The following is a 54,962-nucleotide window of genomic DNA, read 5'->3' on the forward strand; positions in this document are numbered from 1 at the left end:
GGGAGACAAGTTCTTGCCTCCCGACGCTCTTTCACCCGTACTGGATCCCGATTTTGTGCCCGACGACGACCCCACCACCGCAGAGGCGAAGAGGGCGCGTGAACATCCGGAGGAAACCGGAAGCTGACCGCCCCCGCATTCGTGGCGCCCGGAATCACGAGCCAGCCGTTCACCAGCCCTAAGGAATCTACTTATTGGGACGTCAGTGCCCCCGGTGGAGCATATTGGTCCAGCGGCCTGCCTTGTGCGTCCGGCCTGTGCCTGCCCGGTTACCGGAACGGCCGCGGTGTTTCATCCCACCCGTGGTGAATGGGCCTGCCGCTTTGGCGTTCATGCGGGTCTCGCGGTCGGACTTGTTGGGCTCCAGATCGATGCGCCTCATGATCTTTTTCATAACCCGATCGAGAAGATTTGCCATGGCGGAACCTCCATATCTGAACTGTTTTCCCAGCTGTATTCCAGTGTGGCACCGGGTGAAAGACGGGAGCAAGGCCTCGGAGCAGGGCTTCCGGGAATCGGGAACTATTCCCTCTTAGTAGCGAGTCAGGTGTCGAGTTCCATCATCAGCGGGGGCAATTGGTCAGCCAGCTCCCGGGCCAGATAACCAAGGCTTCCCAGCCGGCTGGCGAGCCGGTCTCCGGCCGCCGCATGGAGATGGGTGCCCCAGCAGGCAGCCTGGGCCGAGGTGGTTCCACGCGCCTTAAGCCCTGCGATGGCTCCTGCCAGCACATCACCACTGCCAGACGTACCCAGGCCGCCGTAGCCGGTGGTGATCTCCCAAAGCTTGGCATCGGGAGCGGCAATCACGCCTTGGCACGTGACCACGGCCTGGAACTTTGCAGCAATTTCCGCTACGTCCGAGGTCAGGTCTTTCACATCACGGCCCAGGAGAATTCCGGCCTCTTTCGTGTTGGGCGTCAGGATCAAGCGGCCTGCCCAAGGACTTAGCTCATCCACCATCGGCGGAAGACAGCCGAGCGCGTAAGCATCGAGGACAATGGTGGGAGGCGAGGCGTCCTCGCCCCCGGACGCTCCGCCGTCGTCCTCTTCCGGACCGTTCACCTCAGCCTCAAGCCGAAGCAGTTCCCTCAAGAGCCGGGCTGCTTCTTCTTCGTCGTCCAGGCCCGGACCTACCAACACCGCAGCAGCTTTCTGCAGTGTTCCTGCCAAGGCGCCTGCGCCGTCCCCGCGGACGGAACCCGCAGGTGTTTCGGCCAGCCCCACCACTCCTGATTCCGGCAAGGCAATGGCCAGTTGGGTTGCGGCAGACTCCGCCACGCCAAGGGTGAGCCGTCCAGCTCCCGCGCGCAAAGCAGCAAGCCCCGCAAGGAGCGCCGCTCCAGGGGTCTTGCGCGCGCCACCGATTACCAGCACTGAGCCTCGATCCTCTTTGCTGGAACCGCCTCCCGGGAGAGGCCAGTTGCGCAGGAGGGTAGGCGTTACCAGCTCGGGGCGCGGGCTTTCAGCGGGGGTGGACATTGGTATCTCCAGCGTGTTCGGTCACGGGCACGCCGCCGCTCACCAGGTGATCGGCTAAGTTGAAGCTCTCCAAAGCCCACGGGCCAAAACCGTCGGGGCGCACGAACCGCGTCAACGACGCGTTCAGGACTGAAGATGTGGCGGCGATATCGAGGATCTCCCGTTCCGACAGGCCTTCCAAGATGTAGCGGAACAGGAAGATCACGGCGTCGTGGCAGACGAGCATGACGCGGCCCCCGCTGTGTTGGCGGTCCAGATCGGCGAGGAGGGACCGGAGCCGGAGCGCTACGTCGGCCCACGACTCGCCGCCGGGAGGCCTGTAATAGAACTTTCCCAGCCAACGCCGCCGCGCCGCTTCCTCCGGAAGGCGGGCTTCCACGCCGGCTGAGGTCAGCATGTCGAGGATGCCCAGCTCGCGGTCACGTAAACGTTCGTCGGCGAGCACGGGCGCCCGCCAGCCACCGCTCCTGACCGCCAGTTCCGCCGTCTGCCGTGCTCTGGCGTAGGGCGAGGACCAGACGGACGTTGCCTGTTGATCCTCGGGGAATCCCGCCAGCAGGCGTCCCAGGGCCAAGGACTGCTCGCGTCCTGTCGCGGAAAGCTCGACGTCGGCGTCCCTGGCAGGCACGTCAATCACGTGCGCGCCCTGTTGGCGGGCGACCGTTGCAGCTACGTTGCCCTGGCTCTCGCCGTGGCGGACCAGGAGGAGCTCGACGGCACCTGGCGCGGCGTGGACCTGTTGAATCGGGCGGACAGTCCGGGCTTCGTGCATCGCTACCCCCTTGTTCCGGGCCTCAGCGGCCGGTGTCGCTGCCCTTCCGGGACAGCGGTTCAGGAAGGCCCACGTTACTACGGCCCCCTCCCGCGCGTCTCGTCTTCGACAAGGCGGGTGGCCATCATGAGGGTGGCTTGTGATGGATCCTTGCCTTGTATGCTCCTGGTGTTGTGATGCTTCTTGTCGGGGGCTAGGCTGGCAGCCCACCAACCCGTAACGCTTGACGAGTTCCGCAGAGGATGGCATTTCGTGAGTACGTATCACCCTGAAAATGATCCGGCTAATCCCGACCGTCCGGGGCGTGAACCTGCCGATCCCAGACCGGACCGTGAGGATCCAGGAGCCTCGGCCAACCCCGATCCTGCGAACGGAAACATCACAGGCCTTGAACCCGGCGGAGGCGTGCCCCCGGGAGAGACCCCGCCTGCAGAAGACCAGATGAGCGCCGACCAAGGCCACGACGAATAGCTGCTTGACTGAGTAGTTGTTTTGGCGGGGAGCGAGGCCCGGGATGGGGCTCAGTTTTTCCGTGGTTTGAGTATAAGATGAGTCGCCGCCGGTGTCTGGACAGAGCTGACGACGTCGAACGCGGTCACCCTCCCGGGAACCGTACCGGGGGTCTCCGCGGTGAAAAGCGGAACACCGGAGCCCATGAGGACGGGTGCGATATGAAGGCGTACCTCGTCCAAAAGACCCGACGCGATGTAGGCGGCGGCTAGTTTCCCTCCACCCATAATCTGCACGGGACGGCCGTCGGAAGCCTCCGTCGCCGCCGTCAGTGCCTCCTCCAGACCTGAAATGAAGGTATAGGGGACACCGTCCCAGTCCAACGGCTCCCGCTCCTCATGGGTCACCACGAACATCGGTACCGGCCACGCAGGGCCGTCCCATGCCTTGCCGTCATAGCAAACGTTGAACGTGTTCCGGCCCATGATTACTGATCCCCGGTCCATGATGTCCCGGGCAAAGGCCTCGTCCGCCTCAGTTTTGCGGCCGAACATCCAATCATGGATCTCCGCGGGATCCTGGTCATTGGTGGCTACGAAGCCATCCAGGGAGATGCCGATGTCCAAAATGGCCGGGACGTCTTTGCGCGTGCGTGTTGGTTCCGATGGGGTGGTGTCCATTTCGGTTCCTTTGGTTGAAATCAGGCCTTGAATACCGCGAGAAGGATTTGTTGCAAACCATACTCCTGTCCAGTAGCAGCCTGGCCTTCAGAGGTTCGATCTGACGTCAACGGGTGACTTGCTCGGCGCCGGCGGTCATTTCGGCTGGAACCGGCGTCGGGACCTGCTGTGGAACGTCCTGCTTTGGTGTGGGCGGTCCGCCGCCTCTGTTCAGGACCGCCGTCGCAACTCCTCCCAGCAGGAGCAGCCCTCCGGCGAGTTCTGTCGCCGAAGGCACCTCCTGGAGAGCCAGCCACGCAGCACTCATCCCCACGACCGGCACCAGCAGGGTGAAGGGAACCACGGACGACGGCGGGTATTTGGCGAGCAGCCAGTTCCAGATTCCGTAACCCACGAGGGAAGCGAACACCGCTGTGTAAATCGCACTCAGCACAGTTCCGGCCTGGAGGTCCAGCATGGTAGCTGCAATGGCATCCGGTCCATCGATGACCAGCGAAAGAGCAATGAGGGGAAGCGGAACCACAGCACCGGACCAGACCACAAGGCCGAGTCCCGACGCCGCCTTGGCCTTACGCGCGATCACGTTGCCGGCGGCCCAGGAAAGTGCCGCACCCAGCACGATGATAAAGGGAAGCAGCGGAGCGACCGAACTCCGGCCAACGGCCACGATGGCCAGACCCGCAACGCCGAGGACAACCCCGGCCAACTGGCGGCAGCTGGGGCGCTCGCGGAGGAAAACGGCCGCAAGCAGCACCGTCAGAAGCACCTGGGCCTGGAGCACAAGGGAAGCCAGTCCGGCCGGCATGCCCAGTGCCATGGACAGGTAGAGGAGGCCAAACTGACCTGCGCTCATGAAGAGTCCGACGCCGACAATGGCCGCCCAGCTGACATCCGGCTTGCGTATGAAAAGAATCCAGGGGAACACCACCAGGAAAAACCGCATTGCCACGAACAGCAATGGGGGAACGTCCCGGCCGTTCGCGTGAAGCCCCAGGTCGATAGCGACAAAGTTCAGGCCCCACAGGACGGCGACCAGGGCCGCGAGCAATGAGTGGCGGGTGGTCATGTTCCTCGCTTCTGAAAGGATTGTTTTGGCCTAGCGTCCGGCGGTGCCTTGCGGCTTGCCTGGTGCCTGGCGCCTAGCGGCTTGCGGTGACTTCGACTTCGAACTTGCAGTCCCTGGCGAGGCTGGCGACTCCGACGGTGGCTCTGACCGGCGGGTTGGTGGAAAAGGTTTCGCGGAAGATTTTTTCCATTTCGGCGAAGTCTGCCCAGTCGGTGAGGTAGCAGACGCACCGGACGACATCCTGAAGTCCGAGTCCGACGTCGACAAGAAGTTTTTCCACGCTGGCGAACGTGGCCCGGACTTCTGCTTCGAAGTTGGCCGGATACGTCTCGGGCCGGCCTCCGACGCTTCCTACCTGGCCGGCGAGGAAGACGAGCCCGCTGGCTTCGACGACCTGGGAGTATGACCCACTTCCGGGCTGTACGCCGTCAATGGCGGGGATGGTTTTAGTCATTGTTTTGTTCCGATCTTGTGTTGGGGGTTGGGAAAGCGAGGGGTTTTGGCTAGGACGGGTGGCCGCACGCATTCACGGGCAACCCGCCTGTTTTAGATCCGTGAAGTGGTCACCACGGCAGGGGTGAGCGCTCGTAGAAGTAGCCGCCCGACGGGCCGTCTTCGGGCAAGGTGGCCAGCCAAACGGGAGTATCGGCGCCATCTTCAACACTTCGGGTCGCTTTCGGGCTCATGTCTGTCCGCGTGTAACCAGGTGACGCCGCGTTGACCAGGACCCCTTCGCCGCGGACCTCGGCTGCTGCGCTTTCGCCGCTGGGCTTGTTCCGGGAACCCAAAATCACGTGATGGCCGTGCCCGGCTAGCTGACGGGCTATTTCCAGGCCGAGGCCGCGGTTGCCTCCGGTGACAAGGGCCACCCTGTCCTTCTGTTTAGAACTCATAGTTTTTCCTTTTACACCGAGGAGCTTGTTGAGCTCGTCGAGGGTGTTGACGCTGGGGTGTAGTTGCAGGTGGGCGCTTCAGGGAGCCATTAGTGAAGCGAACTTTTCAAGGTCGATGTTTCCGCCGGTGGCGATTGCAGCGATGGTTCCGGTGCCGAGTCGGGCGGAGTGCTGGAGGACGGCGGCGGCTGCGACTGCACCGCTGGGTTCGACGATGAGTTTCGTGGTTTCGGCGAGCCAGCGCATGGTCTCGACTATCGACTCTTCGGAAACGGTGACGACGTCATCCACGAGGGCCTGGATGTGTTCCCACGGCAGGTCCCCGACCATTGTGGAGCGGAGGCCATCGGCGATGGTGCGTCCGGTCAGCTCCCTGGTCCACCTCTTGCGTTCTCCGGCGGCGAAGCTCTCAGCCAGGTCTCCGGCGAGCTCGGGCTCAACGGCGATCACCCGGATGTGTGGGCGGAGGCTTTTGATGGCCGCTGCGACACCTGAAATGAGGCCGCCGCCCCCGACAGGCACCAGGGCGACGTCGAGGTCATCGATCTGCCCGAGCAGCTCGAGGCCGATCGTTCCCTGGCCGGCTATAATCAGCGCGTCGTCGTCGGGCGGTATTACTGTGAGGCCGTGGGTTGCGGCAAGGTGTTTGGCGTGAGTCATGGTCTCGGTTGGGGGACGGAGGATCACAGTGGCTCCTTCAACCCTGGTGCCGTTGATCTTGGTCGAAGGGGCGGTCTCAGGCATCACCACCGTCGCCGCGATCCCGGCGAGCCGGGCTGCGCGGGCCAGGCCTCGGCCATGGTTGCCGGCGGAGTATCCGATGACGCCAGCAGACTTCGCCCGTTCGTTGAGCGCGGCGACTGCGTTGGTGGCACCGCGAAGCTTGAAGGAGCCCGTGTATTGCAGGGATTCTGCTTTGATCCACAGGGATCGGCCGCCAGCCGAATGAGGCGGGACGTGCAGGACCGGCGTGCGCAGGCAGGTGGTGCTGATGCGCGATTGTGCCTGGTGCAGGTCCTCAAGGGAGGTCAGGCTCGTGGGCAAGGTAATTGCCATGGTCAGTCCTTTGTGTGGTCGTGGTCAGAACGCGGTATGGAATCGCGAAGGCCCCCGTTCCCCTTACTTTCGCAGAGACAAGAATGAAGGACAAGCGTTGATTCATATGCAATATCGTGTAGATTTGCTTCATGATTGATATCGGATCTCTCCAGGCTCTGGCGGCTGTTGAGCAACACGGTTCCGTGATCGCGGCCTCGGACGTGATGGGCTTCAGCCCTTCGGCGGTATCCCAGCAGATCAAGAAGCTGGAGAAGCAGACTGGCTTCTCCGTACTGGAGCGGCGGGGCCGCGGCGTTCTGCTGACAGAGCGGGGCCTGGCTCTGGCCGCATATGGACGCCGCATTCTTTCCGAGCTGGAAGAGCTGCAGTCCACTCTGCTCAGCGACCCGGGGAAGCCGTATGGCCGGCTGAAGGTGGTGGCCTTCTCCACGGCCTGCCGAGGCCTCGTTGGGCCGATGCTCGGTATGCTTGCCTCCTCCGGAACGGACCTCGACGTCAGCGTGCTGGCCGAAGATCCGCGCGAAGCGGTGGCGCGCGTAGCTGGTGGCGAAGCGGACCTCGGCATCGTCCACGACTGGAACTCCGTACCCCTGGTGATTCCCGAACACCTGGTGCTCGAGTGGTTGTGTGAGGACATTGCAGACCTTCTGGTTCACCGCAGCCATCCCCTGGCCGGGCGGTCCGAGGTGGAAGCGGCCGACCTGGTGGACGAGCGGTGGATCAGCACCCCGAATGGCGCCATCTGCAACGAGGCCTTGCTACGGATTTTTGCGGATCTGGGACGCGTCCCGGATATCCAGGTCTACGATCCGGACTTCTCAACCCACATTGCTCTCGTGGAGCAGAAGGCCGTGGTGGCGCTCGTTCCCCGTCTGGGCAGGCCTGCCTTGCCTGCGGACGTGGTGGCTGTTCCGGTAGGCAATCCGGTGCCGGGACGCCGCGTTGGCATGGTTCACCGAAGGACGATGACCGCCAGCCCTGGTATCCAGCACCTTGCCGGGCTCCTTCGGGGAATTGCTAACGGTCGGTTGCTGGCTATCAGGGCTCCAAGCTGACCCGCATTGCCCGGCGCGGAGCCAACGTAAGGGAGGCCACTCGTTCCAGCCGGGGGTGCAGGTGGTCATCACCCTCCACGACGCCGGTCAGCCACCACAGCTTCAGCCCTTCGTCGGCCACTTCAAGGCAGGCCAGGTTATTGACGAACCATGGACCCTTGACGCCGGACCAGCGGAAGGGCGGATCCGGCACCTTCGCCGAGCGCGCCACCAAGCCACCTACAGGGGTGGCCAGGCCATAGGAGGTGAGAGCTGTGAAGGACCTCAGCAGCCGTGGCAGCGGATTGCGGATAGGGGAGCAGACAGCCTGGATGATCCGGCTGCCCGAGGATCGCTCCACTTCCGCCACATAGGAGAAGTGAACGTCCCCGGAGATGAAAGTGACGGTTTCCGGCGCGGGACCGCGTTCGCCGTCGGCAACTTCGGTCACCATGGCGGCCACCTCGTGGAAACTTTTCTGGAAGGCGGCCCAGTGCTCAAGATCGACTGTCTGCCGCAGCTTTTCGGCGGCAATGGCGGCTGGTTTCCCCCAGGCGCCTTCAGAAACGGCTTCATTCCAGGACTCGACGTGATGCAGGCCCATCGGCAGCAGGAAAGGCAGTGACGTGGCCACCAGCACGTGTCGAAAGCCGCCACGCATGAGGTTGTCGAGCCATGTCATTTCCGCCTCGACAAGAAGGGCCCGGTTCTCCGGCGCCAGATTCCGGGCGGCACGGGAGTCGAGCACAATCAGCCGGGTATCCCCGAAATCCCGGCTGAAGCTCCAGCGATAGGAAGTCGGGTCCTGATCGGCACGTGCCGCGAAACTGTCCAGTTCGGCGCTTAGGTCGAGTTCGGTCTCGCCCCGATGATCAGCAACCCGCTGCCAGATAGGATCCTCTGCCCGCCCCTGCGGGGACAGGTTCCCGAGATGCTGGTAGACCCAGTAAGCCGTCAGCCCGGCCACAACGCGCTCGCGCCACCAGGGGACGGCGGTCATTTTCTTTCTCCAGCTGAGCGAGGCATTCCAATCGTCGCGGATGTCGTGGTCGTCGAAGATCATGGCGCTGGGCAGGGTGGACAGCAGCCACCTGTTAGCAGGGTCTGACCATGCCAGGTAGTAGAGGTGAGCGTACTCTTCGTAGTCCTTGAGCTCCTCGCCAGGGGGTTCAGTGATGTCGCGGCGGGCCCGGATAAACTGCTGCATTTGCTCACTGGTGGAGTCGGCGTAGACCTGGTCCCCAAGGAACGCCACAAGGTCAGGCCACGGCTGGCGGGCCCGTGTTGCCATGCTTAAGGCATAGGCCCGCAAGGAGTCGACACCGTGGGTCCGGTTGCCGGCTTCGTCGTGCGGGACGCTGGTGCGGCAGGAGCCGTAGGCCATCCGCAAAGGCTGGCCGGGCTTAAGCGCAGCAATTTTTGAGGAAGGGAATCCGGACGAGGGATCGGGCCAGACGTGTGTCCCATTGATTTCGAGGGAGTAGGAAACAACCTGCCCGGGCACCAGCCCTTCAACCTCCACCAGCGCGTAATGGTGGCCATGAACTGAGAAGGTGCGTGCTCCCCAGACTTTGTCCTCTGCACGGACGGACACCTTCGCCGAAGTCCGGGTTTCCACCCATATACTTGCGGAGGTCTCATCGACGAACCGCATCATGGGGCCGAGCACCAAAAGTGAGGTGTTCATTACTCAGTTGTACCTGTTGGGACGGGGTCCGGCCAGATCTTGACGCTGCTGTCTGCCTGACTTTGCCAATAGTCATAGATGATTCGAAAGCTTTTTGGTAAACGCTTTCCAACCCTAGATGGCAGGATAGACCCATGCGCATTCTTATTGCCCCGGACAAGTTCAAGGGATCGCTGACCGCTGCTGAAGCCGCCGGCGCCATGGCCGAGGGAGTGCTACGGGTCTATCCGGACGCTGTTGCAACCCAGTTTCCAATAGCCGACGGCGGAGAGGGAACCCTGGAGGCCGCAGTGGCGGCCGGCTACGAGGAAAGACTAAACGCCGTTGTCGGCCCCATTCTGGCTCCCATCGGTGCAGCGTGGGCGCTCCGGACTGACGCCAGCGGCGCAGTAACTGCAGTCATCGAAACAGCCCAGGCTTCAGGCCTTGCGCACGTTGAACCCACTCCGGAGGGCTCGCTGCGCGCTCACAGCTACGGTTGCGGCCAGCTAGTCGCCGCGGCCTTGGATGCGGGGGCAACGGAGATCGTGTTGGGTCTTGGCGGCTCAGCAATGACCGACGGCGGGAGCGGTGCCTTGCGTGCGCTCGGACTCAAACCGCTTGATCCAGCAGGCAACATCGTCCCCCTGGGCGGCGGATCACTTGTGGATGTGGCTGCCGTTGACGCCACTGAGCTCGACCCCCGCTTGAGCCGGGTCAAATTCCGTATTGCCGTGGATGTCCGGAACCCCCTCTACGGCCCAGAGGGAGCCGCCCATGTGTTTGCGCCGCAGAAAGGCGCCGATGCCGATGCCGTGGAGCAGCTCGATGCGGGCCTTCGGAACTGGGCCTCCGTCCTCCGCGAAACCACGGGCCGGGACGTCAACATTCCCGGAGCGGGAGCAGCCGGTGGGTTCCCGGCGTCGTTCCTGGCGTTCAGTGATGCAGCGCTGGAAGGAGGGTTTGCCCTGGTGGCAGGCCTTACCGGGCTGGCCAAACAACTGGCCGAAGCGGACCTGGTGATCACCGGTGAAGGCTCCATGGACTCGCAGTCGTTGACCGGTAAGGCTCCCATTGCACTGGCAGCCGCCGCCCATGAGCGGGGCATCCCTGTCATTGTGGTGGCTGGCCGCATCCTGGTGACCCTTGAGGAGCTGGCCGAGCATGGCGTGGTGGCTGCAGCGCAACTGCTGGATGTTGCCCCAAGCCCTGAGGACGCCGTCGCTCAGGCAGCGAAATACCTGACCTGGGCCACAAGCCAGGTGTTGGAAGGCGCCTGACGGGCAGGGCCCAGTGCCCGAGTGAAGCACACGGGATGGCGCCTTCTGAGTCGGGAGCCTGTCTCGTAGTGCGGCTCTGCCACCGGCGGAGCTACCTCTTTTCAGCTTGTCTGTGAAGGTGAATCGGAACATAAACCAGCAGGATGATCAGCACGGCCAGCAGTGCAGCTCCCGCGGCAATACCCGCATTGCGGCCGGCGGCGACGTCAAACACCAGCGACGACGTTCCCACGCTGAGGAGGGCAACGCCGCCCAGCGCCACCTTGGTGATCCTGTCTGCACTGGACACGAGCGTGGCCTTGAGCCGCTTTCGGAAAAGACGGCGGTGCACACTGACCGGGAGCAGGATGACGGCGGTGGTAAGCGCGGCCAGGACCACGTTGGTGAGATAGAGGCCCACCTGGTAATCGTCGAGGGAATCGAACCGGGATTGGAACGGGAGGGTGAGCAGGAACCCAGCGAGAATCTGGACTCCCGTCTGGAGGACCCGGAGCTCCTGAATGAGCTCCATCCAGTTCCGGTCCATCTGTTCTTCCACAGTTTCGTTGCGGCCGCTGCGTTGCTGGGCTTCGGGATCGGTCATGGCCATCACCTCCGGCACTGTTGTTGGCCGCCAAGCGGTTCTAACTCTCAACCTAGGCTTGAGCCCCTTCAATTTCAAGCAATAATAAGTTTGCTGACTAATTTCTGGTAAATGTGGACTTGACCAGATTGCTGGGATAGTTTCGAAGAGCCGGGTGCGACCGGCCTCTGAAGAAAACCGACACGTTGGGTAGGTGGACTATGAGTGATGCAGGCAAGCAGCAAGAACAGCCGCGTGACCCCCGGGGAGGCTACCACTCAGGGCCCTTCCCCCAGCAGGAGCAAGAGCAGCCAGGCCTCACAGCCCCCATGGATCCCAAGCCGGATCACGGCGAGTTGAGCTATGAAGGCAAGGACCTCCTCAGCGGAAAGGCAGCCCTGATCACCGGGGGCGATTCCGGAATTGGCAAGGCTGTGGCCATTGCTTTCGCGCGGGAGGGCGCCGACGTCGCGATCTCTTATCTTCCAGAGGAAGAGGAAGACGCCCAGGACACTGCCGAGTGGATCCGGAAAGCCGGCCGGAAGGCCCTGCTGCTGGCGGGTGACGGGAGGAGCGAGGAGTTCAGCTCCCGGATCGTGGAGGACACACTGGCTGAGTTCGGCCGGCTCGATGTTGTGGTCCTCAACGCTGCCTACCAGAAGAACCGGGACAGCTTCGAATCCCTGCCAACGGAAGAATTCGACAGGGTTTTCAAGACCAATCTGTACTCGCTCCTGTGGACGGCCAGGGCGGCAGTTCCGCACCTGAAACCAGGGGCATCGATCATTACCACCGCGTCCATCCAGGCTTTTAATCCATCACCCCAGCTGATCGACTATGCCATGACCAAGGGTGCGCAGGTGGCTTTCACCAAGGCCTTGGCCCAGGAGCTGGGACCAAAGGGTATCCGGGTGAACGCCGTTGCCCCCGGACCCATTTGGACTCCGCTGATTCCCGCGACCGAGTGGCCGGACAAGCTGCCGTCCTTCGGCCAAGACACGCCGCTCCAGCGTGCGGGCCAGCCCGCAGAGCTTGCGGCGGCCTACGTTTTGCTGGCTTCCGAGCAAGGCTCCTACATTTCCGGGGCCGTGCTCCCGGTTACCGGCGGCAAAGGCCTCTGAGCCGCCGATCCGGAGCCCGCCGATCCGGAGCCCGCCGATCCCGAGCCCGCCGATCCCGAGCCCGATCCGGAGCCCGACAAGCCAAGGACCCCGATCCGGAGCCCGCCAAGCCAAGGACCCCCGGTGGCAAACCGGCCAGTTCAGAACCGACCAGCAAGGAGGAAGAAATGAACGAGGAGAGCCAGAACGATCGCGTCACGGAGGAAGCCGGGGGCTACGGAACCCCAACGGCTGAGCAGGAAATGGCCCCTGGGGATAACAAGCAGTTTGCACAACCCCGGGAGGAAGAAGTCTTCGACGCCGCAGGACTCAGCCAGGACAGCCCCGAGGGTGAGATGTTCCCCGCGGAGTCCCCGGACTTGAGCCAGTTCGGAACTGAGGACAAGGACAGCGCAGGAGAGCCCGGAGCAGGCCGCTTCGGAGGTACGGAGGATCAGATGATGGCAGAAACCGAAAGCACTGACCCGGGCTTCGAGCCTGTACCCGGATCCTCGGCAGGACCCGGCGGCGCAGGCGGATTCGACAACCCTGTTCCTGCCCATCCCGATGAAATGCCGGAGCAGCAGCTCCCCGCTCCGTCGGGGGAGGATGACTCAGCGGATTATGACGATCCAGGCGCAGCTGTCCCCTCCGTGGAGGCGGAGATGGACGAAACCAACACCGAGGACGCTGCGGGGCGCCCCTTTTCCTCCGAGCCTCAGCGGGACGCGGCCGGGATCCCGGATGGAAGCGGAACGGATCTTCCGGATGAGCAGTCCCCGCAGGACCGCGACGATGACAAGGAAACCTTCGACGCCGGCTAGAAGCAGAATCTGGCTAGAAGCAGAATCGAGCTCCAAGCAGACGGCGGCCGGAAGGCTGCGTTAGCGGAGGCAGCGGATTTCTTAGGAAGCTCGAAACAAGAAAGTGCCGGCCGCCCAAGGGGCGGCCGGCACTGGCTGTTCAGAATAATGGGCTGATCTTGCTGGTTTACGCGTGTGCGTACGTTAGGCAATCGGCGTTGTCTCGGCCCGGCCCGACGTGAACCTCAGGCGCCTGGCACATCAGGTGCTCGTTATGGATGCATTCCGTACGCTGGCAGGCCCCGACGTCGGCGAGTACCTTCGGGAGGCCGCCATGGACTCCAATATCAATGAAAGTGGCGCAGAGAGCGTGGTCTTCACTACCGCCAACCGTAATGGCTGCCGCATTGCACTCTGAATGGTCGTTGAAGGAGCAGTTGGTTACGCTGCAGTCGGCGACATGCGATGTCATAGCAGGATCCTCCGTGGTTCTGCCCGCCCCGGACGGGCGGCTGGCTGGTTCCCACGTTAGGCGTGTTCGGCCCAATCAAAAAGACCCAATCGTGTGACGTATTTCCGGCGATTGGAACTTCTCCTAACGCCGCTTCTTCCCTGAGCGCTTTAGTCCGGCCGCGGCTGCAACCTTGGCAGCGGGCGGCAGCACTGATTTTGCGGACGATTGTTCCGTCTCCGGTTCGGCCACACTTCCGCGTGCCGCTGCAATCGCCTTCATGCCGTGATAGATGATCAGGGCGGCCGCTGACCCAAGGGCGATGCCGGTGAACGTGAGCTCCCCAAGAGTCCAGGTGTAGTCGGCAATGCCGATGATAAGGGCGACGGCCGCGGTGGTCAGGTTGATGGGGTTGGAGAAGTTGACCTTGTTTTGCACCCAGATTTTTACTCCGAGGATGCCGATCATCCCGTACAGCATGGTGGCAGCACCACCAAGGACACCTGCGGGAACGGTGGCGATGAGTTCCCCGAATTTTGGCGAAAAGCTAAGCAGGATAGCGAAGCTGCCGGCCACCCAGTACGCAGCAGTCGAGTAGACCTTGGTGGCTGCCATGACACCGATGTTTTCCGCGTAGGTCGTGGTACCCGAGCCACCACCGAAACCTGCCAGAACTGTAGCGGCACCGTCAGCCATGAGCGCGCGGCCGGAGACGTCGTCGAGATTGCGGCCGGTCATGGCGGCCACTGACTTAACGTGCCCGATGTTCTCGGCCACCAGCACCAGGACCACGGGAACGAACAGGCCAATCACGCCCAGATGGAATTCAGGGGTCTGAAGAGTGGGCAGCCCGATCCAGGACGCGGCGTCCATCTTGGCGAAATTCACTTCACCCCGGGTTATGGCCGCCAGATAACCCACAACAACTCCAACCAGGATGCTCAGGCGGCCCAGGATCCCCTTGAACAGCACGCTCACAAGGATGATGGTGGCGAGGGTGATTACAGCCGTGACCGGAGCGGCGTCGAAGTTGTTTTTGGCCGCCGGCGCCAGGTTAAGTCCGATCAAGGCTACGATGGCGCCCGTCACGATGGGCGGCATCAGGCGGTTGATCCAGCCTGCACCGAACTTCTGCACCACCGCACCCACAATTGCCAGTCCGACGCCGGCCAACACTACGCCGCCCAGGGCGCCGCCCACGCCGTACTGCTGTTGGGAAGCCGCAATTGGGGCGATGAACGCGAAGCTGGAGCCGAGGTAGCTGGGAACGCGGCCCTTGGTGATGACGAGGAATAGCAGCGTGCCGATGCCCGAGAAGAGCAAAGTTGTGGCGGGCGGCATGCCCGTGAGGATGGGTACTAGGAACGTCGCACCGAACATGGCAACGACGTGCTGCATTCCCACGCCGATGGTCAGGGGCCAGGTGAGCCGTTCTTCCGGAGCCACCACCTCACCGGGGCGTACCGACTTTCCGGTTCCGTGCAGTTTCCACTTGGTGCCGAGCATGCTCATAGCCAGGAGCCTTTCAAAGGGGTAGCCGCAAGGGCAGAGATGGTTCGGTGCAAACATTACCGCCCTGCATGACTGGTTGGCGCCCTTCTAAACCGGCACTGCCTCCTGGCCCTTCTTAACCAACGCCTCCGGCGCTTAAACCAGCAGTGCCTCCGGCACGATGGGGGACACGCCGGAGGCACTGGGGGACGCGATTTCTGCAGATTAACTGCATGGCATGTGTCCGTTCCGTTTTCCATTCTAATCCCATCTCTTGCCCCGTTGCCCAATTTCCGCTGCCAGACTTGCCTCATGAAGAACCTCATTCTGGTCGCCTTCCTTGAGCCTGTAACCCGCGGTTCCGAGTTCCCCCGGGGGCGGTGGCCGCTGCATCTCACCCTCGTAAAGTTCGACGTCGGATCCCGTGCGGGCGGGGAATCGGGAGGCAGCGATGAGGTGGTTGCCCGGGTTGTGGCACAGGTGGAAGGGCCGGTGAAAAGAGCGTTGGGTACAGGCCTTACCATCGGGGACGAGGCAGGGTTCGGCCAGCGGCAGTTGGTGGAGGTGAACCTCGTTGAGCCGGATTCCCGCCTCCAGGAGCTCCACGAAAACCTCGTGCGTGAGGTCCGGAACCTCGGGGCGGTTGTATCCACTCCGGGCTACACGCTGCAAAATTACCGCCCTCATGTGACCCGCCAGGGTGAGAGGCGCTTCCACCGCGGTGACGGCGTCGTACTTGACTGTGTTGCCCTCGTGGACATGGCACCGGATGGCGACCGGAGGATTCGCCGTGTCCTGGAGCTGTGGGCGTGCTGAGTTGACCCGAAGCGGTTCGCCGTGCGCTTTGCGGCGAGCAGGATCAGGTTTAGGGGAAAACGATTACCCAAATGGCGCGATTTAGGTCCTGAGGGGCTTATGTCGCGTTACTCTGATGGAGTGAGTATGGAAGCAAAGAACAGGGTCCCGGTCCTTAGTGATGTTGCCAAAGCTGCCGGCGTTTCAGTGCCGACGGTTTCCCGTGTGCTCACGAGCAGCAAGTACGTTGCACCCGAACTGCGCGAACGCGTGATGAAAGCCGTAAACGACCTCGAATATCGGCCGAACAGTGCTGCCCGCGCCACAAGATCGGGTAAGCGGTCGATGGTTGCCGTCCTGACTGGCGCGACGTCAAATTACGGTTATGCCAAGACCATCGAGGGCATCGAGCTCGCAGCGAGGAAAGCCGGACTTTCGGTCATCATTGCGGTGGTTGAATCGGACAGCGAAACTGCCGTCAACGCCGCCATAGACCTCGTCCTCTCGCAACCCGTAGCCGGCGTCATTATCCTCGAGTTTGACCGTCCGGGCCTTGCCGCGGTGAAGGCCTTTCCGTCGTCAGTGCCCATGGTGGTGGCTGGCGGCGGAACCCGTCGCAGCGGATCTAATCCCAGCGCGCTCCTGGATGAGCGCAGCGCGGGCCGGGATGCCACGGAGTACCTTCTCTCACTGGGTCACAAGACGGTCCACCATGTCGCCGTTCCCACCATGGGCAAGCACTCGGGCCGCACCCAAGGATGGAAATCCGCGCTTACTGCTGCCGGAGCCCCTGTTCCTCCCGTGCTCCATGCCACCTGGGAGCCTGCCAGTGGCTACAAGCTGGGCCTGGACCTCGCGGACCAGGACGACGTCACGGCAATCTTCTGCGGAAACGACGACGTCGCGATCGGCGTCATCAGCGCCCTCCTGGATCGTGGACGCCGCATTCCGGAAGACGTCTCCGTGATGGGCTTCGACGATCAGCCCCATGTTGCTCTCTGGAGGCCCTCGCTCACCACGGTCCGGCAGGATTTCGGCGACCTCGGGGCGCGGGCCTTCCAGCTGCTGTCAGCGGCGGTTGAGGGCGCCGACGGCTCTGCATCATCAATCGTCAAACCCGAACTCGTCCTGCGGAACTCCACCGCGGCAGCCGGTTCGTCCGCCGCCTAGTCCTAGGAACCGCTGGGCCCGATCGTGAGCGCAGACCCCAGACGCTCGCTCACGTTTCGCCCTTAAGTCCCAAACGCTCCCTCACGTTTCGCCCTTAAATCCCAAAACGCTCGCTCACGTTTCGTCATCCTGCCGACGAGAGGTGATGGAGGGTTGGGGGAATGGGAGCGAGAGGTGAAGGAGGGTTTGTTTGACCTGGAGCCCACTTGGGCAAGGATGAATGTATGGCTGACATCATCGAGTTCCTGGAAGCACGCATTGCAGAAGAAGAGGCAGAAGCCCGCCGGGGACTCGAAAGCCGGGATGAGGTCCATGGCGCTGTGGGCTGGTTCGACCCCGCGCGGGTCCTTGCGGAATGCAACGCCAAGCGGAAAATCCTGGACAATGTGCCCCTCGTTACCGATATCCCGACACAGATTGGGGCCACCAGCGAGTACGTCCTTATGTGCGTGGCGTCGGTCTATATGAACCACCCGGATTACCAGGAGGGGTGGTCCATTGATCCCTAGGGAATCCATGAAAAAACGCGTAAATTCACCGGTTCTCTGAGTATCAGCCTCTTGTGAGATCGATGGTGTGGTGCTATAAAATCTGTATCAGCGGATATACATCCGGTCTAAGAAATATGGATCAAAAGGAGGTATGAGATGTTGATGCTGAATGACCCGTTCCGGCAGCTGGACCGGCTCGCTCAGCAGGTGCTTGGCACCACAGCCCATCCCGCCGCGATGCCGATGGATGTCTGGCGGGAAGGCGATGAAATTGTGGTTGCGCTGGATCTTCCCGGCGTCGAGGTCGATTCGGTGGACGTCGACGTTGAACGCAACGTCCTGACGGTCCGCGCCGAGCGCAAGGACCCGGTGGGTGAAGGCAGGGAGATGGTCGCTTCGGAGCGACCGCGCGGGGTCTTCAGCCGGCAGCTGGTCCTCGGGGAAACCTTGAACACGGACCACGTACACGCCAGTTATGACGCCGGTGTGCTCAAGGTGCGGATCCCGGTCCTTGAGGAGGCCAAGCCGCGCAAGATCGAGATCCAGGCCGGCGGCCAGCAGCAGCAGATCAAGGCCTAACGGTCGCGTTCCAACAGGCCAGGCTTAGGTCGGGGTCTGACACAAGCCGGGGCGGGGTGTCCGGACATATTAGGGCTGCCTTCGAGGGCGGTTAGCATTCATGTGCACGCCACAGCGCCTTGTAGCGCAATTGCAGCAAACGGTGCCTGCTCATCCCGCCCCCCAAACACACGTGGTCACTGGCTGACAAGAGCGGCCGGTGACCACGTGCTCGTTAGGCCACGTGCTGGGCAAGGGCTGTCGGGGGCGGGCCGGTCATGCGGGGGACGAGCAAGGGAACCCTGCTTAGGCTGGCCGCAGCTCGATTACCCGCGCACTCGGGGCCTCGGGCATGGTCACTTTCAGCACAGCGGACTGGCCTGCAGCGCCCGGCAGGATTTCGACGGCGGACGATCCCCAGCTGGGGTACGCCACCGAAACCAAGGGGTTCGGGCCGAGCCAGGACGGGAGTGTGATCAGCTGTTCTTCCAGGCCGCCACGCCGGTGGAGGGCAATGAGGTAGCGGTCGGTCTGAGAGTCCTCGTCGGCTGCGATACCCGGGAACGTGGCGCCCTGGGCGATCCAGTGGTCGCGCCATCCCGGCAATCCCAGTGGGAAGGATGGTTCCGAGGCCGCAATGCCGGTCCGCAACCTCTTGTAGGCCTCAATCCCTTCACTGACCACGTCCAACTGGGCCTCGTTCAGCGTGTCGATATGTCCCGCCAAGTGGACTCGCGCCAACAATGCGCTGCTCAGTGAGAACGCCAACTCCTCGGCGTTCATGCTCCCTTCCACTGAAGCCCAGACCCCGGACTGCTCAGGGGCAATCGCCAAGGCCGCGGCAGCAGAGATGGGAGGAGTTTTGATGAAGTCCTGCTGATCAGTGAGTGACTGGACGGGAAAAACTGCTCCCGAAGCGCCGTCGGTCCTGGAACCACCGGCAGAACATCCTTCAATGGTGAGGCCGGGGTGCCGGTCCATTGCGGTGGATACCCACTCCAGAAATGCCCTGTTGTGCTCAAGCAGTCCTGCGCCGGCCGCGCCCGTCGAGTCCGTTCCCGAGCCGATGTCGATGTTGTAATCGAGCTTCAGGTAAGCGAGGTCGAAGTCAGCCATAAGCCGGTCCACCACCTGGTCAAGGTGGGCGCGCGCCGCCGGATGCCGGAGGTCGAGCTGATAGCGGCCCCATTCCTTGATTCTTTTGCCCCGACGGGTGAAAAATGCCTCGGGAGGAAGCAGGTCCGCCATCCGGCTACGGGCTCCCACCACTTCAGGTTCCAGCCACAAGCCAGGCTTCATGCCGGCCTGGCGGATCTTTTCGATCAGGCCGCCAAGACCGCCGCCGGGGAACCGGTTCAAGGACGGCTCCCACTCACCCACGGAGTCCCACCAGCCGCCGTTTTCGTCGTCATACCAGCCGGCGTCGATGCAGAAAACCTCCACCCCCAGCTTCGAGGCGGCAGCGATGAGTGGCAGCTCCTTCTCGGTGGTGGGATCGGACATCAGGCAGTTGAGGAAGTCGTTGTAGATCACCGGCAGCTGCACGCTGTCGGTATGCGGCCGGCGGATCCGGCGCCGGTAGGCCGTCAGCTCGGTGGCCACGGCGTCCAAGCCGCCAACCGGGACTACGACGACGGCGGCCGGGACGGTTGTGAATTGCTCACCCGGGTTCAGGGTCACCGCCCACTGGTGTTCCTCGGCAGTCGGCCCGGAAACGGTGAGGTAGACGTCGTCGTAACGGTCTCCGAGTTCATAATGCCAGGCCCCGTTGTTCTCCACCTGCCAGCCGATCATACGGCCTGAGTGCAGATCCTCGAGGATCCCCAAGGGCAGCTGTTCGCCCGTGGACCACGCCCCTGTTGACGTTGTGACAATCCGGTTTTTGGAGCCTACCTGGTTGTACTGGACCATCCCGACGTTGTAGAGCCCGCGTTCGGCCAGCGTTGAACGGCGCCAGCGGAACTCCCCGGACCAGGGGTTGGCTGCTTCCCACAGACCAAAGCGCTCTTCCCAGTCCGCTCCATGCCCGAGGCCGGACAGGGTCAGGGAAGAGATGTATTCAAGCTCGACGGCGGTGGCTCCGGCCCGTACTTCTGTCCAGCACCGGAGGACGGCGGAGCCGTCGGAGAGCTCATAAAAGACAGAAACCTCGACGCCGGATACGCCGTCGCGGGCGTCAATCTGAAGGCGATTGCCGCCGTCGTACTCGCTGCGGACGACTGCCGCGAGCCGCAAGCCCTGGGCGGCCCGGCCGTCCACATGCCGTTTTCCGGCCGTGCCATGGCGGCCATCCCCGGCCAGGGCCAGTTCCACCAACGGCAGGGCTGAGCGTCGCAATCCGGCGAGATCAGGAACAGGTTCGCTGGCGTGATGAAGGGCGAGCAGGCGGGGTGCCGTGTCCTCCCCATGGAGGATATGCAGCTGAATGCAGCTGTTTCCCCATGTGAGGATCTCGCCGCCTTCCGGTACCTCGAGGGTGGGTGGTTTGTCCTCGACATCCGGTGGGAGGTGAGTAAGGGTCATGGTGGCTCCTGGTGGTGGTTCGGCAGCCTGTTTGCCGGAACTGTCCTAGAAATACGATCTTTTGAGGATAACGTTTTCCTAAACGGAATGCGAGGGCCATTGCGCCCTTTGTGTTCTTTTTGCTGGCGAGGAGGTGCTTCTACCCGTCCAGAGCAGCTATTTCCGGGTCTTTTCGGCCACTCTGAGGATCAGGGAACGTTTCTTGTCGTAATGGTTCACGAGGGAGGAGCGAAGGTCGGGGAGCCATGGTGGGGAGTCTCCGGCTGCGTGTTCCACATCGAGGACACCGGCTCCGTGCAAGAGATCCCGGGCGGCGTTGGAGGCCATACAGATGGGCAGGAGGGCGATTTCGTCCTCGTGCAGGGTGCGTACAGAGTGGTAACCATCGAGGAAGGAGGCGAGCAGAGCAGGGTGGGTTGGCTTTTCGTAGTCCGGTCCCACTATGTCTCTCAGCGCTGAGGCAATGTCCTCTGCAAACCGGCCGATGCGGGCCTCGTCCAGATCAAAAATGGACACTGCATCGCGATCCCAGCGGAGATTGTCGAGCTCGAAGTCGCCGTGCAAAACGCCATTTTGGGCAGGAAGGCAGGGAAGGGCAGCCCACTCGGCCGCCAGGGCTTCGGCAGCCCGGGCCAGGGGCGGATCATCCTTCAGGTTGGCCAGGGTGGTAAAAGGGGACGTGGCCAAGGCGTGCGGGTTGTCTGCATTCCCGGCGTTGTCCGGATCAAGGAAGATCCCAGAATGCGTGGCCGCGTCCAGATGGAATCTGGCAAGAGCGGCGCCCCAGGCCCATGATTGGTTTTTGGTCAGGGCGTCGGGCTCCCTTTCTTCCCCTCGGGCTGCGGTAACTGCCACAGCGTGGACCAGGCCGGTCAGCGTCGCGAGCGTTTCCACGAGCCGGCCAGCGTCGGACAGCACGGGGGACACCACCGGGTGCCCTGCCGATGAAAGCGCGGTCAGCAGTTTGGCTGGCCGCAACAGGGCGTCCTCCCTGCGAAGTCCCGCCGGCACAAAGCGCAGGAAGATGGTCCCTTCTGCCCTGGTCTTGGCCGGCACGATGAATACGTGGGTTGCGCTCGAGCGCAGGTAGAGCGCGGCTCCAGGGGGCAGTCCCCAAGCGGCAGCCACGGAATCCGCCACAGGGCTGCGCCAGGCTTGGTCGACGGTACTGTTCAGGGACTTGATCTCGCTGAGGGGAAGCATCCCAGCTATCCTCCCCAGCCCGGATGGCGCCGTCAAGCAGTTATGCAGCCGGACAGCGGACGCCAGCACTCAGGTGGGCGTCAGCCGGACGAAGACTGGCCAGACGGAGTCAGCGTGAACTGTGAGAAATCAGCGCAGAAGGTCTGATCGCGAAGGTCCTGGGCGCAGACTCCGACAAACGGGCCGGTGAACCTCAGGGTCCTGCCGTAATCATCGGACAGGTGCGTCGCGTTCAGGCCGGCGGCAAGTTGCTGAAGCCCGCCGTCCTCGCTGCCCCAAAAGAACTGCACTTCACTCGGCGTCATCGTGCCCTTCAACAGGAGCGGTCCTGAATCAGGAACTACGGCGGTGGCGTGGACCAGCAGTCCCTTCTCGGCGTCGCGCTCCCATACCTCCACTACGCGTTCCAGCGAGTTTTCACTGTCACGTACCGAAAGCCTCAGGTAGAAGTAGGCGCTGGTGTTGTAGTAGAAGATCAGGCCCGCGGATTGCGTGTAGTTTTCCGGCGCGGCGTCTAGGACAACGCTCGCGGAGACGGATTCACTCCTGATGCGCTGGGCGATCAGGCTTTGGTCGCGCAAGGAATCCGTACTCCTCATCCCGCGCAGGCGCAGCCAACCAGGGCGGACGGTGGTACTTAGCCAGTCGGCCTTCGAAGCGGGGGAGCGTAAGGTGCTCCACGGCCAGGCAAGAGGCTCGCCGGCAGCCGGAAAACCAGAGGCCGGGCCGACGGCGGGAGCCGGCGGCCGACCGTCGGGCACCGTTTGCAACCCCGAAGGCGACGGGACCAACCCCGAAGGCGACGGGACCAGTCCGTCAGGCGCGGTGACGTGTTCGGCAGCATGGTGGGCACCCTGTTCCAGCCGAAGCCAGCCATCGGGAGTCCAGTTCACTTTTTGGAGGCAGGTCTCCCGGCCGAGAATGGCCCGGCGGTCGCCGTCGGACTCGATCCAGCGGCTGGCAAGGTGCACAAGGTAGTCCTCGCCCGCTTCTGTGCTGACCAGCTCGCCGTGGCCGGCCTTCTGGAGGGGGAGGGTGTCGTCGTCCCGGCTGGTGAGGAGGGACCCGTCTGGGTCGGCCTCGTAGGGGCCAAGCAGCTCGCGGGAGCGGAGCATCAGGATGCCGTGGTTGAAGCCCGTTCCGCCCTCGGCTGTCATGAGGTAGTACCAGCCGTCCCGGAAATACAGGTTGGGCCCCTCGATCAGTGTGGCGCTGCGAAAGATGGAGTGGGGCGCCCCGACAGTGGCTGAGCCGTCGGCTGTAAGTTCCTGCACATTGATGCCGGCAAATCCGCCGCGGCCGTTGGGGCGGTTGTCCCATTCCATGTTCGCAAGCCAGTGCCGGCCTTCATGGTGAAAGATGGAGGGGTCGAAGCCGGTGCTGGTGACCCGGGCCGGTGCTGACCAGGGACCGGCGACGTCTCCCGCCCGGGTCACATACGTGTCCATGTCCTTCTGGGCTCCGCCAAAGGACCGTACCACCGTGAACGTGAGCCAGAACGTGCCATCGTGCCAGCTCAGTGACGGCGCCCAGATGGAACCCGAGTCCTGGATCCCGCTGAAGTCAAGGGCGACGTCGGGTCCGTTAAGTGAGCCTGCGAACTCCCAGTTCGCCAGGTCCCTGGACCGGTGGATCGGAATGGTGGGGAACCATTCAAAGGAGCTGTTGGCCACGTAAAACCACTCTCCCACCCGGACAATGGACGGGTCCGGAAAAAAGCCGGGGAGTATGGGGTTGGTGATGGTCATGGCCGTCCTCATCGAACCGGTACTTCGGGGTAGGCAAACTCCTGGCCAGACCGGTAGCGGTCCAGCTCGGCCAGCACATGTTCACCCAGGCGCGCCAGCTCATTGCCCATTGACCCGGCGATGTGGGGCGTGAGCACGACGTTCGGCATCGAATAGAGTTCATGCCCCGGCGGCAGGACGTCCGGCGTGGTCACATCCAGGACGGCGTTGATTCTCCCGGTGCGCAGCTCCGCCAGAAGCGAGTCCTGGTCCACCAGCTCACCGCGGGAGGTGTTGATCAGGGTGGCGCCGGTCTCCAGCAGGCCCAGCTGGCTTGCGCCGATCATCTCGAAGGTGGAAGGAAGAACCGGCGCATGGATGGAAACCACGCTGCTGGAAGCCATCAGCTGATCCAGGTCCACCAGTTCGACGCCGAGAAGTTCAGCCTCCTGCTGATCCAGCGTTGGGTCCGATACGAGGATGCGGAGATCAAAAGGACGCAGCAGTGCGATGACCTTGCGCCCGATCCGGGAGGCGCCCACGATTCCCACGGTGCGCCCGAAGTTGCCCGAAAGCGGGAACCGCTCTTCCCTGTCGATGGCGGCCTGTTCCCCACGGTAGAGGCGCATTGCCCGGAAGGCGTCTTTGTTGGCCAGGAGGATCATGGCCAGCGTGTACTCAGCCACCGGGGTTGCGTTCGCGTCGCCGGCATTTGAGAACCTGATCCCCGTTCGCGCCCCGGGAGGCAGCTGCGTAGAAGCGACCCCGCCCTGGTGCACCACTGCTTTCAATCCCGGCGCCAGCTCCAGCACTTCCGCTGTAAGTGCCGGACAGCCCCAGCCGGTGACGACTACTTCGGTCCGGGCCAGGATGGCGGGATCCACCAGGTGCCAGTCGGTGACCACGTCCGGGCTGAGCAGTTCAACGCGGTCATGGAGCCCAGGCCAACCGGCACCGAAGACCAGATCGGCCAGGCTTGCGGGCGTCATGGACAGAAGGGCTTTTGGCCGCCGGACCTTCTCTGACATCACTGCCCTGGAAACAGCCACGCGCTGATCGTCCGAAGTGGTGGGGGGACTATCGAGGCTCATGTGATCTCCTGGTAGCGCGGCGGGACTTGCCAGGGACCTGCTAACTGTCCCGTCATGAGGATAACGATTTCCCGCACCGATTTCCAGAGCAGTCCGCACTGCCGATGAGTATTAAGGAGCGCACTAACGCGAAGACTGCCGGGCAATTGGAACCCGTAAGGGCTCGTCGTCGAACTCTACCTTGGCGATTGAACCGTCCGACTGATGAACCAGACGCTCAAAGAGAGTTTCGCGGTTGAAGCCGTTTCCACCCGGAATGGCGAAGCGGTGGTAGGCGATGATCCAATCCCCGGTACCTTCGACATTCAGGATCGAATGATGGCCTGTAGCCCGGATGCCCCGCTCCATGTCCTTTTCGAGGATCACTCCGTGGTGCGTCCAGGGGCCAAGGGGTCCGGGTCCGCTCGCGTAACGGACGCGGTAGTCGTCCTCACGGGTATCGTTTTCGGACCATGACAGGTAGTAGTTGTTACCGTTGCGGTGGACCCAGGCGGCCTCACGGAAACCCTCCGGCTGCCACGAAACTACGGCGCCGGCGTCGAACGAGACCATATCTGCATTCAGCTTCACGCCATGGGCGGTGCCGTTGCCCCAATACAGATACGCGCTGCCGTCCTTGTCCACAAAAACAGAGGGATCGATGGTGAAACCGGCAAACACTCCCGCCGGCACCAGCGGCTTACCCAGATCCTTGAAGGGGCCGGTGGGGGAGTCGGCCACTGCCACGCCGATATTTCCGTTGGCGGTGAAGTAGAAGTAGAACTTGCCATTGCATTGGGCGGCAGCCGGAGCCCAAGCCCGCTCGCTGGCCCAGGTGACGTCTGTCCCCAGGGTGAGGATGGTGCCATGATCGGTCCAATCCACCAGGTCCGGGGAGGAGAGTACCGAGAAGGAGGTGCCCGCCCAATCCTCGAAGCCGTCGGAAGTGGGGTAGAGGAAATAGGTGTCCCCGTACTGGATCAGGTTCGGATCGGCGTACAGGCCCGGCAGTTGGGATTGGGCGGGAGATGGGTTCCTCGTGGGCAATGCTGCCTGGGTGGCTGTTGACGCGGTCGGCCGCTCTGTCTGGCTCATGGATCACTTTCTCTGGGGTCCGGGCAGGGCCCGTGGATTGCGTCGACTCTACATCGATGGACAAGTTCACTCCAGAGGTTGCCCGGCATTTCTACATCGTTGTAGAGTCTGTCCTCGAAGCTTAAGCCAATTTCACCCACTAAGGACTGGAGCTTTCGATGCCCCGCTCTTCACCGGCAGGTCAACAGGATGGCGCTAAAGGGGCCTTCCTATTCGCCTATTTCTGCTCCGAGGGAGAGCCCGACGGCGAGCAGGTCCGGTTCGCGGTGAGTGAGGCCGGCGACCCGCTCCGCTATGTTCCGCTGAATGCGGGAGCTCCGCTTTTGGTTTCCGACGTCGGAGAAAAGGGGGTCAGGGACCCTTTCCTGGTGCGGTCCGTGCTGACGGGATCGTTTCATCTGCTGGCCACTGATCTCCGCGCCCATGGCCAGAACTGGGAAAATGCCGTGGGCCAGGGCAGCCGGAGCATCCTGGTGTGGGACTCGCTGAACCTGATGGACTGGACAGGACCCAGACTGGTCGAGCTGATGGGGCCGGAGGCAGGAAACACCTGGGCTCCCGAAGCCTTCTTCGACGCCGAGTCCGGCACTTACGTGGTGTTCTGGGCATCTTCCCTGTACCAGGATGCGGGACACGCTGACCCGTCGTACCACCGCATGATGTACTCCACGACGACGGACTTTGTGACGTTCTCTGAACCCGCCGTGTACCTGGACCGGGGACACTCCGTCATCGACAGCACCATGATCGAGCACGAAGGCCAGATCTACAGGTTCACCAAAGACGAGCGCGAGCGGTCCGGCAACGGGCCCAATTCGAAGTTCATCTTCCAGGAACGCGGCGAATCCGTGCTGGATCCCGACTACTTTCCGGTGCGGGAAGGGATCGGGGCGGGGGCCATGGAGCACGGTGAGGGACCCATTGCACTCCAGGCTCCCGACGGCGGCGGCTGGTACCTGTTCCTGGATGAATTCGGGAGGCGCGGCTACATGGCGTTCCACTCAGCCGATATCGCTGCCGGGATTTGGGAACCGGTGGAAGAAGCGATGCTGCCTCCCGGTGCCCGCCACGGCTCCGTCCTGCCGATTACCCTTGCCGAGCGGGATCATCTCCGGGGCCGCTATCCGGCCCAGGAGATGATCCGCGGCTGAGGCAGAGTCCCCTCAGGAGCAGCGCTCCTTAGGAGATGACGCCGTCCACCAGGGCCTTGGCTTCAGCCTGCACCTGCTTGAGGTGGTCTGCCCCCTTGAAGGACTCCGCGTAGATCTTGTACACGTCTTCAGTGCCGGAGGGCCGGGCCGCGAACCAGGCGTTCTCAGTGACCACTTTCAGTCCACCGATTGCGGCCCCGTTGCCCGGAGCTTCAGTCAGCTTGGCGGTGATGGTTTCGCCGGCAAGTTCGGTGGCGCTGACGTCGGAGGAGGACAGCTTGCCCAGGGCAGCCTTTTGCTCGCGGCTGGCGGCGGCATCGATGCGCGCGTAGACGGGGTCACCGAACTGGTCGGTGAGGCCCTTGTAGAGCTGGGAGGGGGACTTGCCTGTTACCGCGGTGATTTCCGAGGCCAGGAGTGCCAGCAGGATGCCGTCCTTGTCCGTGGTCCACACGCTGCCGTCCATTTTGTTGAAGGAAGCGCCGGCCGATTCCTCGCCGCCGAAGGCACCTTCCCCGGAAAGCAGGCCGGGAACAAACCACTTGAAGCCCACGGGAACTTCCACCAGCTTGCGGCCGAGACTCTCCGCCACGCGGTCGATGATCGAGGAGGAAACCAGGGTTTTGCCGATCACGGACTGCGGATTCCAGCCGGTGCGGTGACGGTAAAGGTAGTCAATGGCGACGGCGAGATAGTGGTTCGGGTTCATCAAGCCACCCTGCCCATCAACAAAAGGTGTCACGATGCCGTGGCGGTCGGCGTCAGCGTCATTACCGGTGGCGACATCAAAGCTTGCCCCGCCGTTGGACATCCGCTGAATGAGCGAGGCCATAGCATAGGGCGAAGAGCAGTCCATCCGGATCTTTTCGTCCCAGTCCAGGGTCATAAAGGCCCATTGCGGGTCCACGGTGGGGTTCACCACTGTGAGGTTGAGATGGTGGCGCTCACCGATTTCACCCCAATAGTCGACAGCTGCGCCGCCCATGGGGTCTGCGCCGATCCGGACGCCCGCCTCCCGGACGGCGTTAAGGTCCAGAACGGAGGGGAGGTCGTCGACGTAGCTGCTCAGGAAGTCGAACTTGCCCGTTGTGTCGGCGTCGAGGGCATCGGCCAAAGGGATCCGCTTGACGCCGCGAAGCCCGTTTTCCAGGAGTTCGTTGGCGCGGTTGGCGATCCAGCCTGTGGCGTCGCTGTCAGCCGGGCCGCCGTGCGGGGGGTTGTACTTGAAGCCGCCATCGCCGGGCGGATTGTGGCTGGGCGTGACCACAATGCCGTCTGCCTGGGGAGCGCCGGAGGGGGAGTTGCGGTTGTGGGTGAGGATCGCGTGGCTCAGGGAGGGGGTGGGGGTGTAGCCGTGACGTGCGTCGATCAGCACGTTCACGCCGTTGGCCGCCAGGACCTCAAGCGCTGAGTTCTGGGCTGGCTCGCTGAGCGCATGGGTGTCCTTGGCCAAGTACAGCGGCCCGGTAATGCCTTGCCCCGCCCGGTACTCAACGATGGCTTGGGTGATGGCGACAATATGCGGCTCATTGAAGGAGGCTTTGAGGCTGGAGCCCCGGTGTCCGGACGTACCGAACGCTACCCGTTGGCCGGGGTCTGTGAGATCCGGCGAAACGTCGTAGTACGCATCCAGGAGTGCGGTGAGGTCAACAAGGTCTTGGGGTTGGGCAACAGTACCCGCGCGGCTAGCCATGGCACCAGCATGCCAGACGAGGCGTCACTCCACACGCTAAGTCCGCAATCCGGCTCCTATGACAGCGAATTTAGCTCTCAAAGAATTTATGCGGAGGCTATTTCACCTTGGGTGGAAGCCATTCCGGTGGCCGGAGCGGACAGTGAAGTCTGTTCGAGGATCCGGTTAAGGAGTTCGACGTCGAGGCTGAAGCTGCCTTGGTCCTCGCGGACCACTCCCAGATCCTGCAGCGCCAGAAGGTGCGGCAACCCCTCTTGGGGAGAAATCCCTGCCGCTTCGTAGATCTGGCCGGAGGGACGCCAGGTTTCTCCGCGCAGGCTTCTGAGCATCGCCATTCTTGGTGCCCTGGAGAGGACGTTCAACGCTTGGGCACGGGTCGCATCGACGTCGCGCGGGGGTTCCAAGCGGGCGTTCAGGGGTGACGGTCCCGTGGACATCGTGTACGTCCTTTCTGGTTCCCAAGTGAATCCTCGCCGTCGTTGGCGAAGCTGGACTTGAAGGGTCTGCTAATTAGATGGGGCAACTGCCAAAATGTGACGTAATGCCCAGCAGGGCCGCCTGTGCTGTACGGCTACTGACGGAACGGCACAGGTTCAGCAGTGCTGGTGAGCTGTTGCCCGGTGGGGGCTGTCACGGCCGGAGGCGGCGGCGTGGAAGCGCGTATTCCGCGGCGACCGTTTCCGAAACAAGGAGTCCGAAATGTGCGCGGGGCGCGATCCAGGATGCGATGTGCTTGGCGATGTTAAAGCAAAGTTATTAAGGCCGCGGCAACCAGTGGGGGAGTCCCTCCTTAGGGACCTGCACGGGGACGGTTTAACCGTCCGCAACTGATCGACTGCGTCCAGGACCTCGTTGACCTGTTTCATAGCGCCCTTCAAGCTCAGGGAACCGAGCAGGCCCAACTCCTTTCAGCTCCTTTTGTTAGCGTAAACAAGTTTTAGAGGTATCAAGAGTTTTGGTCATAAAAAACATGAAACTAGTGTCATTTTTCGGGCTTTCGGCCCTTGACACGATTCAGCAATCGCTTTCTGATGCTGGATATTTCCTTCCATGACTAACGGAGATGGGAGAAACACCTCCGGACTGGCCAAAAGGCCATCTGACAGACGGGTTAGAGGGCTGATTCTGTGTAGCCCAGTTTCGAGTAGAGGGCAACAGCCCCGGGCTGCTGGTCGCCGGTCTGGAGAATGACCCGTGAGGCTCCGCCGCGTGCCGCGATCCCTTCAATCTCCGCCATCCGCCACTGCCAGGACGGTCGCGAGCACGTCCTCAGGAGCAACTGCCAGGGCCCTGATCGCGGCGTCCCGTCCGGGACCAGGCTCCAGGCGGCGTGCATATCTGCCGTGGAGGTCCTCCTGAAGGATCCGTTGGAGCTCCACAGCGCGCTCGTCCGTCCACAGGACCGATTCAAAGGTTAGAGCCGCCATCAGGCGGGAAGCTTGTTGAGCTTACGTAGTTGCTGGTCGAACATGCGGGCAGGCACAAAACGCCGCATTTTCGACACGCTGGCAGTCCGTGAGCCGCCTGCGTACCGCATTTTGGGGTTGGTGTCAGTAGCGGCGGCGACGATCGCCTTTGCCACCGTCGACGCGTCGTCGCCATCCTTGATCTGGCCGATTGAGAACTCCTCAAACACCTGGCGCCGCTCGGCGTACACGGGCAACGGCCGGTCAGGCCTGATGCTATTAGCCTCAAATGGGGTGTTGGTCCACGCAGGCTGGACCAGTGTGACCCGTACGCCGAACTCCCGGAGTTCGTGATCGAGGGACTCGGAGTACCCCTCCACAGCATGCTTCGATGCCGCATAAACGGCCATATACGGTTGCGGGATTATCCCGAGGATCGACGACAGGTTCACGATGCGGCCCCCCTTCTGAGCCCGCATGATCGGAAGGACTGCGTTGGTCACACGGATGACTCCGAACACGTTGATGTCGAAGACGTGCTGAGCCTGCATCACGGAACTTTCCTCCGCTGCACCCGACGATCCGATCCCTGCGTTGTTCACCAGAACGTCGATGCGCCCGTACCGTCGGACTACCTCTTCGATCGCTTGTTCCACAGACGAGTCGCTGGCGACGTCGAGATCAACGAACTCCACTCCGCTGAACGGCTGCGCCTTCGATGCGTTGCGGCTTGTCCCGATTACTGTGAATCCTGCTTCCACAAAAGCGACGGCGGCGGCTTGGCCAATGCCTGTTGACGCTCCGGTTACAAGAGCTACTTTTTGGTTTGGTGCCATTTCTGCCTCCATGGAGTCTGTATGTAGTCACGCAAGCACTATTTGTTACATGACTGTATCAGTTAGAAGATAAACTGTTCCAGAAATGTCCCATTTTATCGAGAGGCCATTGCGTCAACTTCGTGCGCCGGTCCCATGCAGCAAGGTGTCCACCACGAGTGTGGCGAGCGTATCCGTGGTCTTTGCGTCGGGATCCGGATCTTCCGGGAATCTCTGCAGGGCCTCGCTCATCAGTGCGTAGTAGACCTGCCGTGTCCATTCCAGGTCTGCGTCCGCATCCAGGAGTCCATCGCGTTGTGCCCTTCCGAGGAGATCGAGGCAGCGGACGTTGATCCGGTCCCAGATCTCCGCAGCCGCGCTGGTGTCAGCCAGGGGGCTGCCAAGGGTGAATCTCCACGAGTTTTTTGTCCTGAGAACGTTCGCTGTCACGCGATGCAACGCAATAAGGGGAGGGGATGAGTCAGGGTTGCCAGCCTCGATGGCGTCGGCGAGCTGTTGTTTGGCGGAGACCGCGAGGGCGTCCATGAGCGCCTTCCGGTTAGCGAACCTGCGGTGGACTGTGGTCCTGGTCAGTCCTGCCCTCTCGCCGATCTGCTCCATGGAAGCGCCGGGGTCATCAATGAGCACTTGCTCGGCCGCTTCCAAAATCGCGCGCACACTGCGTTCGGCGTCGGCCCGTAATGCCCGGCCCATTCGTCTCTCCATCTGTAGGTTCATTCCACCCTAATAGATACTCAGTAGGGACAGATTTCGGAATAAGAGGAACAAGCGTGTTACGTTTCCGGGACTTATTCAACCGGAACCAAACGAACTTTGGGAGCGGCAGTGGCAGAGCGTAAACGACTCATCACCTGGGAAGACCCTGCCGTCGGCGCGGCAGCCATGCCGAGCATGAGCGGCCTGGAGTATCTGCATTCAATGATGGGCAGAAAGCTGCCGCCTCCGCCGATGGGCGAACTGCTGAACATGACGCTGACCGAGGCGGAACCGGGTACGGCCACCTTCACATGCCAGCCTGACGAATCCCATTACAACCCGATCGGCGCGGTTCATGGCGGGCTGGTATGCACGCTGCTCGATTCAGCGTTGGGCTGCGCCGTGCAAACCACCCTGCCGAAGGGGGTGGGCTACACCTCGATAGAAATCAAGGTGAACTATCTTCGCTCAATCCGTGCCGGCAGCGGCCCATTGACCTGTGTAGGCGTCGTATCGAAGGCCGGAAACCGTGTTGCTTTCGCAGACGGCACTGTCACCGACGCCAGCGGCAAACTTGTGGCTACTGCCACCGGGTCGCTGCTCGTCTTTCCCGTCAGCTGAGCCAGCGCGCCGGCCTCACGCCTGCCGCGTTCCGAAACGCAGCGAAGGAAATGCGGTAACACGCTAGCTGTATTGACCGGAGAGGTTAGTGACGCGGCTGGCCGGTGTCTGACCTTTGAGGGCAGTGTGGGCTCGGTGGTGATTGTAGGCATGGAGCCAGTCCGGGAATCCGGCAACACGCTCAGTTTCTGATCGGTAGGGGCGGGCGTAGGCCCATTCCTCGAGCATGGTGCGGTTGAACCGTTCGACTTTACCGTTGGTTTGGGGCCGGTAGGGGCGCGTGCGTTTGTGCTTGACATCCGGGCCCAAGGCCTCGGCGAAGAGGCGGGACCGGTAGCAGTTTCCGTTATCGGTCAGAACCCGTTGGATCGTGATGCCACGGGACTGGAACCACGCGTTGGCTCGCTGCCAGAACGCTGCTGCGGTTTCCTTTGTCTCGTCGGTGAGGATTTCGGTGTAGGCCAGGCGGGAATGGTCATCGACGGCGTTGTGGAGGTAGTGGTAGCCGGGCCTTCGGTTGGACGGGGTCCTGGTCCTGTTCTGTATTCCGGTGGCCCTGCCGAGGGCCCTGTGCCCGCCGCCGTCGGGGATCCTGCCGAGTTTCTTGATGTCAACGTGGACCAGGTCTCCGGGGTGGGCGTGTTCGTAGCGGCGGATCACTCGTCCTGTGCCTCGGTCCAGCCAGGTCAGCTTCGCCAGCCGGTAGCGGGAGAGGACACGGTGCACGGTGGAGGGGTGGATGCCCAGCAGATACCCGATTCTTGCCGGACCCCACCGACGGTTCACGCGCACGGCAATGATCCGCCGCTCCGTACGCCTTGCGGTCCGTTGCGGCGAGGAGTGCGGCCGGCTGGAACGGTCGGTCATCGCGGCCGGACCATGCTCGCGGTAACGCTGTGCCCAGCGCGCAACCGTGGGTACCGAGACCTGAAACCGCTCAGCTGCGCGGCGCAGGCTCCAGCCCTGCTCAACGACACATTGCGCGAGGTGCAGCCTGCCACGTGGGGTCAGGAAAGCGTTAGGGTGGGACATGAAGACCTCCGTGCGTGGAATTGGACTCTAGACAAGCCCCACTCCACCCGGAGGTCTTCTTCATGTCACCAAACCACGCCGAGCGTCACTAATGTCCGTGGTCAATACAGCTAGCCGGCCACGAGCCATCCCGGTCGAAGCGTGCTTCGAATAGTGGATATGAGCAAGGCAGAGAAACAGGCGCTACGGTACTGCGATTACTACTGCTTCATGTCATTGGCTGACTTCATGGCGTGGGTGGATGCCGAGGATGGTATCGAACCGGAAATCTCGTACCTGACCAGGTCCTGATTTTCGATTCCACGCTGCTCTTCGTCGACGGTGCAGTGTTCCTAACTGAGTCTTACCGAGTGGTCCCTCCGATATTTGTGGCTAGCCACATGATTCTCCTGTACAGTATGTGGCTAGCCACATATTTGTTTTCTAACAGGGAGAAGAGACCATGAAAGCCATCCAGTTTGAGCAGTTCGGCGGAACCGAAGTTCTGCATGAGGCGGACATTCAGGTCCCACAGCCAGGTTCAGGCCAAGTGCTTGTCAGGGTAAGGGCGGCCGGAGTGAACGCGCTGGACGGGAAGATCCGCTCGGGTGTACTGGAGGCCGTGTTTCCGACGCCGCTGCCGGTAATTCCCGGTTACGAGGTGTCTGGCACGGTGGAGGCGGTGGGTGCCGGCGTGACGGAGGCAAGCGTTGGAGACGAGGTCTTCGGGTGGTCAGATACCGGCGCCTACGCCGAGTACGCCCTGGCAACTACAGTCGCCCCCAAGCCCGCTGAACTCGACTGGGAACGCGCGGTGGCGCTCCCAGTGGCAGGCGAGACAGCCGAGCGGGTCTTGAACTTGCTCGCCGTCGCATCCGGGGAGACTCTGCTGATCCACGGTGCCGCAGGAGCGGTCGGGACCATTGTGGTCCAACTCGCTGCTGCCCGTGGTGCGCGCGTCATTGGCACGGCCGGCCTTGGCAACCAGGACTATGTGGCCTCTCTCGGCGCCGCGGCCACCTTGTACGGGGATGGGCTGGTAGAGCGGGTGCAGGCTCTTGCCCCTGACGGGGTTGACGCGGTGCTCGATGTTGCAGGGAAGGGAGCGCTCGAGGACTCCATCACCCTGCGCGGTGGTACCGACCGGATCGTCACCCTCGCTGATTTCCGCGCTCATCAGCTGGGGATCACTTTTGCCACCGGCGGTCAGGAGCGTTCGGCTGAGCGTCTATCTGCGCTGGCGCAGGAGGCTGCGATCGGAAAGGTCGTCACCACCGTCACCGCCTACCCTCTCGCTGAGGCCGCCAGGGCCCAAGACGTCAGCGATGCCGGGCACGTCAGGGGCAAGCTCGTGCTCACCGTATCCTGACCAGGCCCAGGCTTTCCGGCGCTGTAGGCTACACCGACTACCCGACGCACACCGGCTGAACGGACTGAATGATGCCTACTCCACACCTGCACATCCCCACTACATTCGACCAGGGTCCGGTGAGCTACGCGATCTTTCAACTTGCCCGCGCCCACCGGGGATTTGCGGCCGGCCTGCTCCGGGAGCTGGATCTCCATCCGGGACAAGAATTGGTGCTCATGCACCTCTTTGACCGGGACGGCCAAACACAGTCCGAGCTTCTCGCCAGCGTCGGACTCGACCACTCCACGGTCTCAAAGACCCTGCGCCGGATGCAGGACGCCGGCCTTCTTATCCGTCAACCGGCTGACCATGACCGGCGCGTGATGGTGGTCCATCTCACTGAGAAGGGCCGAGCCATGCGTGAGCCGATCGCTTCCATGTGGCAGACATTGGAAGAGACCACGATGCGGAATCTGTCACCACAGCAGGCGGAGTCCGTGATGGCCGCCGCTGACGCCATCGTGAACGCAATCAACTCCCGGATCCAAACGGACCGGATGGAAAGTGAGACCCCATGACTACCACCCCTTCGACCCTCCCTGTCCTCGTCGTCGGGGCGACCGGCTCCCTCGGGGGCAAGGTCGTCGATGAACTGCTCAAGCGCGGCAAGAGTGTCCGCGCACTGGTCCGTTCGACTAGCGACGCCAGCCGGCTCCAGGCCAGGGGTGTTGAGATCGCCCGCGGCGACATGCTCGACGTCGACTCGCTGGTTGCAGCCATGGACGGGGCGGATGCCGTGATCACAACCGCGGCCGGCTACACCCGCGGCGGCAAGAACGCGCAGGACATCGACACCATCGGCAACTCCAACCTCGCCGAAGCTGCACGCCGGACCCGTATCCGGCGGTTCGTCCTGACCAGCATCCTCACCAGCGATCAGACACCTAATGTTCCCCATTTCTGGCACAAAAAGGTCGCCGAGGACAAGCTCGAACAGCTCGGAGTCCCGTTCGTAGCGCTGCGTCCAGGGGCGTTCATTGACCAGGTCGCCAGCATGGGCGGCAACCCAGTCGATAAGGGCCGGATGATGTGGCTGGGCAAGGCGTCCATCCCGCTGACCTTCGTCCACACCTCCGATCTCGCTGCCTACCTGGCGGCAGCCGTCGACGCCGATGCTGAAGACGGAGAACGCATCGACATCGGATGGGACCGGCCGGTCAGCGTACTCGAGGTGGCGAAACTCATGGGAGTCAGCGCTGGGAAGCCGATCAAGGTGCGCGCAATTCCTTCTGCCGTCACCCGTGCCATAGGCGCCGTCGCCGGACCATTCAAGCCCATAGTCCAGGACATGACGGCCATGTTCGGCTGGTTCGATACCGGCCGATATGTCGCGAATCCCCGCCGACAGGCGCAGCTGTTCGGGCCGCCGCCTACGGCTGAGGATGCCATCACCCGCCTGACAAACGAATTGGTAAAAGCCGGTTCGCACCCTGCACACCCTGCGCTCCCTGCGGACTGAGGACTGCCCCTTGCGTAGAACAGGCGGATACGGCCCGCGTCACCTTCTATCGGCTCCTTGACCTTTTCTTGCAAGGTCGGCGGAGGCTCTCTTAACGACGGCGGAGGTTGCTGCCCGTTGTGGGCCGATCCGTGGGTCAGTCTTTCTTCAGTTCCTGGGCGAGCATCACAAGGATTCCGCTTGGCCCGCGGAGGTACGTGAGTTTGTAGACATCGGCATAGGTCGCCACGCCCCGCAGGGGATGGCATCCGTGCTTGGCGGCTACTTCGAGGGCCTCATCGATGTCGTCTACCGAGAAGGCCACCCGGTGCATGCCAATGTCGTTGGGACGCGTTGGGTCCGACTCGATCGCCGCGGGATGGATGTATTCGAAGAGCTCAAGCCGGCCGTTACCGTCCGGGGTCTGGAGCATAGCGATTTTGGCGTGGTTTCCATCAAGTCCAACAGCAGTATCGGCCCACTCACCGCTGACTCTATCCCGGCCCATGACTGTAAGACCGAGATCGGTAAAAAAGGCGATAGCTGCTTCGATGTCGCGAACAGCGATACCCACATTCTCAAGTTTGATGGCCATGCGTTGAAGCTACCAAGGCGGAGCGATTAGCTCCAGTGGTGAGCCTTCGTGCGTACCCTTGCCGTCGTCCATGCTGAGGCGTAACGTCCACATCACAGTCCGATCTTGGAGGCTTCCATGTCCGTGCTGGCACGCCGCGCCATAGCCGCGGCAGCTATCTTGTCCGTCGTGCTTCTCGGGCCGGTTTCGAGCGCCAATGCCGAGGAATTTGAGGTCGAGGTTCCGGAGGGCGAGTTCTGCCCGGGATTCGCTGTACTGGGGGATATCACGGTAAAGGGCTCGGAGAAAATCCTTCCCGGTGACCGATTCTGGGAACACAACGTCGGCACCGGCGTATGGACAAATGCAGAATCTGGCCAAACATTCACGCAGCGGTCCCGATACGCTTTGGTTGAGACGTACGACGAAGCGACCAACGACTTCCACGTCACCATCAATGGCCGATTTTTGGTCGGGTTCTACCCTGGCGAGATCGGGCCGGCAGGCCCGGTGACAGAGACTGAGACCTACAGCGTCGCCGGGCACCAGACCTTCACATTCGACGCCGACACCAACGCGATCACCGCGTATTCCCTCGACGGCAAGGTCTTGGCAGACGTCTGTGCCGTGCTGGCAGGGTGAGCCAATCTAGCAGGGGGCTACCACGGAAGTGATGGCGGGTTCCGCGGCCTTCGGGCCAGCACGGCGGTAGGCTTGTCCTAAATACTTTATGAGGGGGATCCACCATGACTGAGCAACCCAAAACCGGCGGCGACGATACACCGAATGGCTACCGGCCGCCGTCGTACATTCCCTCCGATAGCTCCGACGTTCTACCGCCGCCGGCGCCTCCGGCCGGGCAGCAGTCCGAACAGCCCAAGTTCGAACAGCCGGACTCTTCAGGCTCCCACGCCTATGGTCAAAAGCATGACCAATCGCCCTATGGCCAAACGACGTATGGCCAGCCAGCGGATCAGTACGGACATACCCCCAGCCCCTACTCGCAGCCTTATGGACAGCAGTATGGTCAGGCACCCAGCCCCTATGGGCAGCCCTATGGCCAGCCCGGCTACTACGGAGCGCCGGAACCCAAGGGCCTGAGTATCGCCAGCCTGTGCTGCGGCATCTCGATTTATATTGGCTTTGGCTTCATAATCCTGCCCCAGATTGCAGCTGTGGTCCTCGGCCACATGGCGCTCAAAAAGGAGCCGGCGGGCAAGGGGATGGCTATAGCCGGACTGGTGATGGGCTACGTGGGCATCGCCTTGACGGTTGTCTTCCTCATCTTCTTCTTTGCAATTATCGGGGGCCTGGCCAACGAATACTCGGGGCAGACTTTCTAAGCGGATCAGAAGATGGACAGACCTGTCCTGGTGGTGAACTCGTCCAGGGCGGCCATACCGGCTACTGAGTTGCCGGAGCGTCCCAGCCCAGGGCTCCACACACAGACGGTGCAGTTGTTGGGCACTACGGCAATAATGCCACCGCCTACCCCGCTTTTTCCGGGTAGCCCCACACGGTAGGCGAACTCGCCGGCAGCATCATAGGTTCCGCAGGTGAGCATGACGGCGTTGATCCGTTTAGTCTGAGGCGGCGACAGCAGAGCGGTTCCGTCACCCCGCATGCCGTTGGAGGCAAGGAACCTGCTGGCCAGGGCGAGGTCCGTGCAGCTCATGGCCACGGAGCACTGGCTGATGTAGGCCTCGAGGACCTCGTCCACTGGGTTGTCGAGGTTGCCGCAGCTCGCCAGGAAGTGTGCCAGCGACTTGTTCCGGTTGCTGTGCCGGGCTTCTGAATCGGCGACGACGGCGTCAACCTCCAGCGAATCGTTGCCGCTTTCCTGCCGCAAGAGGTCGCGGACGGCCGTGGCTGGGTTCTCGGAAATGCTCAGGAGCCGGTCTGTAACGACGAGGGCGCCGGCGTTGATAAACGGGTTGCGCGGAATCCCGTCCTCGTGCTCAAGCTGGACCAGCGAGTTGAAGGGATTGCCGGACGGCTCCCGGAAAACCCGCTTCCAGATCCTGTCCCCGTCGTCCGCAAGCACCAGCGCAAGGGCGAACACCTTTGAGATGCTCTGGATGGAAAAGGCCATCTCCGAATCCCCGGAAGCAAAGACTTCCCCCTCCCTGGTGGCAACGGAAATTCCGAAATGGTCCGCGCCCACGGCACCCAGCTCAGGGATATAGCCGGCTACCTCACCCTGTCCAAGGTGGGGCTTGATGGTCCCGACGATGTCGTCGAGGAGATTCTGCACGTCCATAACCGATGGTTCTCTACTTCTACGATGTGGTGTTGGGGGAGGTGATGCTGGGGGATGGTGTGTTGGCGGATGCAGACCGGTGTCCTGATTCCCAAAGCCGGATCTGCAGGTGGGCCAGGAGACGCTGACCGGAATCCTGAAGGTCGATTCCGGCAACTTCGCAGGAACGCCGCAACCTGTAGTGGACGGTATTGCGGTGGACCCTCAGCTGCTCCGCGCAGAGGTTGACGTCGCCAAAAAACTCAAGGTAGGCCAGCAGCGTGGAGGCGAACTCGGGATGGCGTTCGCACAGCACGGTGATGCCCTTATGGCGGAGCCGGTCACGGGAGCCGATGAGATCCAGAAGCTCGTTGACCAGGACAGTCGTTTCCACCTCGCTGAACGAAGCCACGCGCATGGAAGGCGTCTCCTTGAGCACTTTCAGGACGTTGCGGACGTGTTCAACAGACGTGTGCAGCAGGTCCAGTTGCTCCACGATAGGTCCGACGGCGGCCTGGACCTGCAGATCCAGGTGTGCCCGGGCGTCCCGCACAATCACATTGGCCAAGCGGGTTATCGCAGCCGGGGACTTCACTGGATCCAGGTCGGGAAGAATGACGGCGGTTTCCAGCCCAAGCGCGCCAACCACAGCTCCCGGACGGTAGGCGGCAGCATGGATAGAGATCAGGTTGGCCAATTCGCCCCGCTGCAACTGCAGCCCGGGGGGAGTCTGCTGCAGGCTTCCGGACGATAACAGCACCAGGGCCGCCGGCCTGGAGGGATCAAGCCCTGCCGACTGCGCCTGCGAATGGATCTGCGCTGTCCCGCTCAGCAGGCTGGAGACCCTGTCCTGGCGCATGGATTGGGATTGTTCATTGCGGTGGCGCACCAGCTCGATGGCGGCATGCCGGGCCGATCCCACCAGGATCCGGTCCGTGTTCGGGGCAAGCCGTTCCGCCCCTTCCTGGAGCCAGATGTATCCGAGTACGCGCCGTCCGGCGTGAATGCCGATGGCCACGCGTTCCCTGAGCCCCTCGTCCGGATTGGCCGGGATGTGAATTGGCGCCTCGCCGGCCTGGAGGTGTTTATAGACCCCCGATTCTTTCAGGAGCTTCTGGTACCGCTCGGGACCGCGGCGGGCCAGGATGGACAAGCGGCGGAGTTCGTCGACGTCGTTTGACGCGGGGGAGTAGGCGAGCACGCGGTTTGCGGGGTCCTCGATGACCACGTGGCCGTGCGTCAGCGTCGCCGTCGTCTGGGCAATGCCGAAAAGGTCCCGCTGCATCAGGGTGGAGGTGTCGCCGGAAGGCAGCGATTCACGGATGCGGTCTGTCGCGACGCTTTCGAGACGGTTCCAGCGGGCTGAAAGGGCGACGGCGACCAGTCCGATTCCGGTGGGACGCAGGACTTCCCGGACTGCGGCGAGCTCGGCTTCCGTTCCCTTGATTGCAATGGCCACGGGCCTGTTGCCTATCAGCGCCCGGACCGTGGGCAAGGCCGCGCGTCCCCTGGCTCCCACCAGCAGCACCAACGCCCCGCGCTGCACGGAGTCATGGTCTTCGGAATCGGTGATGACCGCATCCTGGACTGTCTCGTTGTCTGCGGCGGGGGCAAGAAGCAGCTGTGCGTTGTCGATGCCAATGTCTTCGAGGACATCGCTGAGTGCTACCCGCGGCAGCTCTCCGTTGAGTTCCTCAGTCCTCACCCCGGCACCCCGACCCTTTCTGATTGTTTGGGCAACATGCCACACAGGCACGGCTCTTTGCGGCGACAGCCACAGCCAAGTACGCTACTCGCCCGATGACGACAGAAATTTAGCTGGGCGTACAAATTCATCCTTGCGTTCTTGGCCCAGCAACCAACATAAAACTATCCCCCCGGACCTAGAGTTGGATACACCACCACCCCGGCAACGTCGCCGGGACGGTGGCAAGCTTCACCCACACCAGCAGCAGGTTTTGCTGCACTTCCTGATCCGATACGCGCTGCCTTCTGCCGGCATGCGTGCATCGACGCACCCTCTTAGACATTGACCAGAAAGCATGAGAACTAGAAGAAATGATTGACGACGGCGTCTCTCCCACCACCGGGGCTGGAACGGAAATAGGCACACCGAGCCGGGCATGGCGTGTTCGCGCCGACGCATGGGACTTCCTGGGGTACGCCATGAAGCAACTGGCTTCCGCCGCAGCAGGAGCGCAGGCCGCAGGAAAAACCGGCCCGAATGGAAAGTCTGCGGCGAAGGGATCGGGCAGCCAAAGCGGGCTGGAGGACCAGACCCGCCGGGCGCTTGTCCTGCTCGAGGCCATCGAACTGTACTGGGCCTTCCCCGGCTTGCCGATGCTGGCAAGGCTTCGCAGCATCATTGCCGCCGGTGAATATGGCGAGGCATTCGACCTGATCGAGGGCGTCAGAACCCGGATTGGCCGGACCCGTCCCACTTCTGAACAGGCCAGGCAAGCCGCTGATCCGGCCGACGGCTGGGAAGGCGAACCCCTTGAAGGCCGCCAGGACGCTCCGGAGCGGCCCAAGTTCGAGGTCCTGGTGGTTGATGACATTACTGCCGAAGAAGCGGAGACGCTCAAGAGCGAAATGCTTGGGCAACGGCGGCCGGCAGACGCGTTCAGCTACGAGGTAAACGTGGTGCCCTCCTTCGAGGATGCCCTTGTAGCCGTGTTGCTGAACCCTGACATCCAGGCCTGCATCCTGCGCCCTGGCTTCACCATCAGGGGCGGGCGGAGGCTCGGTACTGACCTGAAGAGTTTCCTCGCACGCCACATCGACGACGGTCTGGAAGCGCTGCGGCCCATCGACCGGATCCTCCGGCTGGCGGAGCGAATGGCTGAGCTTCGGCCTGAACTGGATGTGTACCTCGTTGCCGGCGTGGCTATTGAAGGGCTTGCGGGCTCCCTGACCCGGCCGTTCAAGAGGATCTTCCGCCGGGAAGACCGCCTGGACCTGCATCTATCGCTGCTGGCCGGTGTCGCGGAGCGTTATGAGACGCCCTTTTTCACTGCCCTCCAGGAATACAGCCGCCGCCCCGCGAGCGTATTCCACGCACTCCCCATCTCCCGTGGAGGCTCGGTGGGAAACTCACCCTGGATCCGGGACATGGCTGACTTCTACGGGCTGAACCTGCTGCTGGCCGAGACGTCAGCCACCTCCGGCGGCCTCGATTCGCTGCTGGACCCCCATGGTTCCATCAAGAAAGCGCAGGAGCTGGCCGCGCGGGCCTTTGGTGCTGAGCAGACGTTCTTCGTCACCAACGGCACGTCCACGGCCAACAAAATCGTCCATCAGGCAATCGTCGCTCCCGGGGACATCGTCCTGGTTGACCGCAACTGCCACAAGTCCCACCACTATGCGCTGATGCTGTCCGGTGCGCAGGTCGCCTACCTGGACGCGTACCCGCTGGACCGCTACTCGTTTTACGGTGCTGTTCCGCTGGCCAGCATCAAGAAGATGCTCCTGGATTACCGGCGGGCGGGGCGGCTGGACGACGTCAAAATGATCACCCTGACCAACTGCACCTTCGACGGGATCGTGTACGACGTCGAGCGTGTCATGGAGGAGTGCCTGGCCATCAAGCCGGACCTCGTCTTCCTCTGGGACGAGGCCTGGTTCGCGTTCGCTGCTTTCCACCCGGTGTACCGGCGCCGGACTGCGATGGCAGCAGCCCGGAAACTGGAGTCCGAGTTCCGGAACCCGGACTACGTTCTCCGTTACGCCGAACAGGCAGAACTTCTTTGGGATCGGGAAACCGGCGCCCCCGTGGATGACGAGGTATGGCTGAACACGCGGCTCATCCCGGATCCGTCAAAGGCCCGGCTCCGCATCTACGCAACCCAGTCCACCCACAAGACCCTCACGTCCCTGCGCCAGGGATCCATGGTCCACGTGTTCGACCAGGACTTCGAATACCTCAACGGCGAGGCGTTCCGGGAGGCGTACATGACGCACACCTCCACCTCCCCGAACTACCAGATCCTGGCGTCGTTGGACATCGGCCGGCGGCAGGTGGAGCTGGAAGGCTTCGCTCTCGTGCAGAAGCAGGCGGACCTGGCTGTCAGCATCGCGCAGGCCGTGGCCAGGAACCCGCTGCTGAAGAAGTACTTCCGGGTGCTCGGCGCCAGCGAGCTCATCCCGGAGGAGTACCGGGAAACGCGCACCTCGATGCCCCTCAGCAAGGGGCTGTCCGTACTGGATGAGGCCTGGAGGCGCGACGAGTTCGTGGTTGACCCCAGCCGGCTGACCCTGGACATCGGCCTCACCGGAATCGACGGCGACACCTTCAAGCACGAGTACCTGATGGACAAATACGGCATTCAGGTCAACAAAACATCGCGCAACAGCGTCCTCTTTATGACCAACATCGGAACCTCACGAAGCGCCGTGGCCTACCTCGTGGAAGTCCTCGTAAAGCTCGCTGAGTCCTTTGATGCGGAACAAAGGACGCTGGGGCCGCGCGGGCTGAAGGCGCGTGATGCCCGCGTTCGGGCACTCAGAAGCGATCCGGGAAGCCACACCGGGAGCCATCCGGAAGGTACAACGGTCAGTGCTCCGATTGCCCTTCCCGACTTCAGCCGGTTCGCGGACAGGTTCAGGGCGGACAACACCAACCCCGATGGGAACCTGAGGGCGGCCTACTTTGAGACGTACAAAACGGGTGCCACCGAGTACCTCGAGCCAGCGGAGCTTTCGCGGCGGGTGGCGGGCGGCGAGGAAGTCATTTCCGCAGGGTTCGTCACGCCCTACCCTCCGGGCTTCCCCATTCTGGTTCCCGGCCAGGTGATCACCTCGGATGCCCTGGAGTTCATGGCCGCCCTCGACACCCGCGAGGTCCACGGCTATGACGCAGAATTGGGCTTCCGGGTGTTTGCCGAACCCAAGGGAAGCATCAGGACTGAGGCGCTGCCGGACGAGTCCCTTCCAGCAGCCAGCTGACTCCGCGCCTGAGGAGTTTTTGGTGTTCTGGGGAGTCAAACGAGGCGGAATCGTGGCCGAGGGCGTCATAGAACGTGCGGCCGCCGCGCTCATATGACCACACGAGGGGATGCAGTATTCCCTCGTGCTCATGCCTGGCGTGCACTGTGATGCCCGGCAAGGTGCGCAGCCAGCTGTAGCGCTCATCCAGCACCTCGAAATCGGGGATGCCGGCGGCAAGCGGCCCTGACTGCGCATCCATCAGCACCTGGGAGGGACCATAGTCGGGATGCATTGTGGTGCCCCGGAGCCAGCTTCCACCAAGCGTCTCCTCCCACACCGGGGAGTCCACAAAGCTCGTAGAGCTCACGTGGAAGGCAAGGAGTGGGCGGCCGGCGGCGGCCCACTCCTCAAGCCCACGGGTCGCGGCCGGCGTGCCGGGGGAAGTTCCGCCGTCGCGTGGCTGACCCACGTTGACCACCAGAAGGTCCGGAAGCGCCGCCGAGGTGCCCAGACCCTCCAAGGCGGTGTCGACGTCGTCCGCCACCTCCACCTGAAGGCCCGCCTCGCGCAGCAGCGAAGCGATAGCGGCGGAGGTCTGCGGGAACGGGTGCCAGGGGTCGGAGTATCGTCCGGTTCCGCTGAGCAGCAGGGCGGTTGGTTCAGTCACAGGGAGTCCTCCAGGGCGTGGTTGGAAGAGCGCGGTCCACCGAGGGAGGAATCGCGCACAATGAGATCGGGGTTTAGTTGAACACGGTGGACGGGACGCTTGGGCCCTTCGGAAATGCGGGCCGTGATGAGCTGAACCGCGAGTCGTCCCACATACTGCTTGGGTGGACGCACCGCTGAAATGGCGGGTTCGGCAAGGTAGGCCACTTCGTCGTCGTAACCCACCACTGCCATGCTTCCGGGAACATCCACGCCGCGGTCCACGCAATGCTGGACGAAAGCCACGGCCTGGGTGTCGGAGTGGACCAGCATGGCGGTGGTGTGGGTTTCCCGGCACAGCTGCAGGATGCGGTCGAAATGCTCGGCGCGGTCGCTGGTAGGGACGTGAGCCGAATCCTCGTTCACGGACTGGGCAGCCGGAATCCGCAGGGAGCCGAGAGCCTGGAGCCAGCCCCGCACGACCTGCGCGCTCGTGGGACTGTTCGAGTCGGTCATGCAGCCGATTTTCCTGTGCCCCTCCTGCCACAAATGCCGGGTTGCCATGCCTGCGCCGAACGCGTGATCCGTGGCCACCCACTCCAGGCGGTGCGCAGGTATCTCGGTAGGCGAACGACGCTCCGCCAGCACCACGGGGATGGGAAGCGAATTGAGCCAGCGGAGCAATTCCCGTCCGGCCTCCCCGGTGGTGTCCGGCGCCACGATGAGCCCGTTGATGTTCTGCGTGTTGAGCAGCGCCTGGACCTGCTGGCGGTTGTCGGCGGCATCGTAGGTGGAGCCCCGAACCAGGATCTTGGCCTGCCGCTCGTCGGCTTCAGCGCGGGCACCGCTGATCACCTGGGGCCAGTAGTAGTCCAGGGACGGCACCACCATGCCGATGGAGTACCGGTTAGTCTGCTGCCGCGTCATGGACGCCGTACGGTCCAGGGGACTCGGGAGCGTGGCGCCGCCATGGACCCGCGAAACCAGTCCTTCAACGGCAAGAAGGTTCACGTCGCGGCGTATGGTCAGCTCACTGACGCCCAGCTCGGCCGCGATGGCCCGCACCGTGATGGAGCCGTGGGCCCGGAGTTCGTCCATGAGTTTTTCCCGGCGCTGGAGCGAAAATAGCGACTTCCCGGCCGGTTCAGCACCCTGCTCCGGGCCTTGGCGTGGCGTCATGGTGTGGCCTCCATTGTCAGGGTAAATGAACCTGCTGACCGCTGATCCGCTGGCATCCGGAAGCGCAGGCGGGTCAGCCGGGTACCCCACACGGAGGCCAGCAGCGGATCGTCCAGCAGCCAATCGTCCACCAGTACGACGGCGGCCGGCTGGTTCCAGCGCAGGATTCCACCGCGCAGGATTTCCCTGGCACCGCCGCCGGTGTCCTCGGCGGCGGGAATGCCGCGGGGAAGGACAGTCGCCGTGCCTTGCGGGCCGAGGCTGACGGTTCCTGCCAGGAGAAAGTGGATGGCGACGTCATTCGTTCCTTCTGTTGCCAACGCGAGGGAGGCGGAGGACGCAGAGGCATCGGCTGGCGGTAGGTCCCAGTTGTCCTCGATCCGAACACGGGAGCCGCGGCGATCCAGGGAAACCGTCCGTGTCCACCGGGAACCTCCAGCCAGGCCATAGGCGCGGGCCAGTTCCAGAACGAGCCGCGGATCCTCCACGGTTGGTGCCTGCTTTACGTCGGCACCGAATTCTGCGCCGGCAGCCTGTTCCAGGCCAAAGGGAACCGGAACGCTGTGCCAGCCGCTTTGCATGGCACGGATTTGGTAGCGATCAGGGCCGAAAGTCTGGGCTGTATAGGTAGGTTGGCCGGCGTCCACCAGCAACGGAACCCCGTCCACGGCAACAGTGACGGAGCCGACGTCCTTGTGGTTGTGGTTCTCGCCGTTGTGCCCGCCCTTCGCCGTGACAAGGAGTCCTTTGGTGGTCCCGGGAGTCTGGCGCGCAACCATGATCTGGACCGACGGCAGGTAGGTGAAGGCCGTTAGCGGGGGAGCGGTGGGTGCCTTGACCGGGGCTGCAACATCGCGTTCAAGAAGGGCGTGGAGTGTCCTTCCCAGCCCGAAAGCCCCGTCCGGCGCCGTCGCTGTCATGGCCTCGGCATGGCTGGCCGCCTCCTCGTCCCCGAGCCTCAGTGCCCACTTGCGGACCATGTTCCAGGGAAGGTTGCTTTCGGCCAGCGCTCGGCCGTCCGCAACATTAAGGAACCACTTCTGCCCGATGTGCATCCGGTGCGGGAAGGCAACCAGGGCGCGCACCACGGGAAGGTCCGCCGCGAGGGCACCGGCCGTGGCCTCCTCCAGCAGCGCCAGGGCCTCGAGCGCCCGGCCTGCTCCGTTCCACCAGTAGGAAAACCCTTCGTCTATGGCGCCGTCTGCGGGGATGACGGCAAGGAAACGGTCAAGGCCCTCGATGCATCTGGCCACGGTTTTGGCCTGCAGCTCACTGTCGTCCACGAGGAAAAGGGCCACTGCCAGGATGTTGGAGTGGATCCAGGGGTTCCAGTTATGGACATGCCCGTCGAGTCCCAGCCAGTGCCAGTCAGCCTGCTCGAGGAACGGGCTGATGATCCTTTCCTGGACTTCCTGCCGGATACGCCGGCGCAGCCCGGGGGCGCGCCGGTCCAGAGATGTGCCGAGGACATGGTCCAGCCAGGCCAGCTGTGCTGCAACTTCACCGGCGCCCAGATCCAGATAGGGGCGGTCACGGTCCGGCACCACGTGGCCGAGGCGGCCGTGGACGTCGTCGTGGGCCGCCCAGCACCAGGAGCTCTGCTCGCACAAGAGGAACGCGCCATCGATCACTTCATCGAGCCATGCCTCGGCCTCTGGATCGGAGTCAGAGGCATGGGAAGCAGCGCAGGATGCCCGCGCTGCAGTGAGCGATGCCATCACGACGGCACGCGTCAGCCGCTCCTGCCGGGCCCGTACCAGGTCTTCGTACGCGGTGCGGTTGCCGTCACGAAAGTACCTCGCGTAGTGCGAGACCAAGGGCTGCGGCCAAGGCGTCCGCTTTTCCTTCTCGGCTTCCTGAACCAAGCACTCCATGCGGGTGACGGGCAGCTCACTCCACCGCGCCTGGTCCTCAATCGGGCGAACACTCATCCTGTCGCGGAAGCCATGGAGGTGGGCAATCAGGTCCGGTGCTCCCGCCGTCGATTCCCAGGCTTCCGCCAGCGGGCCGCGGAACCGCACACCTGGAGCGGAAAACCTTACAGGAGCATCCGGCGTCGAAAGCTGGCTGGTCGGGCTGCCTGGCATGGTGCCTCCTCCGGCGTAACTTCTGGATTAGGTTGTTCGTTCGTGATCGGTTGAGATTGATCATGAATGACTCGATTGAACTTTGTTGCATCTGAGTATCTACTGATTCGCAGTTGTGATGCAACACACGGAAAGCCGGGCAAGGCGGCCCGGCCACGTACTTAGAAAGGAGGCCCGAAGAATGACGCGCAAGCCCAAGGCCCTGCTGCTCATGAACCGCGGAACTCTGGATGATCAGTTCGACGCCTCGCGGATGAACCGCCTTGCGCAACTGGTTCAGCTGGAGGATCCGGCCTGGACGGAGTCGCTGGACGAGGCTGGGCTCAGCGCCCGTTTGGCCGAAGTTGAAATCCTGATTACCAGCTGGGGAGTACCCAGGCTGGATGCTGCGCGGCTGGACAGCATGCCGCTCCTGCGCGCTGTGTTCCACTGCGCCGGAACGGTTCGTTCGTTCGTGAGCGATGAACTGTGGGACCGGGGCATTCTGGTCACCAACGGAGCAGATGCCAATGCCATTCCTGTTGCTGAATTCACGTTTGCCTCCATCGTGCTGGCTGGAAAGAAGGCCCAGGTCCTCGCCAACGATGCAAGGATCGGCCGCGACGACTGGTCCTATGCGTCGGCCCGCGGGGAGTTAGGAAACATCGGCCGCACCATCGGCATTGTCGGATTCTCCCGCATCGGCCGGAGGGTGGTGAAGCTGGTCCAGCAGCTGCAGGACGTCACCTGCCTGGTCGCGGATCCCTATGCCGACCCTGCGGCGGTGGCCGCAGCAGGGGGAAAGCTCGTGGGGCTTGACCAGCTCCTGGGGCAGTCGGACATCGTGAGCATCCATGCCCCGGCCTTGCCGCAGACCCGGCACATGATCGGCGCACTCCAGTTGGCCCTGCTCCGGGACAACGCCACATTGATCAACACCGCGCGGGGATCCCTCGTGGACACGGCAGCGCTTGAGGCCGCGTGCTCCGACGGCCGGATCCACGCCATCCTCGACGTCACTGAACCCGAACCGCTGCCGGCCGGTTCAGTACTCTACGACCTTCCCAATGTGGTCCTGACGCCTCACATCGCAGGATCCCTCGGTACGGAAACCCGCAGAATGTCCGATACCGCCCTGGACGAACTTGAACGCTACCTCGCGGGTAAGGACCTGCTCGCAGAGGTATCCGCCGAGGACCTGAGCGTCAGCGCGTAGGCGAGAAAACCATCTACACCTCCAACCATCAAGTTCCACCTCCCCCTCGACAAGGAGAAACGCAATGAAGCGCACCACTCTCGCAGCGATTGCCCTGGCTGCCGCTGCAGGACTCGGGCTCACCGGCTGCGCAGGCGCTGCCGGCCCCGCAGAGAAGCCCGCAGCAGAAGGCAAGACCACCCTCAGCGTGTCCGTCTGGAACTATGAGGGCACGCCCGAGTTCAAAGCATTGTTTGATGCCTACGAGGCAGCCAACCCGAACGTGGACATCGAACCCGTGGACATCCTGGCTGATGACTACCCCCAAAAAGTCACCACCATGCTCGCCGGCGGCGACACCACCGATGTCCTCACCATGAAGAATGTCATCGACTACTCACGCTATGCCAGCAACGGCCAGCTCCAGGAGATCAATGGCGTTGTGGACAAGCTGGACAAGGAAAACCTGGCCGGCCTTGATGCCTTTGACCTGGAGGGGAAGTACTTCGCTGCCCCCTACCGCCAGGACTTCTGGCTGCTCTACTACAACAAGGACCTGTTCAAGGCAGCGGGACTCGAAGAGCCGAACAACATCACCTGGGATGAGTATGCCGAGCTCGCCAAGAAACTGACCGGGACGGCTGCGGACGGCAAGAAGGTCTACGGCACGTACCAGCACACCTGGCGCTCGCTGGTGCAGGCCGTTGCAGCCGCTCAGAACGACGGCGACCAGATCGGAGGTGACTATCCCTTCTTCAAGGACCAGTACGACATGACGCTGGACCTGCAGAAGAGCGGGGCGTTGATGGACTTTGGTACGGCCAAGAGCCAGAAGACCAGCTACCGCACCATGTTTGAGACCGGGCAGACTGCCATGATGCCCATGGGGTCCTGGTACATTTCGAGCTTTGCCGCCGCCCTGAAGGACGGCAAGACCAACGTCAACTGGGGCTTCGCCCAGCTTCCGCAGAAATCAAAGGGCGGGGACATCACCACTTTCGGGTCTCCCACCGCCTTTGCCGTGAACAAGAACGCCCAGCACTCAGACGAAGCAAAAAAGTTCATCGAGTGGGCCGCAGGTGTGGAGGGCGCCAAGGCCATCGCCAAAATCGGCGTGGTTCCGGCCCTGCAGACCGCCGAAATCACCGAGGAGTACTTCAAGCTCAAGGGCCTGCCCTCCGATGAACTGTCCAAGGAGGCCTTCGCCCCGGACAAGACCGCCCTTGAGATGCCCGTCAGCGACAAGTCCGCACCAACGGATAAGATCCTGACCCAAGAGCACGAGCTCATCATGGCCGGTGAACGTTCCGTCGACGACGGCATCGTCGAAATGGGGAAGCGAGTCAAGGACGAAGTCCTTAAGTAAAACGTCACGCCGGGGGCCGCGCCACACACGCGGCCCCCGGTTACGGACCCTGAACGGAGGAACGCCTGGCTGACGCCGGGCCCCCATTATGACTACCGAAACACGACTCCGGGCACCTGCCGTCGGCCCTGACCCGAAGCGAGGGAACAACCTCAATCGCGGGAACCGGAAACAGGCGCGGCGGAACACACTCATCGGCTGGACCTTCATCCTTCCGAACTTCCTGGGTTTCCTTGCCTTTACCCTAATTCCGGTCCTGGCGGCGTTCGCCTTGGCGTTCATGGAATGGACCTCGTTCTCTGCCCCGAAATGGGTAGGGCTGGAAAACTTCGAACGGATGCTCGGGAGCGATTCGTTCTGGATCGCGCTCCGCAACACCGTCATCTACGCGGTGGGCCACGTGCCGCTGACCCTGGTGCTGGCGCTGGGGCTTGCCATGCTGCTGAACCGAAAGCTCAAAGGCATCGGCTTCTTCCGGGTTGCCATCTTCTTCCCGTACATCACCTCGCTGGTAGCTGTCGCCGTCGTCTGGAACATGCTGTTCAGCCCCACTGATGGCCCTATCAATCAGTTCCTGCAGTTCGTGGGAGTGGCCAACCCGCCAGGCTGGACGTCAAGTTCCGACTGGGCAATGCCCGCGGTCATCATCACCAGCGTGTGGCGTGACATGGGCTACTACATGATCCTGTACTTAGCCGGCCTTCAGGCGATCCCCACGGAGCTATACGAGGCAGCAGAGGTGGACGGGGCCAGCCCCTGGCAGCGCTTTTGGAACGTCACCGTTCCCTCGCTGCGGCCCACCACGTTCTTTGTGGTGGTAATGCTGACCGTCTCCAGCTTCAAGGTGTTCGACCTCATTGTGGTCATGACCAACGGCGGACCAGGGCGGGCAACAACGGTTCTGTCCCAGCTCATCTACCAGGAAGGAATCGGCGAAGGTAAGTTCGGATACTCATCTGCCGTCTCCCTCGTCCTCTTCCTCATCGTCCTGACGGTGACGGTGTTGCAGTTCAAGATCCAGCAGCGGAGGGAACGCTGATGACCAACCTGACCCAAGACCTCAAAGCTGAGGCCGTACCGGGCGCCGCAAACGACGTCTCTGCCCGCGATGAATTCCGCAGGCGGAGTCCGCGGGAGCAAAAGGCGCGCACCCTCAACGTCATCGTCTACGCGGTGCTCGTGGTCCTCGTGGCCGCCCTGATGGTTCCCTTTATCTGGATGGTGTCCTCCTCGCTGAAGGAGAACAACCAGGTGTTCACGGTCCCTATCCAGTGGATCCCTGAGGAGTTCGTCTGGAGCAACTATTCGGACATCTGGACGCGGATTCCCATGATGGGGTACCTGCAGAACTCGCTCTACCTGTCCGTGATCATCACCATCCTGCAGGTCCTCACGGGTTCCTTGGCGGCCTATGGTTTCTCCAAGGTGCGCTTCCCGGGACGCGACGTGCTGTTCCTCGGCTACATCGGAACCATCGCTGTGCCGTGGCAGGCCTACATGGTGCCGCAGTACATCATGATGCAGCAGTTGGGGCTGACCAACAGTTTCAATGCGCTGATCCTGCTGCAGGCGTTCGGCGCATTCGGGGTGTTCCTCATGCGGCAGTACTACATGACCATCCCCGACGAGCTGTGTGAGGCTGCCCGGATCGATGGCCTGAGCGAGTATGGAATCTGGGCCAGGGTCATCTTGCCGCTGTCCAAGCCCGCCCTTGCCAGCCTTGCCCTGCTGACGTTCGTGAACACGTGGAACGACTACATGGGGCCGTTCATCTACCTGACGAGCAACCGGCTGTGGACTGTGCAGTTGGGCTTGCGTTCCTTTGTGGGCCAGTTCGACGCCGAGTTTGCCATGATCATGACCGGTTCAGTGATTTCGGTGGTTCCGATCCTGATCATCTTCCTGGTGGGGCAGCGTTACTTCATCCAGGGAATCGCAACGAGCGGTATGAAGGGATGAGCACAGTGCGCCAGCACGCCATGCAGCCGCTGAGTCGGAAGTGGGCAGGTCCGGGCTTCGAAACCTTCGGCAGTATCTTCGGCTTTGTCTACACGTTCCTGGCCGTGAACTTCCTGCTCGCGGCGGCCAACGCACCCCTCGTCTTCTTCTTGTCCTTTGTGGGCGATCCGGTGGGAGCGTGGCCTTTCTTCCTCGCGCTCGCCGTTACGGTGGGGCCCTCTCTGGCCGGCGCTTTCAGTGCCTTTTATGCTCTGGCTGAGGAGGACGGGCCGGCCGTCAGGCCGGTGGCTGCCTTCCTGAGGGGTTACAAGCAGTCCTTAAGCCGAGCCGCCCCGGTGGGCGTGGCCGCCGTCGTACTTTTGGCGTTTCTGGTTTTTGACCTGGTGATCCTGCAGTCGATGCCGGGAGCCGCTGTCCTGGTTCCCCTGACAGTGACGGCGGCCGCTCTTGTGGTGTGCATCAGCGTGCTGATGATCGGCGGAATGGTGCTGCTTCCCCAGGCCAGGCTCAAAAGCCTCGCCAAGGCTGCGCTCTATCTCGCTATTAAGCGCTGGTACCTCAGTCTGGCGGCGTTGGCGCTGCTGGGCATCGTCGCAGTTGCGGCGCTGACCCAGCCGGTTCTGGGAACGGCCCTGGCGCCGGCGCCGCTGCTTTTCGTGGTGTGGAGCAACGCAGCCTTCTCGTTCAAGGCGGCGCTGCAGGAGGGCTGACTCGCCTGGCCTGGCCTATCGATGGAGTGTCTTACGCGGCCAGCCTGCTCGTGCTGATGGAGAAGAAGTCCTCGCCGTCAACGTCATCGCGGGAGACGTAGGCTGTGAAGTCCGAGAGGGACATAAAGCAGTAGAAGTCGCTGTAACGGTAATTCGCCTTGTCTGCTTTTGTTGCCACCGGAGGGCCTCCGCTTTCATTTTCCGTGGGGTTTCCTGACTGTTGGATTAATCATGCCCCCGCACGTGAGCAGATTTAGGCAGCGTTTCCGCAGGAGTGGGAAAGGCTTTGTGCAGCTTCATCACGGATCTAACAGTCGTCGCAGATTCCGATCAATTTCCGGTCGACGAGGCGTCCAAAGTATGCAGCGGGGAAGCCCTGCCTAGCCAGTACAGCCGCCACTACGGCTCCCGCTGCTTCTTCCTATTTGTTCAGCCGCCCGAAGTCGTCGTGGTAACTTCGGCGGGAGCTGTCTTGGCGTAGACATCTTTGCTGACCTCATATCCGTGCTGGTCAAGCTTGAGTGCCTGGTCATTGGCCTCGGCCAGCTGGGCATCGGTGAACTGTTCAATTTTGACGAGGTCCAGGGTTTCCTGGTCTGCGCCGCTCACAGCGGTCACTTTCACGAGCCCCGTCCCGGCTGAATAGTGCTTGCGTTGGTGGCCAACAGCTGGTTCCAGCGGGTTGTGTTCATCTATCACCATCACGTCTCCGTAGCAGCCGGTGGGGACACATAGCGCCACGTCGTGCTCCAAGACGGCCCCGCAGTCCAGGAAGTTAACTGAAGGTGCGTGGGCCTGGACATATTCCGGCGTTTTCACCTTGGGTTCGGCCTGCATGGCGATTCCAGCCTGGCTCCCGGAAATTCCGTGGATGAAAGTATTGGGTGCCCCTATGAATTTATCGTTCTCGAACTCCTCGGGATACTCACCGAAAAGCCAAACCGTTCCAGAATTATCCTGGGCGAAGAAGGCCAACTCGGATTCTACGAGCACTCCGTCTTGGTAGTCGCGGTCCCACATCACCTGGGTTTTCACTCCGTCAATGACCTTGGTCAAGCCGGTCACGGTGTGTGTTACCTTCCGCTCGGTGGTGTCGTCGGCACTGACGACTTCGCCGGTCGTCGTGTACTCAGTGCCGGGCTTCAGTGGAAACCACTTATTGTCGATCGTCGAAGAGTTTTGGAAGGCGGTCTTGTCGAAGTTGATCGCAGACCCTGGCCCACACAGTAATGGGGCCTCAGACGTCACTGTCGGCGACGGCGACGCCGGCTCCGAGGTACTCGTAGAGGTGGCCCGCGCCCCCCCGGCATCCGGTGCCGCGCACGACGCCACAGTCGAGATCGCCAAGAGCAGGGTGAAAGCGGAAGAGAGGGCTGATAGTCGTCTATTTGGCTGGAACATCATTTGGCCTTCGGAGTTGGAATTCAGCTGACCGTAGGGGCGGCGGCTCGGGGGCTGAATGCCAGGGAGCTCTTCAGCGCGCCTTGTGGAGTTTGAATCGGAAATGGACATCAGCCTCGCCTCGATATAACGGTTTGACGTCAGGTTCCGTTTTCGTTGCCAGGACGGTGCCCCGCGTGTAGTCGAGCCTACGATCGGCCTCCGTAAAGTGTCACGCGTAGCCGGTACTTGTTCTTCTACCTGTCAGAGAGGCCTGTACTTGCTCCACGTCATACGCCGACGCGTCACCACTAGGGGCGGGCTTATTTTTCGTCCGGGCCCAGGTCCGGGGCGGTAACGAACTGCACCTTCCCTGTGGCGCTTCCGTGCAGTTCGAGGATGGCCAGCTCATTGCGCCCGGGGTGGATCAGCGGTGCCGGGATGTACAGCGTCCGTTGTGGCCCCCGACTCCAGTAGCGGCCAAGGTTGAAGCCGTTGATGAACGCGTTTCCCTTCGTCCAGCCGTCCAGCCGGAGGTACCGGTCTTCGGGGCCATCAGCGTCAAAGTCCGCAAAGGAAACGGACGGGCCCGCGACACCCGCGTCCGCTAACCTACCCACTGGCACAGCCGCCGCCCGCAGGGAACCAACCTCGGTGAAATCCAAAGGCCGGATTTCCCACTCCAGCAGCTCCACGCCGTCGAGCGTTACAGGGGCGATCAGGCCCTTGACCTCACCGATCCGCTTGCCGTAATTGACGCGCCCCTGGTCCTCCACGAGCACCTGAAGCAGACCCCCGGCGGGCAGACTGATGGCGCGCTCGCCGTGGTCCCGGCTGAGCACACCAACAGACCGTCCATCCAGGAACACCTGCGCACGGTCCCGCACTTCGGCCACGGAAAGTACGCCACCACGAGTCACCGCTGCCGTGTACACGGAGAACCCGCGGTAGTGTTCGGCGTCTTCAGTGGTCGGAGCCGGGCCGTCAACCGAAAGAGGCGAGCCGAGCATCTCCAAGACGTCCAGCAAGGCCATCGAGTCCG

Annotated in this window: 58 protein-coding genes (2 of these 58 cut by a window edge); 25 read left to right on the forward strand and 33 right to left on the reverse strand. The window is 62.6% G+C overall.

Annotated elements, in window-relative coordinates; genetic code table 11:
• Positions 1-127, forward strand: the 3' portion of a protein-coding gene (locus tag M1D88_RS00285; protein WP_458112636.1) for a hypothetical protein. Its footprint begins 62 nt before the window's first position; 127 of the gene's 189 nt are visible here — the last part of the coding sequence; its start codon lies beyond the left edge, outside the window; it ends in the stop codon at positions 125-127.
• 75 nt (positions 128-202) lie between these two features.
• On the opposite strand, the gene M1D88_RS00290 is transcribed toward M1D88_RS00285, so the two are convergent.
• The 3 genes from M1D88_RS00290 to M1D88_RS00300 form a co-directional block, all read right to left on the reverse strand.
• Positions 203-418 (reverse strand): hypothetical protein, encoded by a 216-nt coding sequence (locus tag M1D88_RS00290; RefSeq protein WP_458112637.1) that lies wholly within the window; start codon positions 416-418, stop codon positions 203-205.
• A 125-nt stretch (positions 419-543) separates the two neighbouring features.
• Entirely contained in the window at positions 544-1,479 is a 936-nt protein-coding gene (locus tag M1D88_RS00295) for an NAD(P)H-hydrate dehydratase (protein WP_458112638.1), read from the reverse strand.
• Positions 1,463-2,251, reverse strand: coding sequence for a histidine phosphatase family protein (locus M1D88_RS00300; protein WP_458112639.1), 789 nt, complete (start codon positions 2,249-2,251; stop codon positions 1,463-1,465). Before M1D88_RS00300 ends, M1D88_RS00295 begins: the two co-directional genes overlap by 17 nt.
• Before the next feature lie 252 nt (positions 2,252-2,503).
• Between M1D88_RS00300 and M1D88_RS00305 the strand changes: the two genes are divergently transcribed.
• On the forward strand, positions 2,504-2,722 hold the full coding sequence (locus M1D88_RS00305; RefSeq protein WP_458112640.1) for a DUF6480 family protein: 219 nt from the start codon (positions 2,504-2,506) through the stop codon (positions 2,720-2,722).
• A 50-nt stretch (positions 2,723-2,772) separates the two neighbouring features.
• Here M1D88_RS00305 and M1D88_RS00310 read toward each other — a convergent pair whose 3' ends face one another.
• The 5 genes from M1D88_RS00310 to M1D88_RS00330 all read right to left on the reverse strand — a co-directional run bounded on the left by M1D88_RS00310 (position 2,773) and on the right by M1D88_RS00330 (position 6,396).
• Positions 2,773-3,381 (reverse strand): dihydrofolate reductase family protein, encoded by a 609-nt coding sequence (locus tag M1D88_RS00310; protein ID WP_458112641.1) that lies wholly within the window; start codon positions 3,379-3,381, stop codon positions 2,773-2,775.
• A gap of 106 nt (positions 3,382-3,487) precedes the next feature.
• Positions 3,488-4,447 carry an EamA family transporter gene (locus tag M1D88_RS00315; RefSeq protein WP_458112642.1) on the reverse strand — a complete coding sequence of 320 codons (960 nt, stop codon included), beginning with the start codon at positions 4,445-4,447 and terminating at the stop codon, positions 3,488-3,490.
• Between the two features lie 73 nt (positions 4,448-4,520).
• A complete protein-coding gene (locus tag M1D88_RS00320; protein WP_458112643.1) occupies positions 4,521-4,901 on the reverse strand; it encodes a RidA family protein in 381 nt (126 codons plus the stop codon).
• Positions 4,902-5,010: 109 nt separating this feature from the next.
• A complete protein-coding gene (locus tag M1D88_RS00325) occupies positions 5,011-5,340 on the reverse strand; it encodes an SDR family NAD(P)-dependent oxidoreductase (protein ID WP_458112644.1) in 330 nt (109 codons plus the stop codon).
• Positions 5,341-5,418: 78 nt separating this feature from the next.
• Positions 5,419-6,396 (reverse strand): threonine ammonia-lyase, encoded by a 978-nt coding sequence (locus tag M1D88_RS00330; protein ID WP_458112645.1) that lies wholly within the window; start codon positions 6,394-6,396, stop codon positions 5,419-5,421.
• A gap of 131 nt (positions 6,397-6,527) precedes the next feature.
• Here M1D88_RS00330 and M1D88_RS00335 point away from each other — a divergent pair, with 131 nt between their 5' ends.
• A complete protein-coding gene (locus M1D88_RS00335) occupies positions 6,528-7,454 on the forward strand; it encodes a LysR family transcriptional regulator (protein ID WP_458112646.1) in 927 nt (308 codons plus the stop codon).
• On the opposite strand, the gene M1D88_RS00340 is transcribed toward M1D88_RS00335, so the two are convergent.
• On the reverse strand, positions 7,438-9,120 hold the full coding sequence (locus M1D88_RS00340; protein WP_458112647.1) for an alkaline phosphatase D family protein: 1,683 nt from the start codon (positions 9,118-9,120) through the stop codon (positions 7,438-7,440). The genes M1D88_RS00335 and M1D88_RS00340 overlap by 17 nt on opposite strands.
• 134 nt (positions 9,121-9,254) lie before the next feature.
• Here M1D88_RS00340 and M1D88_RS00345 point away from each other — a divergent pair, with 134 nt between their 5' ends.
• Positions 9,255-10,379 (forward strand): glycerate kinase, encoded by a 1,125-nt coding sequence (locus tag M1D88_RS00345; RefSeq protein WP_458112648.1) that lies wholly within the window; start codon positions 9,255-9,257, stop codon positions 10,377-10,379.
• Between the two features lie 91 nt (positions 10,380-10,470).
• Here M1D88_RS00345 and M1D88_RS00350 read toward each other — a convergent pair whose 3' ends face one another.
• Complete coding sequence (locus M1D88_RS00350) at positions 10,471-10,962, reverse strand: DUF6328 family protein (RefSeq protein ID WP_458112649.1); 492 nt, start codon at positions 10,960-10,962, stop codon at positions 10,471-10,473.
• Positions 10,963-11,162: 200 nt separating this feature from the next.
• Between M1D88_RS00350 and M1D88_RS00355 the strand changes: the two genes are divergently transcribed.
• On the forward strand, positions 11,163-12,062 hold the full coding sequence (locus M1D88_RS00355) for an SDR family oxidoreductase (protein WP_458112650.1): 900 nt from the start codon (positions 11,163-11,165) through the stop codon (positions 12,060-12,062).
• Between the two features lie 167 nt (positions 12,063-12,229).
• Positions 12,230-12,865, forward strand: a complete 636-nt coding sequence (locus M1D88_RS00360) for a hypothetical protein (RefSeq protein ID WP_458112651.1) — start codon at positions 12,230-12,232, stop codon at positions 12,863-12,865.
• 166 nt (positions 12,866-13,031) lie between these two features.
• On the opposite strand, the gene M1D88_RS00365 is transcribed toward M1D88_RS00360, so the two are convergent.
• Entirely contained in the window at positions 13,032-13,316 is a 285-nt protein-coding gene (locus tag M1D88_RS00365) for a DUF1540 domain-containing protein (RefSeq protein ID WP_458112652.1), read from the reverse strand.
• 123 nt (positions 13,317-13,439) lie between these two features.
• Entirely contained in the window at positions 13,440-14,807 is a 1,368-nt protein-coding gene (locus M1D88_RS00370) for a uracil-xanthine permease family protein (protein WP_458112653.1), read from the reverse strand.
• A gap of 291 nt (positions 14,808-15,098) precedes the next feature.
• On the opposite strand from M1D88_RS00370, the gene M1D88_RS00375 reads away from it, so the two are divergent.
• The 4 genes from M1D88_RS00375 to M1D88_RS00390 all read left to right on the forward strand — a co-directional run bounded on the left by M1D88_RS00375 (position 15,099) and on the right by M1D88_RS00390 (position 17,821).
• Positions 15,099-15,602, forward strand: a complete 504-nt coding sequence (locus M1D88_RS00375; RefSeq protein ID WP_458112654.1) for a 2'-5' RNA ligase family protein — start codon at positions 15,099-15,101, stop codon at positions 15,600-15,602.
• A gap of 126 nt (positions 15,603-15,728) precedes the next feature.
• Positions 15,729-16,751 (forward strand): LacI family DNA-binding transcriptional regulator, encoded by a 1,023-nt coding sequence (locus M1D88_RS00380; protein ID WP_458112655.1) that lies wholly within the window; start codon positions 15,729-15,731, stop codon positions 16,749-16,751.
• Between the two features lie 224 nt (positions 16,752-16,975).
• A complete protein-coding gene (locus M1D88_RS00385; protein ID WP_458112656.1) occupies positions 16,976-17,260 on the forward strand; it encodes a DUF6221 family protein in 285 nt (94 codons plus the stop codon).
• Between the two features lie 138 nt (positions 17,261-17,398).
• Positions 17,399-17,821: an Hsp20/alpha crystallin family protein gene (locus M1D88_RS00390; RefSeq protein WP_458112657.1), complete on the forward strand. Its 423-nt coding sequence runs from the start codon at positions 17,399-17,401 to the stop codon at positions 17,819-17,821.
• Between the two features lie 285 nt (positions 17,822-18,106).
• Here M1D88_RS00390 and M1D88_RS00395 read toward each other — a convergent pair whose 3' ends face one another.
• The 5 genes from M1D88_RS00395 to M1D88_RS00415 all read right to left on the reverse strand — a co-directional run bounded on the left by M1D88_RS00395 (position 18,107) and on the right by M1D88_RS00415 (position 25,418).
• Positions 18,107-20,323, reverse strand: coding sequence for a glycoside hydrolase family 36 protein (locus M1D88_RS00395; RefSeq protein ID WP_458112658.1), 2,217 nt, complete (start codon positions 20,321-20,323; stop codon positions 18,107-18,109).
• A gap of 156 nt (positions 20,324-20,479) precedes the next feature.
• Positions 20,480-21,526, reverse strand: a complete 1,047-nt coding sequence (locus M1D88_RS00400; protein ID WP_458112659.1) for a phosphotransferase enzyme family protein — start codon at positions 21,524-21,526, stop codon at positions 20,480-20,482.
• 80 nt (positions 21,527-21,606) lie between these two features.
• Positions 21,607-23,274 carry a glycoside hydrolase family 43 protein gene (locus tag M1D88_RS00405; protein ID WP_458112660.1) on the reverse strand — a complete coding sequence of 556 codons (1,668 nt, stop codon included), beginning with the start codon at positions 23,272-23,274 and terminating at the stop codon, positions 21,607-21,609.
• 8 nt (positions 23,275-23,282) lie between these two features.
• Positions 23,283-24,344 (reverse strand): hydroxyacid dehydrogenase, encoded by a 1,062-nt coding sequence (locus tag M1D88_RS00410; protein WP_458112661.1) that lies wholly within the window; start codon positions 24,342-24,344, stop codon positions 23,283-23,285.
• A 123-nt stretch (positions 24,345-24,467) separates the two neighbouring features.
• A complete protein-coding gene (locus M1D88_RS00415) occupies positions 24,468-25,418 on the reverse strand; it encodes a family 43 glycosylhydrolase (RefSeq protein WP_458112662.1) in 951 nt (316 codons plus the stop codon).
• 158 nt (positions 25,419-25,576) lie between these two features.
• On the opposite strand from M1D88_RS00415, the gene M1D88_RS00420 reads away from it, so the two are divergent.
• Positions 25,577-26,569, forward strand: a complete 993-nt coding sequence (locus M1D88_RS00420; RefSeq protein WP_458112663.1) for a glycoside hydrolase family 43 protein — start codon at positions 25,577-25,579, stop codon at positions 26,567-26,569.
• A gap of 28 nt (positions 26,570-26,597) precedes the next feature.
• Here M1D88_RS00420 and pgm read toward each other — a convergent pair whose 3' ends face one another.
• The 6 genes from pgm to M1D88_RS00450 form a co-directional block, all read right to left on the reverse strand.
• A complete protein-coding gene (pgm, locus tag M1D88_RS00425; RefSeq protein WP_458112664.1) occupies positions 26,598-28,262 on the reverse strand; it encodes a phosphoglucomutase (alpha-D-glucose-1,6-bisphosphate-dependent) in 1,665 nt (554 codons plus the stop codon).
• Positions 28,263-28,348: 86 nt separating this feature from the next.
• Positions 28,349-28,699 carry a hypothetical protein gene (locus tag M1D88_RS00430; protein WP_458112665.1) on the reverse strand — a complete coding sequence of 117 codons (351 nt, stop codon included), beginning with the start codon at positions 28,697-28,699 and terminating at the stop codon, positions 28,349-28,351.
• Positions 28,700-29,373: 674 nt separating this feature from the next.
• The gene (locus M1D88_RS00435) at positions 29,374-29,499 is read right to left on the reverse strand and encodes a hypothetical protein (RefSeq protein WP_458112666.1); all 126 of its coding nucleotides are present in this window, start codon (positions 29,497-29,499) and stop codon (positions 29,374-29,376) included.
• Positions 29,486-29,689 (reverse strand): hypothetical protein, encoded by a 204-nt coding sequence (locus tag M1D88_RS00440; RefSeq protein WP_458112667.1) that lies wholly within the window; start codon positions 29,687-29,689, stop codon positions 29,486-29,488. The genes M1D88_RS00435 and M1D88_RS00440 overlap by 14 nt, the downstream gene beginning before the upstream one ends.
• On the reverse strand, positions 29,689-30,504 hold the full coding sequence (locus M1D88_RS00445) for an oxidoreductase (RefSeq protein ID WP_458112668.1): 816 nt from the start codon (positions 30,502-30,504) through the stop codon (positions 29,689-29,691). The genes M1D88_RS00440 and M1D88_RS00445 overlap by 1 nt, the downstream gene beginning before the upstream one ends.
• A 114-nt stretch (positions 30,505-30,618) precedes the next feature.
• Positions 30,619-31,209 carry a TetR/AcrR family transcriptional regulator gene (locus tag M1D88_RS00450; RefSeq protein ID WP_458112669.1) on the reverse strand — a complete coding sequence of 197 codons (591 nt, stop codon included), beginning with the start codon at positions 31,207-31,209 and terminating at the stop codon, positions 30,619-30,621.
• 120 nt (positions 31,210-31,329) lie between these two features.
• Here M1D88_RS00450 and M1D88_RS00455 point away from each other — a divergent pair, with 120 nt between their 5' ends.
• Complete coding sequence (locus tag M1D88_RS00455; protein ID WP_458112670.1) at positions 31,330-31,821, forward strand: PaaI family thioesterase; 492 nt, start codon at positions 31,330-31,332, stop codon at positions 31,819-31,821.
• A gap of 63 nt (positions 31,822-31,884) precedes the next feature.
• Here the strand turns inward: M1D88_RS00455 and M1D88_RS00460 are convergent, their stop codons facing one another.
• Complete coding sequence (locus M1D88_RS00460) at positions 31,885-32,853, reverse strand: IS481 family transposase (RefSeq protein ID WP_458112671.1); 969 nt, start codon at positions 32,851-32,853, stop codon at positions 31,885-31,887.
• Between the two features lie 159 nt (positions 32,854-33,012).
• Between M1D88_RS00460 and M1D88_RS00465 the strand changes: the two genes are divergently transcribed.
• From M1D88_RS00465 to M1D88_RS00480, 4 genes are all read left to right on the forward strand, one after another.
• Complete coding sequence (locus M1D88_RS00465) at positions 33,013-33,144, forward strand: hypothetical protein (protein WP_458112672.1); 132 nt, start codon at positions 33,013-33,015, stop codon at positions 33,142-33,144.
• Positions 33,145-33,295: 151 nt separating this feature from the next.
• Positions 33,296-34,201, forward strand: a complete 906-nt coding sequence (locus M1D88_RS00470) for an NADP-dependent oxidoreductase (protein WP_458112673.1) — start codon at positions 33,296-33,298, stop codon at positions 34,199-34,201.
• Between the two features lie 68 nt (positions 34,202-34,269).
• The gene (locus M1D88_RS00475; RefSeq protein ID WP_458112674.1) at positions 34,270-34,761 is read left to right on the forward strand and encodes a MarR family winged helix-turn-helix transcriptional regulator; all 492 of its coding nucleotides are present in this window, start codon (positions 34,270-34,272) and stop codon (positions 34,759-34,761) included.
• The gene (locus M1D88_RS00480) at positions 34,758-35,702 is read left to right on the forward strand and encodes an SDR family oxidoreductase (RefSeq protein WP_458112675.1); all 945 of its coding nucleotides are present in this window, start codon (positions 34,758-34,760) and stop codon (positions 35,700-35,702) included. Before M1D88_RS00475 ends, M1D88_RS00480 begins: the two co-directional genes overlap by 4 nt.
• A gap of 136 nt (positions 35,703-35,838) precedes the next feature.
• Here the strand turns inward: M1D88_RS00480 and M1D88_RS00485 are convergent, their stop codons facing one another.
• A complete protein-coding gene (locus M1D88_RS00485) occupies positions 35,839-36,276 on the reverse strand; it encodes a VOC family protein (protein ID WP_458112676.1) in 438 nt (145 codons plus the stop codon).
• Between the two features lie 117 nt (positions 36,277-36,393).
• On the opposite strand from M1D88_RS00485, the gene M1D88_RS00490 reads away from it, so the two are divergent.
• On the forward strand, positions 36,394-36,897 hold the full coding sequence (locus M1D88_RS00490; protein ID WP_458112677.1) for a hypothetical protein: 504 nt from the start codon (positions 36,394-36,396) through the stop codon (positions 36,895-36,897).
• 104 nt (positions 36,898-37,001) lie between these two features.
• Entirely contained in the window at positions 37,002-37,598 is a 597-nt protein-coding gene (locus M1D88_RS00495) for a DUF4190 domain-containing protein (protein WP_458112678.1), read from the forward strand.
• Between the two features lie 5 nt (positions 37,599-37,603).
• Here the strand turns inward: M1D88_RS00495 and M1D88_RS00500 are convergent, their stop codons facing one another.
• Together M1D88_RS00500 and M1D88_RS00505 are read right to left on the reverse strand one after the other, a co-directional pair.
• On the reverse strand, positions 37,604-38,515 hold the full coding sequence (locus M1D88_RS00500; RefSeq protein ID WP_458112679.1) for a glutaminase: 912 nt from the start codon (positions 38,513-38,515) through the stop codon (positions 37,604-37,606).
• A 19-nt stretch (positions 38,516-38,534) separates the two neighbouring features.
• The gene (locus tag M1D88_RS00505; protein WP_458112680.1) at positions 38,535-40,199 is read right to left on the reverse strand and encodes a PucR family transcriptional regulator; all 1,665 of its coding nucleotides are present in this window, start codon (positions 40,197-40,199) and stop codon (positions 38,535-38,537) included.
• Between the two features lie 353 nt (positions 40,200-40,552).
• Between M1D88_RS00505 and M1D88_RS00510 the strand changes: the two genes are divergently transcribed.
• Positions 40,553-43,438, forward strand: coding sequence for an aminotransferase class I/II-fold pyridoxal phosphate-dependent enzyme (locus tag M1D88_RS00510; protein ID WP_458112681.1), 2,886 nt, complete (start codon positions 40,553-40,555; stop codon positions 43,436-43,438).
• Here the strand turns inward: M1D88_RS00510 and M1D88_RS00515 are convergent.
• From M1D88_RS00515 to M1D88_RS00525, 3 genes are read right to left on the reverse strand one after another with little or no spacing between them, the layout of a single operon-like run.
• On the reverse strand, positions 43,392-44,087 hold the full coding sequence (locus M1D88_RS00515; protein ID WP_458112682.1) for a ThuA domain-containing protein: 696 nt from the start codon (positions 44,085-44,087) through the stop codon (positions 43,392-43,394). The two genes, M1D88_RS00510 and M1D88_RS00515, sit on opposite strands and share 47 nt — an antisense overlap.
• A complete protein-coding gene (locus tag M1D88_RS00520) occupies positions 44,084-45,244 on the reverse strand; it encodes a LacI family DNA-binding transcriptional regulator (protein ID WP_458112683.1) in 1,161 nt (386 codons plus the stop codon). Before M1D88_RS00520 ends, M1D88_RS00515 begins: the two co-directional genes overlap by 4 nt.
• Positions 45,241-47,331 carry a heparinase II/III domain-containing protein gene (locus tag M1D88_RS00525; protein ID WP_458112684.1) on the reverse strand — a complete coding sequence of 697 codons (2,091 nt, stop codon included), beginning with the start codon at positions 47,329-47,331 and terminating at the stop codon, positions 45,241-45,243. The genes M1D88_RS00520 and M1D88_RS00525 overlap by 4 nt, the downstream gene beginning before the upstream one ends.
• Before the next feature lie 181 nt (positions 47,332-47,512).
• Between M1D88_RS00525 and M1D88_RS00530 the strand changes: the two genes are divergently transcribed.
• The 5 genes from M1D88_RS00530 (at position 47,513) to M1D88_RS00550 (ending at position 52,540) form a co-directional block, all read left to right on the forward strand.
• Entirely contained in the window at positions 47,513-48,526 is a 1,014-nt protein-coding gene (locus M1D88_RS00530) for a hydroxyacid dehydrogenase (RefSeq protein ID WP_458112685.1), read from the forward strand.
• A 64-nt stretch (positions 48,527-48,590) separates the two neighbouring features.
• Positions 48,591-49,871: an ABC transporter substrate-binding protein gene (locus M1D88_RS00535; RefSeq protein ID WP_458112686.1), complete on the forward strand. Its 1,281-nt coding sequence runs from the start codon at positions 48,591-48,593 to the stop codon at positions 49,869-49,871.
• A gap of 88 nt (positions 49,872-49,959) precedes the next feature.
• Positions 49,960-50,910: a carbohydrate ABC transporter permease gene (locus M1D88_RS00540; RefSeq protein ID WP_458112687.1), complete on the forward strand. Its 951-nt coding sequence runs from the start codon at positions 49,960-49,962 to the stop codon at positions 50,908-50,910.
• Positions 50,910-51,830, forward strand: coding sequence for a carbohydrate ABC transporter permease (locus tag M1D88_RS00545; protein WP_458112688.1), 921 nt, complete (start codon positions 50,910-50,912; stop codon positions 51,828-51,830). Before M1D88_RS00540 ends, M1D88_RS00545 begins: the two co-directional genes overlap by 1 nt.
• Positions 51,827-52,540 carry a hypothetical protein gene (locus M1D88_RS00550; protein ID WP_458112689.1) on the forward strand — a complete coding sequence of 238 codons (714 nt, stop codon included), beginning with the start codon at positions 51,827-51,829 and terminating at the stop codon, positions 52,538-52,540. Before M1D88_RS00545 ends, M1D88_RS00550 begins: the two co-directional genes overlap by 4 nt.
• A 31-nt stretch (positions 52,541-52,571) precedes the next feature.
• On the opposite strand, the gene M1D88_RS00555 is transcribed toward M1D88_RS00550, so the two are convergent.
• Positions 52,572-52,718, reverse strand: a complete 147-nt coding sequence (locus M1D88_RS00555; protein ID WP_458112690.1) for a hypothetical protein — start codon at positions 52,716-52,718, stop codon at positions 52,572-52,574.
• A gap of 251 nt (positions 52,719-52,969) precedes the next feature.
• Positions 52,970-53,605, reverse strand: a complete 636-nt coding sequence (locus M1D88_RS00560) for a hypothetical protein (protein WP_458112691.1) — start codon at positions 53,603-53,605, stop codon at positions 52,970-52,972.
• A gap of 127 nt (positions 53,606-53,732) precedes the next feature.
• Here M1D88_RS00560 and M1D88_RS00565 point away from each other — a divergent pair, with 127 nt between their 5' ends.
• Positions 53,733-53,972 (forward strand): hypothetical protein, encoded by a 240-nt coding sequence (locus tag M1D88_RS00565; protein WP_458112692.1) that lies wholly within the window; start codon positions 53,733-53,735, stop codon positions 53,970-53,972.
• A 271-nt stretch (positions 53,973-54,243) separates the two neighbouring features.
• Here the strand turns inward: M1D88_RS00565 and M1D88_RS00570 are convergent, their stop codons facing one another.
• On the reverse strand, positions 54,244-54,962 hold the 3' portion of the coding sequence (locus M1D88_RS00570; RefSeq protein ID WP_458112693.1) for a glycoside hydrolase family 35 protein. It continues 1,039 nt past the right edge of the window; only the last 719 of its 1,758 coding nucleotides appear in the window; the start codon falls outside the window, past its right edge; it ends in the stop codon at positions 54,244-54,246.

Source organism: Arthrobacter sp. R1-13, from assembly GCF_054161475.1.

Coding starts and splice junctions, on each gene's coding strand:
- M1D88_RS00290 (WP_458112637.1), bottom strand. CDS start 418: ATGGCAAATCTTCTCGATCGGGTTATGAAAAAGATCATGAGGCGCATC.
- M1D88_RS00295 (WP_458112638.1), bottom strand. CDS start 1,479: ATGTCCACCCCCGCTGAAAGCCCGCGCCCCGAGCTGGTAACGCCTACC.
- M1D88_RS00300 (WP_458112639.1), bottom strand. CDS start 2,251: ATGCACGAAGCCCGGACTGTCCGCCCGATTCAACAGGTCCACGCCGCG.
- M1D88_RS00310 (WP_458112641.1), bottom strand. CDS start 3,381: ATGGACACCACCCCATCGGAACCAACACGCACGCGCAAAGACGTCCCG.
- M1D88_RS00315 (WP_458112642.1), bottom strand. CDS start 4,447: ATGACCACCCGCCACTCATTGCTCGCGGCCCTGGTCGCCGTCCTGTGG.
- M1D88_RS00320 (WP_458112643.1), bottom strand. CDS start 4,901: ATGACTAAAACCATCCCCGCCATTGACGGCGTACAGCCCGGAAGTGGG.
- M1D88_RS00325 (WP_458112644.1), bottom strand. CDS start 5,340: ATGAGTTCTAAACAGAAGGACAGGGTGGCCCTTGTCACCGGAGGCAAC.
- M1D88_RS00330 (WP_458112645.1), bottom strand. CDS start 6,396: ATGGCAATTACCTTGCCCACGAGCCTGACCTCCCTTGAGGACCTGCAC.
- M1D88_RS00335 (WP_458112646.1), top strand. CDS start 6,528: ATGATTGATATCGGATCTCTCCAGGCTCTGGCGGCTGTTGAGCAACAC.
- M1D88_RS00340 (WP_458112647.1), bottom strand. CDS start 9,120: ATGAACACCTCACTTTTGGTGCTCGGCCCCATGATGCGGTTCGTCGAT.
- M1D88_RS00345 (WP_458112648.1), top strand. CDS start 9,255: ATGCGCATTCTTATTGCCCCGGACAAGTTCAAGGGATCGCTGACCGCT.
- M1D88_RS00350 (WP_458112649.1), bottom strand. CDS start 10,962: ATGACCGATCCCGAAGCCCAGCAACGCAGCGGCCGCAACGAAACTGTG.
- M1D88_RS00355 (WP_458112650.1), top strand. CDS start 11,163: ATGAGTGATGCAGGCAAGCAGCAAGAACAGCCGCGTGACCCCCGGGGA.
- M1D88_RS00360 (WP_458112651.1), top strand. CDS start 12,230: ATGAACGAGGAGAGCCAGAACGATCGCGTCACGGAGGAAGCCGGGGGC.
- M1D88_RS00365 (WP_458112652.1), bottom strand. CDS start 13,316: ATGACATCGCATGTCGCCGACTGCAGCGTAACCAACTGCTCCTTCAAC.
- M1D88_RS00370 (WP_458112653.1), bottom strand. CDS start 14,807: ATGAGCATGCTCGGCACCAAGTGGAAACTGCACGGAACCGGAAAGTCG.
- M1D88_RS00375 (WP_458112654.1), top strand. CDS start 15,099: ATGAAGAACCTCATTCTGGTCGCCTTCCTTGAGCCTGTAACCCGCGGT.
- M1D88_RS00380 (WP_458112655.1), top strand. CDS start 15,729: ATGGAAGCAAAGAACAGGGTCCCGGTCCTTAGTGATGTTGCCAAAGCT.
- M1D88_RS00385 (WP_458112656.1), top strand. CDS start 16,976: ATGGCTGACATCATCGAGTTCCTGGAAGCACGCATTGCAGAAGAAGAG.
- M1D88_RS00390 (WP_458112657.1), top strand. CDS start 17,399: ATGTTGATGCTGAATGACCCGTTCCGGCAGCTGGACCGGCTCGCTCAG.
- M1D88_RS00395 (WP_458112658.1), bottom strand. CDS start 20,323: ATGACCCTTACTCACCTCCCACCGGATGTCGAGGACAAACCACCCACC.
- M1D88_RS00400 (WP_458112659.1), bottom strand. CDS start 21,526: ATGCTTCCCCTCAGCGAGATCAAGTCCCTGAACAGTACCGTCGACCAA.
- M1D88_RS00405 (WP_458112660.1), bottom strand. CDS start 23,274: ATGACCATCACCAACCCCATACTCCCCGGCTTTTTTCCGGACCCGTCC.
- M1D88_RS00410 (WP_458112661.1), bottom strand. CDS start 24,344: ATGAGCCTCGATAGTCCCCCCACCACTTCGGACGATCAGCGCGTGGCT.
- M1D88_RS00415 (WP_458112662.1), bottom strand. CDS start 25,418: ATGAGCCAGACAGAGCGGCCGACCGCGTCAACAGCCACCCAGGCAGCA.
- M1D88_RS00420 (WP_458112663.1), top strand. CDS start 25,577: ATGCCCCGCTCTTCACCGGCAGGTCAACAGGATGGCGCTAAAGGGGCC.
- pgm (WP_458112664.1), bottom strand. CDS start 28,262: ATGGCTAGCCGCGCGGGTACTGTTGCCCAACCCCAAGACCTTGTTGAC.
- M1D88_RS00430 (WP_458112665.1), bottom strand. CDS start 28,699: ATGTCCACGGGACCGTCACCCCTGAACGCCCGCTTGGAACCCCCGCGC.
- M1D88_RS00435 (WP_458112666.1), bottom strand. CDS start 29,499: ATGGCGGAGATTGAAGGGATCGCGGCACGCGGCGGAGCCTCACGGGTC.
- M1D88_RS00440 (WP_458112667.1), bottom strand. CDS start 29,689: ATGGCGGCTCTAACCTTTGAATCGGTCCTGTGGACGGACGAGCGCGCT.
- M1D88_RS00445 (WP_458112668.1), bottom strand. CDS start 30,504: ATGGCACCAAACCAAAAAGTAGCTCTTGTAACCGGAGCGTCAACAGGC.
- M1D88_RS00450 (WP_458112669.1), bottom strand. CDS start 31,209: ATGGAGAGACGAATGGGCCGGGCATTACGGGCCGACGCCGAACGCAGT.
- M1D88_RS00460 (WP_458112671.1), bottom strand. CDS start 32,853: ATGTCCCACCCTAACGCTTTCCTGACCCCACGTGGCAGGCTGCACCTC.
- M1D88_RS00465 (WP_458112672.1), top strand. CDS start 33,013: ATGAGCAAGGCAGAGAAACAGGCGCTACGGTACTGCGATTACTACTGC.
- M1D88_RS00470 (WP_458112673.1), top strand. CDS start 33,296: ATGAAAGCCATCCAGTTTGAGCAGTTCGGCGGAACCGAAGTTCTGCAT.
- M1D88_RS00475 (WP_458112674.1), top strand. CDS start 34,270: ATGATGCCTACTCCACACCTGCACATCCCCACTACATTCGACCAGGGT.
- M1D88_RS00480 (WP_458112675.1), top strand. CDS start 34,758: ATGACTACCACCCCTTCGACCCTCCCTGTCCTCGTCGTCGGGGCGACC.
- M1D88_RS00485 (WP_458112676.1), bottom strand. CDS start 36,276: ATGGCCATCAAACTTGAGAATGTGGGTATCGCTGTTCGCGACATCGAA.
- M1D88_RS00490 (WP_458112677.1), top strand. CDS start 36,394: ATGTCCGTGCTGGCACGCCGCGCCATAGCCGCGGCAGCTATCTTGTCC.
- M1D88_RS00495 (WP_458112678.1), top strand. CDS start 37,002: ATGACTGAGCAACCCAAAACCGGCGGCGACGATACACCGAATGGCTAC.
- M1D88_RS00500 (WP_458112679.1), bottom strand. CDS start 38,515: ATGGACGTGCAGAATCTCCTCGACGACATCGTCGGGACCATCAAGCCC.
- M1D88_RS00510 (WP_458112681.1), top strand. CDS start 40,553: ATGATTGACGACGGCGTCTCTCCCACCACCGGGGCTGGAACGGAAATA.
- M1D88_RS00520 (WP_458112683.1), bottom strand. CDS start 45,244: ATGACGCCACGCCAAGGCCCGGAGCAGGGTGCTGAACCGGCCGGGAAG.
- M1D88_RS00525 (WP_458112684.1), bottom strand. CDS start 47,331: ATGCCAGGCAGCCCGACCAGCCAGCTTTCGACGCCGGATGCTCCTGTA.
- M1D88_RS00530 (WP_458112685.1), top strand. CDS start 47,513: ATGACGCGCAAGCCCAAGGCCCTGCTGCTCATGAACCGCGGAACTCTG.
- M1D88_RS00535 (WP_458112686.1), top strand. CDS start 48,591: ATGAAGCGCACCACTCTCGCAGCGATTGCCCTGGCTGCCGCTGCAGGA.
- M1D88_RS00540 (WP_458112687.1), top strand. CDS start 49,960: ATGACTACCGAAACACGACTCCGGGCACCTGCCGTCGGCCCTGACCCG.
- M1D88_RS00545 (WP_458112688.1), top strand. CDS start 50,910: ATGACCAACCTGACCCAAGACCTCAAAGCTGAGGCCGTACCGGGCGCC.
- M1D88_RS00550 (WP_458112689.1), top strand. CDS start 51,827: ATGAGCACAGTGCGCCAGCACGCCATGCAGCCGCTGAGTCGGAAGTGG.